This is a genomic window from Streptomyces sp. NBC_00316 (assembly GCF_036158715.1).
Taxonomy (GTDB): Bacteria; Actinomycetota; Actinomycetes; order Streptomycetales; family Streptomycetaceae; genus Streptomyces.
In genome coordinates, this window is the sequence record NZ_CP108023.1 from 343,841 (window position 1) to 401,276 (window position 57,436).

At 70.0% G+C, this 57,436-nt stretch carries 48 protein-coding genes and 6 pseudogenes (2 of these 54 cut by a window edge); 31 read left to right on the plus strand and 23 right to left on the minus strand.

The genetic code is table 11. The features are described from left to right. Positions 1–2,142, minus strand: the 5' portion of a protein-coding gene (locus OG878_RS01640; protein WP_328885050.1) for a S8 family serine peptidase. The gene continues 2,022 nt to the left of window position 1, outside the view; 2,142 of the gene's 4,164 nt are visible here — the first part of the coding sequence; the start codon lies at positions 2,140–2,142; its stop codon lies beyond the left edge, outside the window. 89 nt (positions 2,143–2,231) lie between these two features. On the opposite strand from OG878_RS01640, the gene OG878_RS01645 reads away from it, so the two are divergent. After that, positions 2,232–3,179, plus strand: a complete 948-nt coding sequence (locus OG878_RS01645; RefSeq protein WP_328885051.1) for a helix-turn-helix domain-containing protein — start codon at positions 2,232–2,234, stop codon at positions 3,177–3,179. A 327-nt stretch (positions 3,180–3,506) separates the two neighbouring features. Here the strand turns inward: OG878_RS01645 and OG878_RS01650 are convergent, their stop codons facing one another. Together OG878_RS01650 and OG878_RS01655 are read right to left on the minus strand one after the other, a co-directional pair. Continuing rightward, positions 3,507–4,652: a DUF3103 family protein gene (locus OG878_RS01650; RefSeq protein WP_328885052.1), complete on the minus strand. Its 1,146-nt coding sequence runs from the start codon at positions 4,650–4,652 to the stop codon at positions 3,507–3,509. An 821-nt stretch (positions 4,653–5,473) separates the two neighbouring features. Beyond that, positions 5,474–5,890, minus strand: a complete 417-nt coding sequence (locus OG878_RS01655; protein WP_328885053.1) for an ester cyclase — start codon at positions 5,888–5,890, stop codon at positions 5,474–5,476. A gap of 203 nt (positions 5,891–6,093) precedes the next feature. Between OG878_RS01655 and OG878_RS01660 the strand changes: the two genes are divergently transcribed. Both OG878_RS01660 and OG878_RS01665 read left to right on the plus strand, forming a co-directional pair. Beyond that, the gene (locus tag OG878_RS01660) at positions 6,094–6,261 is read left to right on the plus strand and encodes a hypothetical protein (protein ID WP_328885054.1); all 168 of its coding nucleotides are present in this window, start codon (positions 6,094–6,096) and stop codon (positions 6,259–6,261) included. Positions 6,262–6,534: 273 nt separating this feature from the next. Next, entirely contained in the window at positions 6,535–7,422 is an 888-nt protein-coding gene (locus OG878_RS01665) for a hypothetical protein (protein ID WP_328885055.1), read from the plus strand. 69 nt (positions 7,423–7,491) lie between these two features. Here the strand turns inward: OG878_RS01665 and OG878_RS01670 are convergent, their stop codons facing one another. Both OG878_RS01670 and nhaA read right to left on the minus strand, forming a co-directional pair. Next, a complete protein-coding gene (locus OG878_RS01670) occupies positions 7,492–8,583 on the minus strand; it encodes a PP2C family protein-serine/threonine phosphatase (protein ID WP_328885056.1) in 1,092 nt (363 codons plus the stop codon). Positions 8,584–9,211: 628 nt separating this feature from the next. Then, positions 9,212–11,101: a Na+/H+ antiporter NhaA gene (nhaA, locus tag OG878_RS01675; RefSeq protein ID WP_328885057.1), complete on the minus strand. Its 1,890-nt coding sequence runs from the start codon at positions 11,099–11,101 to the stop codon at positions 9,212–9,214. A gap of 526 nt (positions 11,102–11,627) precedes the next feature. Here nhaA and OG878_RS01680 point away from each other — a divergent pair. Beyond that, entirely contained in the window at positions 11,628–12,533 is a 906-nt protein-coding gene (locus OG878_RS01680) for an endonuclease/exonuclease/phosphatase family protein (protein WP_328891100.1), read from the plus strand. A 118-nt stretch (positions 12,534–12,651) separates the two neighbouring features. On the opposite strand, the gene OG878_RS01685 is transcribed toward OG878_RS01680, so the two are convergent. Next, positions 12,652–12,882, minus strand: coding sequence for a helix-turn-helix domain-containing protein (locus OG878_RS01685; protein ID WP_328885058.1), 231 nt, complete (start codon positions 12,880–12,882; stop codon positions 12,652–12,654). Next, positions 12,882–13,574 (minus strand): DUF2975 domain-containing protein, encoded by a 693-nt coding sequence (locus OG878_RS01690; RefSeq protein ID WP_328885059.1) that lies wholly within the window; start codon positions 13,572–13,574, stop codon positions 12,882–12,884. Before OG878_RS01690 ends, OG878_RS01685 begins: the two co-directional genes overlap by 1 nt. Positions 13,575–13,827: 253 nt before the next feature. Between OG878_RS01690 and OG878_RS01695 the strand changes: the two are divergent. The 7 genes and pseudogenes from OG878_RS01695 to OG878_RS01725 form a co-directional block, all read left to right on the plus strand. Further along, positions 13,828–14,079, plus strand: a pseudogene (locus OG878_RS01695) (hypothetical protein); the annotation flags it as partial. 39 nt (positions 14,080–14,118) lie between these two features. Next, on the plus strand, positions 14,119–14,685 hold the full coding sequence (locus OG878_RS01700; protein WP_328885060.1) for a cysteine hydrolase family protein: 567 nt from the start codon (positions 14,119–14,121) through the stop codon (positions 14,683–14,685). Between the two features lie 387 nt (positions 14,686–15,072). Beyond that, positions 15,073–16,539: a hypothetical protein gene (locus OG878_RS01705; RefSeq protein ID WP_328885061.1), complete on the plus strand. Its 1,467-nt coding sequence runs from the start codon at positions 15,073–15,075 to the stop codon at positions 16,537–16,539. 153 nt (positions 16,540–16,692) lie between these two features. Beyond that, entirely contained in the window at positions 16,693–17,088 is a 396-nt protein-coding gene (locus tag OG878_RS01710) for a GNAT family N-acetyltransferase (protein ID WP_328885062.1), read from the plus strand. A 189-nt stretch (positions 17,089–17,277) separates the two neighbouring features. Then, positions 17,278–17,814: a GNAT family N-acetyltransferase gene (locus OG878_RS01715; RefSeq protein WP_328885063.1), complete on the plus strand. Its 537-nt coding sequence runs from the start codon at positions 17,278–17,280 to the stop codon at positions 17,812–17,814. A 140-nt stretch (positions 17,815–17,954) separates the two neighbouring features. After that, entirely contained in the window at positions 17,955–18,458 is a 504-nt protein-coding gene (locus tag OG878_RS01720) for an NUDIX hydrolase (protein ID WP_328885064.1), read from the plus strand. Between the two features lie 271 nt (positions 18,459–18,729). Then, positions 18,730–19,086, plus strand: a complete 357-nt coding sequence (locus OG878_RS01725) for a DoxX family protein (protein ID WP_328885065.1) — start codon at positions 18,730–18,732, stop codon at positions 19,084–19,086. Positions 19,087–19,510: 424 nt separating this feature from the next. On the opposite strand, the gene OG878_RS01730 is transcribed toward OG878_RS01725, so the two are convergent. The 3 genes from OG878_RS01730 to OG878_RS01740 form a co-directional block, all read right to left on the minus strand. Further along, positions 19,511–20,257 (minus strand): hypothetical protein, encoded by a 747-nt coding sequence (locus tag OG878_RS01730; protein WP_328885066.1) that lies wholly within the window; start codon positions 20,255–20,257, stop codon positions 19,511–19,513. Positions 20,258–20,676: 419 nt separating this feature from the next. Continuing rightward, positions 20,677–21,738, minus strand: coding sequence for a sensor histidine kinase (locus OG878_RS01735; protein ID WP_328885067.1), 1,062 nt, complete (start codon positions 21,736–21,738; stop codon positions 20,677–20,679). Beyond that, positions 21,735–22,400, minus strand: a complete 666-nt coding sequence (locus OG878_RS01740; protein ID WP_328885068.1) for a response regulator transcription factor — start codon at positions 22,398–22,400, stop codon at positions 21,735–21,737. Before OG878_RS01740 ends, OG878_RS01735 begins: the two co-directional genes overlap by 4 nt. A gap of 233 nt (positions 22,401–22,633) precedes the next feature. Between OG878_RS01740 and OG878_RS01745 the strand changes: the two genes are divergently transcribed. Both OG878_RS01745 and OG878_RS01750 read left to right on the plus strand, forming a co-directional pair. Continuing rightward, positions 22,634–23,896, plus strand: a complete 1,263-nt coding sequence (locus tag OG878_RS01745) for a PP2C family protein-serine/threonine phosphatase (protein WP_328885069.1) — start codon at positions 22,634–22,636, stop codon at positions 23,894–23,896. 77 nt (positions 23,897–23,973) lie between these two features. Beyond that, positions 23,974–25,533, plus strand: a complete 1,560-nt coding sequence (locus tag OG878_RS01750) for an ATP-binding SpoIIE family protein phosphatase (protein WP_328885070.1) — start codon at positions 23,974–23,976, stop codon at positions 25,531–25,533. Positions 25,534–25,731: 198 nt separating this feature from the next. Here the strand turns inward: OG878_RS01750 and OG878_RS01755 are convergent, their stop codons facing one another. Then, a complete protein-coding gene (locus OG878_RS01755) occupies positions 25,732–27,792 on the minus strand; it encodes a phosphocholine-specific phospholipase C (protein ID WP_328885071.1) in 2,061 nt (686 codons plus the stop codon). A 666-nt stretch (positions 27,793–28,458) separates the two neighbouring features. Further along, a complete protein-coding gene (locus OG878_RS01760; RefSeq protein WP_328885072.1) occupies positions 28,459–29,220 on the minus strand; it encodes a GntR family transcriptional regulator in 762 nt (253 codons plus the stop codon). A gap of 234 nt (positions 29,221–29,454) precedes the next feature. Here OG878_RS01760 and OG878_RS01765 point away from each other — a divergent pair, with 234 nt between their 5' ends. The 5 genes and pseudogenes from OG878_RS01765 to OG878_RS01785 all read left to right on the plus strand — a co-directional run. After that, on the plus strand, positions 29,455–30,609 hold the full coding sequence (locus tag OG878_RS01765; protein WP_328885073.1) for an ABC transporter substrate-binding protein: 1,155 nt from the start codon (positions 29,455–29,457) through the stop codon (positions 30,607–30,609). An 8-nt stretch (positions 30,610–30,617) separates the two neighbouring features. Continuing rightward, complete coding sequence (locus OG878_RS01770) at positions 30,618–31,520, plus strand: ABC transporter permease (RefSeq protein ID WP_328885074.1); 903 nt, start codon at positions 30,618–30,620, stop codon at positions 31,518–31,520. After that, a complete protein-coding gene (locus OG878_RS01775) occupies positions 31,508–32,341 on the plus strand; it encodes an ABC transporter permease (RefSeq protein ID WP_328885075.1) in 834 nt (277 codons plus the stop codon). The genes OG878_RS01770 and OG878_RS01775 overlap by 13 nt, the downstream gene beginning before the upstream one ends. A gap of 8 nt (positions 32,342–32,349) precedes the next feature. Further along, positions 32,350–33,432, plus strand: coding sequence for an ABC transporter ATP-binding protein (locus tag OG878_RS01780; protein WP_328885076.1), 1,083 nt, complete (start codon positions 32,350–32,352; stop codon positions 33,430–33,432). Positions 33,433–33,537: 105 nt separating this feature from the next. Further along, positions 33,538–34,215 (plus strand): annotated as a pseudogene (locus OG878_RS01785) (HAD family hydrolase); the annotation flags it as partial. Between the two features lie 308 nt (positions 34,216–34,523). Here OG878_RS01785 and OG878_RS01790 read toward each other — a convergent pair. Continuing rightward, positions 34,524–34,964 carry an Lrp/AsnC family transcriptional regulator gene (locus tag OG878_RS01790; protein WP_328891101.1) on the minus strand — a complete coding sequence of 147 codons (441 nt, stop codon included), beginning with the start codon at positions 34,962–34,964 and terminating at the stop codon, positions 34,524–34,526. Positions 34,965–35,055: 91 nt separating this feature from the next. Between OG878_RS01790 and OG878_RS01795 the strand changes: the two genes are divergently transcribed. Continuing rightward, positions 35,056–35,976: an SMP-30/gluconolactonase/LRE family protein gene (locus OG878_RS01795; protein ID WP_328885077.1), complete on the plus strand. Its 921-nt coding sequence runs from the start codon at positions 35,056–35,058 to the stop codon at positions 35,974–35,976. Between the two features lie 33 nt (positions 35,977–36,009). Continuing rightward, entirely contained in the window at positions 36,010–36,843 is an 834-nt protein-coding gene (gene nadE, locus OG878_RS01800; RefSeq protein ID WP_328885078.1) for an ammonia-dependent NAD(+) synthetase, read from the plus strand. A gap of 431 nt (positions 36,844–37,274) precedes the next feature. Here the strand turns inward: nadE and OG878_RS01805 are convergent, their stop codons facing one another. Next, positions 37,275–37,535, minus strand: coding sequence for a hypothetical protein (locus OG878_RS01805; protein WP_328885079.1), 261 nt, complete (start codon positions 37,533–37,535; stop codon positions 37,275–37,277). Positions 37,536–37,819: 284 nt separating this feature from the next. On the opposite strand from OG878_RS01805, the pseudogene OG878_RS01810 reads away from it, so the two are divergent. The 3 genes and pseudogenes from OG878_RS01810 (at position 37,820) to OG878_RS01820 (ending at position 41,589) form a co-directional block, all read left to right on the plus strand. Continuing rightward, positions 37,820–39,087: pseudogene (locus OG878_RS01810) on the plus strand (IS200/IS605 family accessory protein TnpB-related protein). A 159-nt stretch (positions 39,088–39,246) separates the two neighbouring features. After that, positions 39,247–39,876 (plus strand): acyl-CoA-like ligand-binding transcription factor, encoded by a 630-nt coding sequence (locus OG878_RS01815; protein WP_328885080.1) that lies wholly within the window; start codon positions 39,247–39,249, stop codon positions 39,874–39,876. A 102-nt stretch (positions 39,877–39,978) separates the two neighbouring features. Then, positions 39,979–41,589, plus strand: coding sequence for an FAD-dependent monooxygenase (locus OG878_RS01820; protein ID WP_328885081.1), 1,611 nt, complete (start codon positions 39,979–39,981; stop codon positions 41,587–41,589). Positions 41,590–41,745: 156 nt separating this feature from the next. Here the strand turns inward: OG878_RS01820 and OG878_RS01825 are convergent, their stop codons facing one another. The 3 genes from OG878_RS01825 to OG878_RS01835 all read right to left on the minus strand — a co-directional run bounded on the left by OG878_RS01825 (position 41,746) and on the right by OG878_RS01835 (position 44,625). Then, positions 41,746–42,771, minus strand: a complete 1,026-nt coding sequence (locus tag OG878_RS01825; RefSeq protein WP_328885082.1) for an alcohol dehydrogenase catalytic domain-containing protein — start codon at positions 42,769–42,771, stop codon at positions 41,746–41,748. A gap of 241 nt (positions 42,772–43,012) precedes the next feature. Then, positions 43,013–43,186, minus strand: coding sequence for a hypothetical protein (locus OG878_RS01830; RefSeq protein ID WP_328885083.1), 174 nt, complete (start codon positions 43,184–43,186; stop codon positions 43,013–43,015). 74 nt (positions 43,187–43,260) lie between these two features. Beyond that, on the minus strand, positions 43,261–44,625 hold the full coding sequence (locus OG878_RS01835; RefSeq protein WP_328885084.1) for an MFS transporter: 1,365 nt from the start codon (positions 44,623–44,625) through the stop codon (positions 43,261–43,263). A gap of 764 nt (positions 44,626–45,389) precedes the next feature. Between OG878_RS01835 and OG878_RS01840 the strand changes: the two genes are divergently transcribed. Continuing rightward, entirely contained in the window at positions 45,390–45,905 is a 516-nt protein-coding gene (locus OG878_RS01840) for a DUF4232 domain-containing protein (protein ID WP_328885085.1), read from the plus strand. A gap of 301 nt (positions 45,906–46,206) precedes the next feature. Here the strand turns inward: OG878_RS01840 and OG878_RS01845 are convergent. Then, positions 46,207–46,392 (minus strand): annotated as a pseudogene (locus OG878_RS01845) (rhamnulokinase); the annotation flags it as partial. Further along, positions 46,389–46,805: pseudogene (locus OG878_RS01850) on the minus strand (SDR family oxidoreductase); the annotation flags it as partial. The pseudogenes OG878_RS01850 and OG878_RS01845, both read right to left, overlap by 4 nt. Here OG878_RS01850 and OG878_RS01855 point away from each other — a divergent pair. Together OG878_RS01855 and OG878_RS01860 are read left to right on the plus strand one after the other, a co-directional pair. Next, on the plus strand, positions 46,777–47,076 hold the full coding sequence (locus tag OG878_RS01855; protein WP_328885086.1) for an L-rhamnose mutarotase: 300 nt from the start codon (positions 46,777–46,779) through the stop codon (positions 47,074–47,076). The pseudogene OG878_RS01850 and the gene OG878_RS01855 overlap by 29 nt on opposite strands. Before the next feature lie 156 nt (positions 47,077–47,232). Further along, entirely contained in the window at positions 47,233–48,255 is a 1,023-nt protein-coding gene (locus OG878_RS01860; RefSeq protein WP_328885087.1) for a LacI family DNA-binding transcriptional regulator, read from the plus strand. 62 nt (positions 48,256–48,317) lie between these two features. Here OG878_RS01860 and OG878_RS01865 read toward each other — a convergent pair. Next, positions 48,318–48,506: pseudogene (locus tag OG878_RS01865) on the minus strand (XRE family transcriptional regulator); the annotation flags it as partial. Between the two features lie 153 nt (positions 48,507–48,659). On the opposite strand from OG878_RS01865, the gene OG878_RS01870 reads away from it, so the two are divergent. Next, entirely contained in the window at positions 48,660–48,926 is a 267-nt protein-coding gene (locus tag OG878_RS01870; RefSeq protein WP_328885088.1) for a hypothetical protein, read from the plus strand. A 323-nt stretch (positions 48,927–49,249) separates the two neighbouring features. Then, complete coding sequence (locus OG878_RS01875) at positions 49,250–49,630, plus strand: DegT/DnrJ/EryC1/StrS family aminotransferase (RefSeq protein ID WP_328885089.1); 381 nt, start codon at positions 49,250–49,252, stop codon at positions 49,628–49,630. Between the two features lie 214 nt (positions 49,631–49,844). Here OG878_RS01875 and OG878_RS01880 read toward each other — a convergent pair whose 3' ends face one another. Further along, the gene (locus OG878_RS01880; protein WP_328885090.1) at positions 49,845–50,852 is read right to left on the minus strand and encodes a hypothetical protein; all 1,008 of its coding nucleotides are present in this window, start codon (positions 50,850–50,852) and stop codon (positions 49,845–49,847) included. Between the two features lie 826 nt (positions 50,853–51,678). Further along, positions 51,679–52,224: a hypothetical protein gene (locus tag OG878_RS01885; protein WP_328885091.1), complete on the minus strand. Its 546-nt coding sequence runs from the start codon at positions 52,222–52,224 to the stop codon at positions 51,679–51,681. A 1,316-nt stretch (positions 52,225–53,540) separates the two neighbouring features. On the opposite strand from OG878_RS01885, the gene OG878_RS01890 reads away from it, so the two are divergent. Further along, entirely contained in the window at positions 53,541–53,747 is a 207-nt protein-coding gene (locus OG878_RS01890) for a DUF5988 family protein (protein WP_328885092.1), read from the plus strand. Between the two features lie 195 nt (positions 53,748–53,942). Here the strand turns inward: OG878_RS01890 and OG878_RS01895 are convergent, their stop codons facing one another. Beyond that, positions 53,943–55,139 carry a S1 family peptidase gene (locus tag OG878_RS01895; protein WP_328885093.1) on the minus strand — a complete coding sequence of 399 codons (1,197 nt, stop codon included), beginning with the start codon at positions 55,137–55,139 and terminating at the stop codon, positions 53,943–53,945. 263 nt (positions 55,140–55,402) lie between these two features. Here OG878_RS01895 and OG878_RS01900 point away from each other — a divergent pair, with 263 nt between their 5' ends. Both OG878_RS01900 and OG878_RS01905 read left to right on the plus strand, forming a co-directional pair. Next, a complete protein-coding gene (locus OG878_RS01900) occupies positions 55,403–56,689 on the plus strand; it encodes a nucleotidyl transferase AbiEii/AbiGii toxin family protein (RefSeq protein WP_328885094.1) in 1,287 nt (428 codons plus the stop codon). A 234-nt stretch (positions 56,690–56,923) separates the two neighbouring features. After that, positions 56,924–57,436: the 5' portion of an HD domain-containing protein gene (locus OG878_RS01905; RefSeq protein ID WP_328885095.1), read on the plus strand. The gene runs 135 nt beyond the window's last position; only the first 513 of its 648 coding nucleotides appear in the window; it begins with the start codon at positions 56,924–56,926; the stop codon falls past the right edge of the window.

Here is a 57,436-nt window from a genome sequence, read left to right on the forward strand (position 1 = left end):
GCTGTAGATGTACACCGTGGAGCGGCCGTCGCTGGGATCGGGTGCGGCCTGCACGATCAGATGCCGCGCGATCAGCAGGTAGGGAACGGTGATCGCCGGTCCGCTGTCGGCGGTGACGGTGAGACGTCCGCTGACTTCGGTGTCGGTGGAGGGCCGCCCCGTGTCGATCGTCACCGCGACCGTGGCGGTGCCTCCAGCCGCGATGTCGACATGCGCGGGGCTGACACGGGCTGCGCCGCTGGTCTTCAGGGTCGCGGTCATCCTGCGCGTCCCGCTGTTGCGCAGCGTCACGGTCCTGGTGCCACCGATCGTCCGCCGGGAGAGATCGGCGAGTCCGAACGAGAGCGTGGCGGGCGTGGCGGTGAGTACGGCGTTCGCTGCCGCGGCCACGTCGAGCCGGCCGGCGCCCTGGGTGGTCGGTTCCGAGCCGGTCAGTGGTTTCGCAGTGCCGACCAGCGCCGACCTCACGGCGTCCGGTGACTGTCCCGGGTGCAGCTGGCGGAGCAGGACCGCGGCGCCGGCGACGTGGGGGGAGGCCATCGAGGTACCGGACATCCGGTATTCGCCGGGCGCGTACAGGCCCGTCGGTACGGTGGAACGGATCTCCACGCCCGGCGCCACCAGATCGGGCTTCAGCTCGAACCGTTGCGAGGGGCCGCGGGAGGAGAACGAAGCGATCTGGTCCGTGGCGTCGGTGCCGCGGACGGTGACGGAGACGGGCTTGTCCGCCAGCCGGGCGCCCAGTTCCGCGTACTGGGTATCGTCCATGCCCAGGATCACGAGCTTGTCCATGCGCAGGGAATCGCCGGAGGCGCCGATTCCGGGAGCGCTTGCTGATACGGCGGCGACCCCGGGAGCGGTTGCGGTCCGCTGCGGGTCTCCGCCTCCGCCGCCCGGCGGGCCGACGAGCAGGGCGAAGGCTCCGCGCCGCTCCGCCTCGCGAGCCAGTTCCAGGCTCGGAACCGCCTGGACGAGCACGATCTTGCCGCGTACGTCGCCGGCCCGGGACCAGTCCTCATCGGTACCGAACCCGACGTCCACGAGCCGGGCGGTGACCGGCTCGGCCGGTGGGTTCGCCGACAGTCCGACACGCTTCGTCTGGAGGAGTTCGGGACGGGTGCCGGCCAGATACGCCGTGGGCAGCACCAGGTTGGTCGTGGACGCACCGACGGCGATGACCCCGTCGGCGGCCGCGGGCGTGCTCACGGTGTTCGGCCCGGGGCCGGCGTTTCCGGCGGCTGCCACCACGACAACGCCCGCGCGGGTGGCGGCCGTCGCGGCCAGGCCCAGCGGTTCGGTGCCGTCGCCGTAGCCGCCCAGGCTCATGTTGATGACGTCGGCACGGTGCGGGTTGGCCGGGTCGGCCGCCGCCTCGATACCGGCGATGATGTCCGATTCGTAGCCGCTGCCCTGATCGTCCATCACCTTGTAGGCGACGATCGTGGCATCCGGGGCGACGCCGGTGATCCCGCCGTGCTCCGCGGCCTTGCCCGCGATGATCCCGGCGACGTGGGTGCCGTGACCGTTGTCGTCCATCGGGTCGTCGTCGCCGTTGACGAAGTCGTACCCGGCAACGACCTTGTGCCCGGGGCCGAAACCGCCGCCGAGGTCGGGATGGGTGTAGTCCACGCCCGAATCGATGACGGCGACCGTCACACCTGCTCCGCGTGCGGCCTTGCCCGTCGGGTCCTTGCGCTTCCACACCTCGGGCGCGCCGATGAACGGAACACTGACATCGGTCTGTGCCCGCACGGGCATGTCCGGGACGACGGCCGCGACGCCCGGCATCGCGGACAGCCTGCCGAGTTCCCCGGCGGGAACGGTCATCGCGACGGCGTTGACCAGGAGATTGAACATGCGGACCGATCCGGGGTGCAGCCCGGCCCGCTCGGTCCGGCCGAGGAAGTCCTGCTGCCGGGATGCCACCGACCGGCGCTCGGAGGCGACTGCGGCGGCGACGGCCGCCCGCGCCCTGCCGTCGGGGGCGGCGGCGATCGCGGCGGCCCCGGAGAGCTTGACGATCACACGCCGTTCAGGACCGGTGGGTGCTGAGCCGGCAGCGGGAGGGACCCACGAGAGGAGCCCTCCGACAACGACGGCGGCGACGCCGACGTTGAGCGATCTACGCATGGTTATTGCCATGGGGAAGGTCCTACGTGGAATTACTTGCCAGGGCAATGATTCACGGTGGCCCCTTGCGGTCAGTGGCACACGTGGGCCAAGGTGTTTGAATGATCAAGGAACTGGCGGCCGTGGGGATCGGCCCGTTCGACGAGAGCGTGTACCGCGCCGTCGTCGCAAGGCACACCGCGCGCCCCGCCGAACTCGAAGCCGATCTCGGCTGCTCCTCCGAGCGGATCGCCCGGGCCCTGGACCGGCTGCACGATCAAGGGCTGGTCAGCCGGCTCGCCGGAACCCGCCGTCGCTACACGGCGATCGAACCGCGGGCGGCACTGGAAGCTCTGATCAGGCTCCGGACCATCGACCTCGACCGGGTCCGGTCAGTGGCGACCGAGCTGACCGAGCTCTTCGCCGGGGCCCAGAACGGCGCCGGAGACGAAGTCGAGATCACCACAGGCAGCGAGGAACTGGGCCGTTGGTTCGTGCGACTGCAACAGGAGGCGCGCAAGGAGGTCATCACCCTTGACCGGCCGCCGTATGCGCTGACCACCTCCAATCCGCTGGAGGCCGCCGCACTGGCCCGCGGCGTGGTGTACCGCTCGGTCTACGCCCCGGAAGCCCTGGAGTGGCCGGGCGTCCTCAGCGACATCCGAGGACTCGTTCACCACGGCGAACAGGCACGGGTGCTGTCCGGGCTGCGGGTCAAGCTGGCCATAGCCGACCGCCGGCTGGCACTGATGCCGCTCTCACTGGACCTCACGGACGTACGCGCTGCCGTCATCCGCCCCTCCGCTCTGCTCGACGCACTGATCGACTACTGGGAGATGTGCTGGCGGCAGGCCACTCCGCTCGACGCCCCGGGCGAGGACCCGATCGGCGAGGAGGACCGTCAGCTGCTCATCCTTCTGGTCAGCGGCCTCAAGGACGAGGCGATAGCCCGGCAGCTCGGCTGGTCCGTACGCACCATGCGGCGCCGTATGAGCCGCCTGCTCGAGTTGCTGGGCGCGGCCAACCGCTTCCAGGCCGGGGTCATCGCATCCCGCAACGGCTGGCTGTGACGCCGGCGGGCGCCGACGGCCCCTGCAAGGCCGACAGTCCCTCAATCGCCTGCTGTTCACGGAGCCCCTGCTCGACCCGGCCGCTCCACCGCCCGTGTCCCCCACCCGTCGGGGCTGCTGTGAGCCACGGTGACATGCCTGTCGGGAGAGCCTTCTGCGCCGGACGGGGGCGGCTCCGGCCGGAGGGGGCAGCGCCCCTCTCAGTGGTGCCCCGTCCCACCCTGCATCGCCCGCCGCGTCCTGGGTCGTGAGCGGGTCGGGGCCCGAGCAGTGGGGAGCCCGGGCCCCGAAGGCGGCGCGCAGCGCCACCGGTTCGGTGGGGGACGGTCAGAACTGCTGGACCCAGTACGGGGAGACCTGCATCCAGCCGTTGCCGCGAGCTCCGTTCAGGGTGCCGGTGGAGTTGGCGGCGAGCGTGTACCACGAGTCCACGTAGTCGGGGTCGTTGGTGTACCAGGACGCGGGAATGGCATCCAGGATCGCATTCACCAAGGGTATGTATGCGCCCTGGTCCGTGATCGTCAGCAGCGCGTCCGCGATGGCCTTGGTGAGCGCGGCGTAGTTCGTGTCGCCGTCGTCCTCCATCATGACCACGTCGGCCAGGTTGTACTTGTAGTTCGACCAGTTCACCAGGATCTGGTTCGGGTAGTACGTGTGGTGGTCGGTGTCCAGGTAGGGCATGTCGACCGAGTCCACCCGCACCTTGCCGTCCAGCCCGAAGCCGCTGACCAGCGAGAAGACCTCCGCGTCACCCGAAGTCCACGGTTCTTCGTCGTCGTTGAGGGACACCGCGTCGACCTTGGTCGTCCAGAAACCGCCTGCCGCGCTCGTCGCCTTCGCCGTTGCCCGGTTGGTCGCCGATGTGCTCAGGCCGTCCTTCGCCAGTTCCTTGTTCAGCAGGCCCAGGCCGGCCGCCACCGCCTTGGACACGTCCAGATCGATCACGTACACCGCTTGCTCCGGTGCCTTCGTCGCGTCCAAGGTGTGCGCCCGGCCCCGGCTGTCGTACGCCGTCACCGTCGTCGCGTCGTCATCCTGCGTCGTCACCGCCACCAACGGGCTTGTCCCCGACGTCAGTTCCTTCTTCATCGCGTCGGTGCCCAGGCGCAGCCGCAGCAGTGAGCCCACGCTGCTGTCCAGCCCCTTCGCTGCCACGATCCGCCGGTCGGCGCCGGCCACCGCACTCGACAGACCCTTGCCCGCCGCGCTTGCCGCACTCGCGGTCACCGCGCGTAGATCGACCTCGTTCGACTTCAGTACCGCCGAACGCAGCTCCTCCCGCCACTGAGCGTTCGCCAGCGACGCGGCCACTTCCTTTGCCGTCCGGTCTTCGATACGGGTCACCGTCGACGAGGGCTCGGCCGTCGGGGTCTGCGACCGTGCTGCCGCGCCGGCCGCGGGTGTAACGGCGCCTGCCAGCGCGACGACCGTCGTGGCGCAAAGGGTGAGCGCCAGGGCGTTGCGTCGCGTCATACGTCTGTACAAGGTTCCTCCTGTGAGCGTGCGGCGCCCCGTGTCGTGGCGGGACGTCGACGAATGGGGGGTGCGGCGCCCCGCGTTGTGGCGGGACGTCGGCCGAAAGACGGTGCGCGTTCAGGATGGAGCCGGGTTGCCACCAGCAGGTCTATGCGAGTAGAACCCGCGGTGACTAGCATGTGCATGACGAGTGCGCTGCACAAGAGGGCGTGAGCAATCCATGAACAGCCTTGGCACCGAGGGCCAATGACGTTTCGTCAGCTTTGCGGTCGACACACCGAACTTGACCGGCTCCATCCAGTGAACGGGAGGGATCACCAACCGGGAGCAGCCGGGGATCCCGGAGTCCCGTCCATGGATCACACCAGGGCAGACCACACTGACCGTCGCCGCGAGTGTGGCCGACCGGGTCAGAAGGTGTCCGGGGCGCTCCATGGCGACCTGGCCTTCTGTACTCGGCCCCGTGGACGTCGCACGATGACCGGGGATCAGGCGCCGACGAGCCCGCCTATGCGTCGCAGCCACGCGTCGGGAGCTGCGAAGTCCGGCTCCGTGGGGCCGAGCGTCCTGCTGCCCCGTCGACGAGCCGCTCCGAAAAGGAAGGAGTGGTCCGTCGACATCGAGAAAGAGCAACGGGCGTTCAGAACCGGTCACGGCAGCACGACAGCGACTCGCCCCGATGGGCCCTGAGTTGATGACGAGGTCCGACAAGGACCGTTGCCACCCGTCAGCCCGCGGACCGGGGACGCATCAGGCAGCGTGCGCCCTGACCCCTGACCGACATGGTCGCGAGTGACTGCCTCTGGTGCACTCCTGTGTCAGAACGGCGGTATCTGCTCGGGTACGAGCCCAGCCTGGCGGAGGAGGCCGTACAGGTCGGTCTCGCCCCAGAACTCGATGATCCGTCCATCTCGGAGCCGGTAGGACTTGACGCCCGTCATCGTGAGGTCCCGGCCGCTGCGGTCGTGGGTGTAGGTGAGGGTGAACGCCACAGTGACCCGGTCGCCGGCCGCGAAGAGATCGTCCACCTGGACTCGGCAGTCGGACAGGCCCGGCGTCAGCACCGCTCCCTCGGGGTGATGCCGCCCCTGGCCGTGAAAGCCCGCGCCGTGAACCAGGACATCCTCGGCGACGAGCTCTTCGAGCTCACCGACGTCCCTTGTTTCGAAGACCCGGAGGTAGCGGCGGACGACATCAGCGTTCCGCCCGGTGATGGCTTCGACTGAGTCGGACATGCAAGGACGGTACCCATCGCCCGATCGGATTCGCCAGTGCACGTCCCCGTCCGTCCCCCCGCACACACGCCGCCGGGGCCGTCCGGCGGAGCGTCCACAGTGACCTGCGGCGGAGAAGGTGAGGGTCCGGCGAACGACTCCGGGCGCGCACCGCCGCGGACCGCCGGAAGGCACTCCACGCCGCCGCCTGTCACCTGCACGACGTGAGCCCACCGCCTCCCTGCCCGGTGGAGGCGACCGCAGACCTGCTGTGGCTCTGGTTCGGCCCCACCGGCCGGCGCACGCTGTTGATCGAGAGCGGCTGGTCGTGGGATCGCCGGGCGATCGGCCTGCACCGGCTGCGGGCAGTACCCCGCCACCACGACACGTAGAACTCGGGTGCGGAGGAAGTTCCGTCAGGAGTCAGCGGGGCACACCGATGGGGACAGGGCGCAGAACACTGCGCGTGTGATCGTGTCGCACCCTGGGATGTACGAGTGCGCCGCCAGTCATCCACCGGCCCTCCCCCACAGGCGGTCGACGGGTCACCGCGGGCCCCTGACACCCCCGTTCCGAGGTCGTTCCGTCGTTCGATATCGTCACAGCCGCCCATTTGCCCTCTTCGGGAGGGATGGTGGAAAACCGAGTGCGACAGGACGGCGCCCGTGAACGCGATGCCCGGCTCGATGGCCGAAGACCCCGACAGCGGAATGCTGCTGATCCCTGCGAACGACCCCGAGTTCTCGCACGGCGTGGCTCTGCGGGACGACGCGGATGCTGCCTACCGCTCGTTCATCCGTCACAGCCTTTCGGCAGGCTGGGAGAAGAACATCTTCAGGGCGGCCATGGCCGGGCGGTCCGAGAAGCAGACGGTCGTGCCCGTGCTGGTGCAATTCGTCCCCCGCCCGGACAACGACTACAACCCCAAGGCGATCAGCGTGGCCGCCCCGCCGCCCTTGGGAGGTACGGACCACGAGCGGCACATGGGCTACATGTACGACCGGAACCTGGTGTCGCTCGGCGGCCCTCTCCGAAGCCTGGTCGCCGTCTCCGACCGCCCGGTCGGCTGCCACGCGCTCGTCGAGGTCCATGAGGTGGACGACCGCTGGGGCGACGTGGAGGAGCAGCTCGGCGATGCCCTCACGGTTCAGGGTTCGGGGCGCACATACTCGGTGGGCTCCCTGCGCCTCAGGCTGCCGTGGTGGGAGGACCTCCAGGCGGTGGTGGTCTCCCACACGCGCAGGGTTCGGCCGGATCTGGTCCTGCCGTTCATCGGCCACTGGACGTCCTACAGCCCGGGCGCCCGTGAAGAACTTCTTCGCCGGATCGACCGGAAGGAATTCCCCGTGACCCTCCGGGTCGAGAAGGGCACGCTCCTGGCCTGCTACGAGGACCTCGAGCTGTCCGTCCTGGTGCCCAGCGGCAGGGACTTCTTCGACCGGACGATGCAACGGGTTCAGGAACTGGGCGGTACGGCCACGGCCCACGCCGAGGAACATCAGGGGGCGCTGATGTTGTTCGTGGAGGACAACTCGACGCTGCCCGGCACCTGATCCGCCGAGGCCGCGTCCCATCCCGTCGCCGGGGCCGCGCGGTGGGCACGGACCCGGTTGCCATCGCGCTCAGGGCCGCTCGCGCTGGAGGGCCACGACGGCCATGTCGTCGTCCAGCGGACCGGCCACGTGGGCCTGCAGGTCCTCGGTCACCGCCTCCACGAGCTTCCCCGGGCACCGGTCGGCCCAGGCTGCGGCGCGCTCGAGCAGCGGATAGAAGGTGCCGTGCCGGTCGCGGGCTTCGGTGACGCCGTCGGTGTAGAGCAGCAGACGGTCGCCCGGGGCGAAGGCGAAAGTGGTGGGAGTGTAGGCGCTCTCGACCAGGCTCCCCAGGCCCAGGGGCGGTGCCGGCTGGGCGACGCTCAGAAGAGTCGCGGTGCCGTCGTGCAGCAGGAGCGGGGGGAGGTGCCCACAGCTGACGATGTGTACAAACGGTTCGCTGTCCGGAATCTCGACGACGGCCGCTGTCACGAACCGTTCACCGACGTCGGCGTCGGCCCGCGGGTCGGAGTACTCCGCCAGGCCCCAGCGAACGCTCGCCTCCAGAGTGGCGACCAGCTCGGGCAGCGGCGCCTGCCGGTGCGCCGCGGCGCGGAAGGCGCCGAGAACCGTCTCGGAGTCGCCGATCGAGCCGAGGCCCTTGCCGCGTACGTCGCCGATGAGCAGTCGCGTGGCGTTGCCGGCGCGGGCCACGGCGTACACGTCACCGCCGAGGCGCGCTCCCGACTCGGCGGACCGGTACGCCGAGGCGATGGCAACCGGTCCGACGCGCTTGGGCAGCGATCGCAGCACGACACCCTGAGCCGCCTCGGACACCCGGCGCAGGCCCGCAATCTCGAACTGCCCCCGTTCCCGCAGATGACTGATGAGCACCAAAAGCACCGAGAGCAGGACCAGGGAGGCGAGCTGCACGAGGACGTTCTCGGTGCTCAGAGTCCTTCGCTCGGCTGCGGCAGCGACAAGTGCCAGCACAGCCAGGAGGGCGATCGCCGCGCCACGCCGGGGGCCCGAGAAGGCGGCGACGAGTGCGACGGGAACCACCAGGAAATGGGCGAGGTGAATATTCTGCGGCAGGAAGAAATCCGCAATCGGCACGGCCACGATCAGCCCCGCCGACACCACGGGCAACACATACCCGCCCGCCCCCCTGGGCTCCCGCATCGTCGACAGACGGGACCACCAGCACACCAGACTCATCCCTTACCGCGCTCTGATCCGGCGCGACCGAGGACACTCGTTCTGTCTTTGGTGCCAACGCGAGAAGGAACCGTTTTCTTCCTGATGAATGCTGTCCTCCTGCGCAACGGTCACAGTCAGGCGTCCTTCGGCGACGCCGAGCTTCGAGTCGCGGCCACAGGGGTTGCGGGGGCGGAGGTGAAACCTGAGACAGTCACGGGCAGTGTCGGACGCGCTGGGCCTTGAAGACGCGGAGCCATACCTCGCTGACCCTGTCTGTCCTGCACCGGGCGCCGGATTCCTGCCTGGTCATCGGTCCGGCGTCCGCGGCATTGCTGTCGGATACGACCTGTGGCGCACCGTTTCCGTGGGTGGATGCTCGACCGCTGAGGGCAGTCCCCCACGCTGGATCGGCTGCGTCGGATCCGGGAGCCGGAGATCCGCGAGCGGCAGGAAGCCCGGGCCGGGGAGCGCGCGGGCCGAGCGATCCTGGAGGATCCAGCCGTGACGGACCGGCAACATCGCGATGCTGCACCGTGCGGGGGGACTTCCTTGCCGTCTCGCCGCGTCGACCTGCACGAAGGCCGTGCTGTCACCGACCCCATCGGAGGGTCTACCGCGTCAGTCCCGCGCGCACCCGGGCTGTTCGCACGGCGGCGGACAGTGCGTCGATGTCGTACGCACCGCGGTGCAACAGGCCGTTGATGAAGAAGCTGGGGGTTCCTGACACCCCGCTCAGGTCGGCCGATTCCGTGTCCTCGGCGACCCGGACAGCCCCCGCGTGTGTGCGCAGACTGCGATGGAAGCGCTGGGTGTCCAGACCCAGTTCGGTCGCGTAGCGCATCAGGTCGGGCGCCCGGAGTGCCCCTTGGTGCTCCAGGAGAAGGTCGTGCATCTGCCAGAAGGCCCCCTGATCCGCGGCAGCCTCGGCCGCCTCGGCGGCGAGTTGCGCGCTGGGATGGACGTCGGTGAGCGGCAGATGCCGCCACACGTAGCGCAGATCGCCGAAGTCGGCGAGAAGGTCACGGACCACGGATTCGGCCTGGCCGCAGTAGGGGCATTCGAAATCGGCATACTCGACCAAAGTCACCGGAGCGGTCATCGGGCCCCGGACATGGTCACGATCGGGGTCGACCGGGACCGCGAGATCGATCACCCTCTCGGCCGTGCCGAAAATTGCCCGTGCGCGCCGCCGCGGCGGCATGAGGCTGATCGCCGTCGCCACGAGGCAGGTTGCGAGGAAGGAACAGACCACCGCGCCCAGGATGCCCACCTTCGCCTCTTCGAGCCGGTCTCCGTCGAAGGCGAGCGCTGAGATCAGCAGGGCAACGGTGAACCCGACCCCGGCGATCGTGCCGCCCCCGGCGAGGGCGCCCCAACCGACCGGAGGCCTCAGCCGATTGCGGCTCAGCCGGGTGAGCAGCCAGGAGGCACCGGTGATGCCCACCGGCTTGCCGGCCAGATAGCCGAGCAGGATGCCCAACGTGACCGGGGACGTCGCCGCCCGTGACAGCAGTCCCGCGTCGAGGGTGATACCGGCGTTGGCGAGGGCGAACAGTGGCACGATCACATAGCTCGTCCATGGGTGGTACAACCGCTGCAGCCGTTCGTTGGGCGACAGCGCCGACGCGAGTCCGTGGCGCACCGAACGCTCCAGTTCAGGCGTGGGCTGCTCACGGAACGAGATGAACAGATCACTCGCGCGTTCCAGGTCGCTGCGCGCCGCCGGGTAGGCATACGTCAGCAATCCCATGGCCAGGCCCACGACCACCGGATCGACACCGGACTTGAGCAGGGCGACCCAGGTCGCGACCCCCATCAGCAGAAACGTCAGTCCGTGGCGCACGCCCACCGCCCTGACCAGCAGGATCAGGACGAACAGGGCCACGGCGGTCAGCAGGGCGGGGACGGTGATGTCCTCGCTGTAGACGAGGGCGATGACCACCAGGGCCAGCAGGTCGTCGACCACGGTCACCGTGAGGATGAACGTGCGCAGCGCCACGGGGAACCGTCGTCCCAGGATCGCCAGCATGCCCAGGGCGAATGCGGTGTCCGTGGACATGGCCGCCCCCCATCCGCGGGCGGAGTCGCCGTCCGCGTTGAACGCGAGGTAGATCCCGACGGGAACGATCATTCCCGCGAGCCCCGCGGCCAATGGCAGCATGACCCGCTGCCGCTCCCGTAGCTCGCCCATGTCGAACTCCCGGCGCGCTTCCAGCCCGATCACGAAGAAGAAGAACGTCATCAGGCCGCTGTTCACCCACTCGCGCAGGTCCAGCGACACCCCTGCCGATCCCAGAGTCACCGACAGATGCGTCTCCCAGAAGGATGTGTACGCCCCGGGGGCCGCGTTCGCCCACATCATGGCCGCCACCGTGGCGGCCAGCAGCACCGCCGCACTGCCGGACTCGGTCGTGAGGAACGCGCGCAGCGGTGTCCGGCTCCCCGGGGCGTGTGTGCTCTGCTCCCAGAAGGGAGAAGGGGAGGAAAGATCATGTGTCACGGGGCCATCATCGCGTGCCGAATGACGTCGACGATGCACTGCTCGCCCGGCGTCCCTCGTGGTTGCTGTCGGATTCGCCCTTCGACGATGACCACGGGGCGACCCGGGCACCCGAAGGAGCCGGCCTGGCGGCGAACAGCGCTTGGTGGTCGATCCGCGGTGTCGTCGTCCTTGTGACTGCAGGAGTGGAGGACCCCGGACGAGGCATGTGCCCTTCTTCCGGTGGCGGCCGGCACTCGGACCGGTGCTGATCGGGTGTCCGCAGCGCCGGTGCGCGGCCACGCCGGGATTCCCGAGCTCCGACAGGTCGACCTGCGACTGCTCGACGAGGAGCCCGGAAACCGATTCACCTGGTGGCTCGTCCTGGGAGGCGAGGCCAAGTGGATGGGAAGCCATAGTGGAGCAGGCGGACAGCGGTGCGACTTCGACGGTGCGCGCTGCAGCGCAGCGGTGGGCGAGGCGTGGAGCTCCGGGCGAGGACGCGAACAGCGGCGTCAGGGGCCGGTCGGCCTGGGCGCGGGGGCGGGTGCTCGCCGCGCTCGCGGTGCTGACGGCCGGGCTGCTGGCGTTCCACCGGGCCGTGCCCAACTCCGTGGGCCGCTCGGGCAGTCTGCTGGAAGCGTTCCTGCCGTGGCTCGGACTGGTGATCGTGGTGCTGCTCGGCGTGGCGCTGCTGCGCCGTTCGGCCATCGCGCTCGGGGCCCTGCTCATGCCGGTGGCGGGCTGGATGTACCTCTTCGGGGGCCTGTTCCTGCCCGAAGCGAAGCCCGGCACGCACGACCTGGTCGTGGTGCAGCACAACGTAAGCGACGAAAGCACCGACCCGGCAGGCACCGCGCGCGCCCTGGCTGATGCCGAGCCCGACCTCATCGCACTGGAGGAGTTGGTGCCTCCGGCGCTGCCGGTCTACGAGAAGGCCCTCGCCCCGGACTACCCGTACCACACGGTCCGGGGCACGGTCGGACTCTGGTCGAAGCATCCGCTGACCGGCACCCGGCTGTTGGACATCAGACCCCAGGGGATCGCGGGGGCCTGGAGTCGCGGGCTGCGGACGGTGGTCCACACCTCGCACGGCGAGATCGGGGCATACTTCGCGCACCTGCCCTCGGTCCGGATCCGGGCGAGCGGTCTCGCATCCTCCCGGCGCGACGAGAGCGCCGAACTGCTGGGCAAGGCCGTCTCCGCCGAGAAGCTGAAAACGGTGATCCTTCTGGGCGACCTCAACGGCACGGTCGACGACCGCGGGCTGGCCCCGCTGACCTCACGGATGAACGTAGCGGAACGCGGCTTCGCCTTCAGCTTCCCCGCTGCCTTGCCGCTGGCCCGTATCGACCAGGTCATGGCCCGTTCGGCGACCGTCGCCGACTTCCAGACCTTGCCCGCCACCGGCAGCGACCACCTGCCGGTCTCCGCCCGGATCACGCTGGGCTGAAGAGCCGGTCTCGGTGACGGCGAACCTGTGTATGTGACAACCAGCGCGTTCCGGCGCACGCGTTGCGACCGGGCGTTGCAGTCGGCCCGTTCGACCAACCGCAACGCCCGCGCTCGCCCTAGGTGCTCCGGTACGTGAGCAGATCCCCCGGCTGGCAGTCGAGGACCTGACAGATGCGGGTGAGCGTGCTGAAGCGGATCGCGCGGGCCCGGCCGTTCTTGAGAATGGACAGGTTCACGTTGGTCACGCCGACCCGGGAGGCGAGCTCCGCAAGAGTCATGCCGCGCTCGCTGAGCATACGGTCGAGATGGACCTCGATCGCATGGCTGTCGTTGTCGTCCGCCGCCATCACACCGTCCCTTCCAGATCCTCCCGCATGGTCACCCCGGCACGCATGATGCGGGCGAAGGTGAGGATGCCCAGAGCCGTGAAGACGAGAGCGTAGGGCAGCTGCAAGGATCCCAGCCAAGTGCCCGCGTCGAAGGTGTACTCCTGGGCCAGGGTCGCCAGTAGAGCCGCATGCGCGCCCGCTTCCACCACCTCTGCGACCAGGCAGCCGCACAGCAGCCACCAGCCTGCGATCTGCAGGTGCTTCGCCGTCCGTGCGGTGAAGACGCCGTGGCGTGAGGCGCCGCCTATCAGGCGGTTGAGCAGAAAGAGGACGCCCAGGACCAGCAGCCACGAGGGGAAGCCGCCGAGGAAGTCGAACAGCCGCTGGGCACTGTCGGCGTGATCGGTGCAGTACGACGGGCGGGCCATGACCTCGACCCCTGCATGGGGTCGGAACACGCCGGTGAACCCGTCCGTGCCGAAGTCCGAGCGGGACTCGGCACACACGTCCGGACCACCCCACTGCATGTGCAGCTTGGTGCCGACCAGAGGTCCCACGGCGCCGGCGACGATGCCCACGAGAGACAGTCGGTAGGCACCCCGGATCACAGTGGCGACCGGCTCCAGCAACCTGGACTCGGCACGGCCGTCATGTGACGGCGGTCCGTCCGGCAGCTCGGTCCCGTTGGCGCTCTCCACTTCGGCAGACATCCGCAACTCCACATATCGAATATCGATGTTATCGAAGAACGATAAGAGCAACTCTGCCGATCGTCAACACCGTTGAGCATCCGTCAACAACCGCCTCACTCCCCGACTCGGGCGGGGCATCACACGGGCCACCGCACACGGGGACACGCGCCGCATCCACGGCGTGACCCACGCCCTCACCAGCGGCGCATCCATGGCAGTGCGCGATTTCCGGGCCTCAGGCCGACACGGTCAGGCGGAGGGCGCGTACCGATCCGACGCCTTCGGACAGCGCGGAGGGCGTATCAAGCACCCTCTCGGCACCATCTGGTGGGTGGTCAGCTGCGTTGAGGACATCTCCGAGGACGAGATGTGGCGGCGGCTGCAGGACCCCGCATACGCCGAGGTCATGCGGGTGGCTCAGGAGACGCTGGACGCCGAGCTCAGGGGTCGGTGCCGCGGGCCCAGCAGTGCGCTCGTCAAGACATGTCCGACGACGCCCCGCTTCGAGACCGAGCTGTCATAGCATCGTCGAGACCGCGATCCCCATGAGCCAGGAGGCACCGTGAGCACGCTCGTCGACCGGCCGAACACCGCCCTGCTCGTCATAGACGTGCAGAACGGCGTCATGAAGGAGGTACATGCCCGGGACAACGTCATTGCCAACATCGGCACACTGGTCGACAAGGCGCGCGACGCCGGCATCGACGTCGTATGGATCCAGCACAACAGCGACGAACTGCCCCGGGACAGCAAGAGCTGGCAGTACGTGGCCGAACTCGTGCGGCGCGATTCCGAACCCCTGGTGCAGAAGGCCTACGGCGACTCCTTCGAGGAAACCGACCTGGAGTCGGTACTCGCCGCGCGCGGCATCAGTCGACTCCTTGTGTCCGGCGCGCAGACCGACGCGTGCATCCGCTCGACGCTCCATGGCGCGATCGCTCGCGGCTATGACGCCACGCTGGTGAGCGACGCCCACACCACGGAAGACCTGTCACCGTACGGAGCGCCATCGCCCGACAAGGTCATCGCCCATACGAACCTGTACTGGCGGTACCACACGGCGCCCGGCCGGACCGCGGGCACGGTCAACACCGCCGACGTCGACTTCGCTGTGAAATCGAGCACCTGAGACAGCGCACGACCGGCGTCGGAGCAGTTCTGCGCGCAAGGACCCCTTCCGGCGAGACCCCGGCGGCCGCAGGAGCGGCGGCGCACCCGACCACTGATGCGGGCTGCTCGGTACCGACTCGGGTGTCTCTGCCGGACCGGCCACGGGCGCCGCCGGCCCGTGGCCGGCACGCTCGAATGCGTGGCCGACGGCGATGATCGCCGTCGGCAGAGGCATCGGCGCGGAATCGCGGTCCGGGGTACAGACGGGATCCGTTGCCCATGGTGGTCACGCGCATCCGGATGAACACTATGAACGCAATGAACAGGGGTGTGGCCCCCGGTTTGTCGTCTGCCTAGCATCACAGGCCGCGGCGTACGGTGCGTCGCGAGGACGTGGAGCCGCGCCTTGAACAAGTCCAGCACGCCCACACGCATCCCCGACCGGCCCCGATCCCGCAGACGCCGCACAGCAGGGCCGGCCGCCTGCCTTGCCACGACGGTCGTCGTCGGGGTGCTCAACGCCGTTCCGAGCGCTCAGGCGGAGACCGGTGGTCCGGCACCGGTCGCATGCCCGGCCCGTCTGGCTGATCGAGCCACGTGTTACACGGGCCAGGACACCAACGGGGCCTCCTACGCGATCGCGATTCCCAGGGAATGGAACGGATCGCTCGTCATGCATGCCCATGGTGGTCCCGACCTGGGCGAGGGTTCCGACCCCGAGCGCAGCGTCGGTGACCTGGACCGGTGGTCGGTGATGGTCGACGAGGGCTATGCGTGGGCGGGGTCGTCCTACCGTCGTGGCGGCTACGGTACGCGGATGGCGGCCGCCGACACCGAGAACCTGCGCCGCCTGTTCGTGTCCGAGTTCGGCAAGCCGGAGCGGACCTTCGTGCACGGTCAGTCCTGGGGCGGGAACGTCGCCGCCAAGGTCGTGGAGACCTATGCGAAACCGCATGGCCCGTACGACGGAGCGTTGCTCACCAGCGGTGTCCTCGCCGGCGGTTCGCGGGGCTACGACTATCGCGTGGATCTGCGCGTGGTCTACCAGTACTACTGCCAGAACCTGCCCCGCCCCACCGAGCCCTCGTACCCGCTGTGGCAGGGGCTGCGCCCCTCGTCGACCCTGACGGCCACCGGGCTGCGGGCCCGTCTGCAGGAGTGCACGGGTTACGCCTCTGCCCCGCAGGAGCGGACCGCGGTGCAGCAACGCAACCTCGACGACATCCTGGCTGTCACCAGGATTCCGGAGCGCACCCTGGAGTCGCACCTGCGCTTCTCGGTCTTCACCTTCCGCGACATCGTGCACAACCGCCTCGGCGACCGCAATCCGTTCAGTAACCGGGATGTGCGGTACGTCGGTTCGCATGACGACAGGGCACTCAATGCCGGCGTCGAGCGGTTCTCCGCCGACCCTGCCGCCGTCCGCGATCTGTCGTACGACAGCGACCTCACCGGCAAGGTCTCGATCCCGGTCCTCACCATGCATGCCATTGACGACCCGACGGCGTTCGTCGAGCACGAGGCGGCCTATCGCGCCACCGTCGAAGGCGCCCACCGGGACAAGAACCTCGTACAGACCTTCACCCGCGAATCCGAACACAGCGAACTGAGCAACTCCGAGTACGCCAACTCCATTTCCGCCCTGGATCGCTGGGTACGCACCGGGAAGAGGCCGACTCCCCGGTCGATCGCCGCGTCCTGCCCCGCGTTCGACCGCACCTACGGCACAGGATGCTTGTACGACGCGGACTTCCATCCCTCCTCGTACGCTTCACGCGTCAGTCCACGCCCGGGCGCACTGAACTGGCCGGCCATGACCGCAGTGCAGGAGAAGGCGTGGAGCCGGATCCCTGACGTCGGGATCGCTCCGTGAGGCGGGTGGCGGCGCGGCCGGATGGCCCCGTCCGCGGGCCGCCAGGGCTCACCCCCGAATCGACCGCAACGACCGCCAACCGCCCCTGCGTTGGTCAACACCCCCTCGGATCCCCACTGCCCGAGGTGTCCGCGTGGACGCTACGATCGGGCCGTGACGATCACGTACGAGTGGCGAGGCGACTTCGACGACACCTCTCTCGACGCGTTGCACGCCGAAGGTTTTGGCCATCCGCCCAGCGAGGTCGCTTGGCGGGAACGGCTGGAGCGTCACAGCCTCGGCTGGGTCTGCGCATGGGAGGGCAGCTCTCTGATCGGCTTCGTCAACGTCGTCTGGGATGGCGGAACTCATGCCTTCATCCTGGACACGGTGGTGGCTGAGCAGTACCGGGCGAGGGGAATCGGCGCCGCGCTTGTCGCAACCGCAGCCGAGGAGGCCCGTGCCGCGAAGTGTGCATGGCTGCACGTCGACTTCGAAGAGCACCTACGACCGTTCTACTTCGATGCCTGCGGTTTCAAGGAGACGGCGGCAGGTCTGATCGCCCTGTAGCTCCGAGGCCCACAACCCTTCCCAGTGACCACCCACCCACCGGTGAGACATGGCTTCGCAGGGCGGCTGCGCCCCCGTCGTGCCGGGCGGTGATCGCAGGTGTTGTGGCCGATGGACGCCTGCGAGCCGCATTCTCGCTGGTGGAAATGGTTTGCCCGGCAGAGTGTCACGTGGGTAGCGTCGCCGTCCGTGACCGCGACTCTGTGCACCGACCGCCTCCTCCTGGACAGGTACCTCCCCGAGGACGAAGAGGGCTTCGTCGCCCTGTTTCAGGACAGCAGGGTGTCGCGGTGGATGGGTGACGGCCCCGCTTCCGAGGCGGCGAACCGGGCCCTGTTCCGGCGGATCTTCACGAAGGTCTACGCCCAGGACCTGTTCGACGTCTGGGCCGTTCGTCGCGACGGTCTCCTGGTCGGGCACGCCGAGATCAAGCCGAGCGACGTGGTACAGGGCTACGAGATCATCTACGCGCTGGCTCCCGAGGCGTGGGGATCCGGCCTGGGCAAGGAAGTGGCCGAAGCGATCGTCGCCCACGGCTTCCACACGCTCGGGCTGACCGAGGTGTACGCCACTGTGGCCGCACCGAACAGAGCCTCACTGACTCTGCTGGACAGGATCGGCTTCGAGCACGTCCGGGACATGGCCGAGGACGACGGCAGCACCACCCGCGTACTGAGGCGTCGTCCGGACCCGCGCGGCAGGTCCTTGCCCAGCCGGCAGGCGTGAGCGGCTCCCTGGCGGGGCCACAGCGGTAGGCAGTCGGTCAAGCAGCCCTGGCACACCGGCGACGGACCGCCGGACAGTCGGCCATACCGGGAACAACGAAGCCGGCACACCACGGAAACGTCCGGCCTACGCTGTCGGCCATGCCCGCACACAACAAGTCGTTCAGCGTGGAACCAGACATCGAGCTGCCCGTTGCCGCACCTGGCGAGGTCTGGACTGTCGGCGCCGTCATCCTCAACCCCCGTGGTGAAGCCTTCGCACAGAAGCGCAGCCCACACCGGCGTCTCTTCCCCGACACCTGGGACATCGTTGGCGGCCATGTCGAGGCCGGGGAAACACTCCTGGAAGCTCTGGCACGAGAGGTCGAGGAAGAAACCGGCTGGCGCCTCCGCCACGTCCGGCGTTTTCTGGGAACCGCTACCTGGAAAGGCGACGACGGTGCGGGAATCCGTCATGAGGCCGACTATCTCGTCGATGTCGAGGGCGACTTGGACCACCCCGCTCTGGAATGGTCCAAGCACTCAGCCTACGGCTGGTTCGGTGCCGACAACCTAGACCGCCTCAAAGAGAACCGTGAACCCGGAGAGTTCTTGATTCACGACCTGATTGCGCGGACCCTGCAAGACCGGCCGGACAGCCCTTAACCGCGACGCCCACGAGGTGTATCCGCATGCCGAAGTGCGCCCCACAAGCCGTCGCGGCGGTCGCCGCGACCTGCCTCCCGCCGAACGCCGCAAGCGCGGCCGCATCCGCGGCGTGACTCGTGCTGTCGCGCAGCGGTCACCAGGCGTTCGAGCCATTGGCACACCCGGCTGCCGGCCGATGTCACAAATCGAGTCGCCGGCTCGTCGTCCCAGAGAGCGGCATCCCACAACGGGGTGCCAGCGACACTTTCCCCACAGAAGCGGAGAAAACGTGTTCACCGCCTACGTCACGGTCACCATGCTCGGCGCGGTCTTCAACGGTGCCGCCGCCGTCACCTACCTGATCGGCCACGAATACCCCAAGACCCAGGCGGACATGAAGGGCCTGCCCCGGAAGTGGGTACCGGTGCTGGGCACGTTGCTGGCAGCGGGCACCGTAGGACTGCTGGCCGGGCTCGCCGTGCCGCTCTTCGGAACCCTCGCCGCATCCGGCCTCGTGCTGTACTTCATCGCCGCGATCATCGCCCACCTCCGGGTGGGCTCCCGCAACATCGTCGGCGGGATAGTGTTCCTTGCCACCGCGGTGGCCGCCCTGACCCTGGGCCTCGTCCACCACGGCGCCTGGTAACCCCCGGGTCCACAAGTTCAACGCCCGTCACCACAGCGGCCGTCGTCGTTCCACCTGCCCCGCCGAACCCCCGGATCACGCCCACGAGCTACTGCCGGAGCCGTGCGGGGCAGGGCCGAATTTCACCGATCGGTAGCCACCGTTCGGTGAACTCGCGCTCCATGCAGATCAGTTGCTCTCGCGGCACGCAAAGTGGTGTGCCGCATCAGTCCCCACCGCCGCGGCGAATCCCGAATGGTGATCGCCACCCGATACGCGCCCTGAGGGCTGTCCCGTAATCCCTGGTGGATCAGCGCGCGGCGTCGGATGCGGTGCATCGCAAGGCGGAGGGGCGTCCTCATTCGGGGTGTATTCGGGCGTTCCGACAACGCGGCGAGGTGCCGCAGCTGTCGTCGTGCGCCCGCCAGGGGTTACGGGACAGCCCTTAGGAGGTCGTGCTGTCGGGGTCCACCACGACGTCGAAGGACGGCGTGGAGAAGGAGTGCAGAGGGGAGTCCAGCTTCTCCGTACGCAGGATGTAGGGGCCCGGTGCCAGGTCCGGCATCTGCTGGTACCGGCCGGTGAAGTAAGGCTCGGTCCCTGTCCAGTATCCGGCCCCCAAGCTGTTCTTGAGAACCCACCCGTTGGGCAGGACGATGGCCGGGTAGACCGGGCCGAGCGCGTCCGGGGTGATGGTGAAGGCCGCCCCGGCATGAGCCTGCGCGCCCGGCGCGATGGACAGAGTGAAGGAGAAATACCGGGCGTTGAACGGCGAGCCGGCAGTCAGCGTGGCACAGCCCCGGGCGATCACGGGGCCGTCCACGACGCCGAGTTGCAGGGGGTCGGTGAAGGTGCCACTGCCGGGAACTGCGCTGCAGTTCAGGGACCGGGGTCCTGTCTTCTGCTCGACATCGTCGCCGCTGGAGCTGCCGTCGTCGGCGGTGGACTCCTCGTCCGGCGAAGGACTGTCCGCGATCGTGGGCGTCTCCTCGACCGGTTCCTGAACGGTGGGGTCGGCAGCTGGGGAGGATTCGCTGGTCTCCGGGGTGGGTGTACCGGTGTCAGGAGCGGGCCCGGAGGAGCTCGCCGCCGGCGGCGAGTCCGCCACGGTCGTCTGCTCGGGCCCGGACGAGCTGCCGCATCCGCTTGCGAGCAGCACAACACCGAGCGCCAGCATGCACTTTCGGATCATCAACGTCCCCCCACACCGAGGGCGGTCGCCCCCCGCCGGCCGCACTGTGCGCGGGATATTATCCGCTTTCCTATTCCGTATCCGCTCGTATGGGAACTTCTCCGTGCTGTCTCGCCGGCCTGCCCGGGCGCCGCTGCTCCCGCCTGATCCGGTAGGGCGCCCATGACCGCTGCTTGACGTTGCCGGCACGCGCACGCCGCATGCTCCGGTACGACCTGTACCGACCATGGAGGTCCAGGCCGGGGACTACTCCACCCGGCGGTCCCGCCCCGTCCTCCCGGGAGTCAGTGGGGCTCCCTGACTCGCATCCAGCGGCAGCACGTCGTCGGCCGACCGGCTCTCGACGATCCTCCGTCGCCGTAGGGCGCGCCCGTGGATACGCCCCCTGAGGGGCTCTGCTCGATGCGGGCTGCGCCGCGTCAAGGCTGCGCGTCATCCTCGCGCCGAGGGGCGAGGGGCACGCGCAGGGTGATGACGGTGCCCTTCCCGGGAGCGCTGCGGACCGTGAGCTGCGCGTCGATGAGGTCTGCGCGCTCGTGCATGGCGGAGAGCCCCACTCCCCGCCCGGTGGAGGCCGGGGGTGCGGCAGCGCGCAGGGCGGGCCAGCGTCTGGGGCCCTCGGGTTGGGGCATTCCGTGCCCGTCGTCGGCAACGGTCAGCGTCACCGCATGATGGTCGGACGCCATGCCGACGGTGATCCGAGTGGGCTGGGCGTGTTTCACCGCGTTGGTCAGTGCCTCCTGCACGATCCGGTACACGTGGGCCTGTGCTTCCGGAGTCAGCCGGTCGCTGATGTCGGTGCCCTGCGGATCGATCCGGAGATCGACGCGGATCCCGAAAGTCTCCGAGGTACGCCGGCACAGCGCCTCCAGGCCCGCAAGCAGTCCCAGTTCGTCCAGGACCAAAGGACGCAGATCCGTGATCAGGTGGCGCAGCGAGGTGATCTGGTTGCCCACCAGGGTGCGCGCCTGCTCGATGGCGCTGTGCATGGCCTCCGGGCGGCCGTCGGCGGCGGCGGAGGAGAGCACCACCTGGACGGCGCCGAGTTCCTGAAGGGTGTCGTCGTGCAGTTCACGGGCCCAGCGGCGGCGTTCGCGCTCCCCGCCGTCGTGGCGGGCTCGCACACGTGCGCGCTGCAGGCTCCGGTCGCGGCGGGTTGCGCTGCGCACGGTGGATGCCGTGTACGCAACCAGGAGCAGCGGGAACACGTGCAGGGCGTTCATCAGCGGTTGCTCGGTGATGCGGACGAGGCTGGCCACGGCGAGCATGAGCGCGATGGCCCCGGCCACCACCATCCAGATCCGGCGTCCCGCGGTGTACAGGGGTACTGCCGCGAGATACAGGGTGGCCGCGGCAAGCGAGAGGGTCAGCTCGGTGGGCAGCGGCTGATCGGTGATCTCCAGGGCCACCGCAGTCACGAGCAGACAGGTTCCCACCGCCTGCAGGGCACGGCCCCACCGGACCCGGCGCGATCCACTCATGCCACCAGGCCGCGCTCACGGGCCGCGGCGATGAGTTCCGCCCGGGTGTCCTTGCCCAGCTTGTCCCGGATCCGGGAGCGATGGGTCTCCACCGTCCGGACCGAGACGTAGAGACGCTGCGCGATCTCCTGGTTGGTGTGGCCCAGCGCCAGCAGTGAAAGGACCTCTGCCTCGCGCGCGGTCAGCGGCTCCTTGCCGGCACGTGCCGGCCACTCGACGGCAAGCCTGGCTCCCAGCACCGGCTGGACGTACGTCGCACCGCCGGCGACCTGGTGCGCGGCGGCCAGCAGCTCCTCCGCGGCGGCCTCCTTGAGCAGGTAGCCGGAAGCGCCGGTGCGTAGCGCCTCTCGGGCGAACGCCGGATCCTCCTGCATCGTGAGGACCAGGATCCGCGTGCTGGGTGAAGCGGTGAGCATCGCGGGAATCACGGGCAGACTCGACTGTCCGGCCATGGTCAGGTCCAGGACCAGCACCCGTGGACGGTGCCGGCGCACGGCCTCGAGGGTTTCGGGCACGGTGGCGCTCTCGGCGACGATCCGGAAGGCCGGGTCCTGGGCCAGCAGGAGCCGCATTCCGGCCCGGACCACCAGATGGTCGTCGGCCAGTACGACGGTGATCGCCGGAGGCGTTTGCCGGACCGGGGTGGAGCTTCGGGCGTCCATAGCTGCAACGGTAGATCCGCTGTGGCCGTCAGGCAGCCGCTGCCGGCGCGCGTGCGGGAAACCCGCAGGATGGTTCGCGGCAACGGCGCAGCAGCGGGACGACAAACCCGCGGTGCGGGTGCGGGGTCCGGGGACGCACGGTGCGGGTCTGCACCGATGTGCCGGCCGCCGTACGGGCGGATGCTCAAAGGGTCCACATCGTGCACACCCCTTCTCCCCCGAGGCGGCCCGTGATGACCCGCTCCACCCTCCCGCTCTCCCGGCCCGGCGCCGGCAGGCCGAAGCGCCCGGCCGTCGAGGACGGTCCCGGCGCCGGCCGTGAGCGGCTTCTGTGGCGCATCCGCTCCGGGCGTGGCCACCTGCCGACGGGCGTCACCCTCGCCCAGGCGGCGGTCCCGGTCGCGCTGATCACCGCGATCACTCTGGCCGCCACCTTCGCCCCCGTCGCCGTCCACCTGTCCCCTCTTCTGGTCGCCGCCCCCACCGCCACGGCGGCGTTCGCCTCTGCCCGTTTCACCGCGGGCACCGCACTGGCCGCCAGCGCGGCGATGGTCGTCGTCGACCGCCACGACGGCCTGGTGCATTCGCCACTCCTGCCGATCCACATCGTCGCGCTGCTGATGGTGTCGGGTTTCGTCGTCGCCGCCGGTGCTCTGCACGACCGCGACCTGAGGGAACTGACCCAGGTACGCGCGGTGGCCGAGGCAGCCCAGAGGGTCCTGCTGCGCCCCCTGCCCCGGCAGCTGGGTTCGCTGCTCGTCGCCTGTACGTACCGGGCGGCCGCAGCGCACGCCCTGGTCGGCGGCGACCTGTACGCCGCCGCTCGGACGGGCCGTGCGACCCGCTTCCTCATCGGCGATGTCCGGGGCAAGGGCCTGCCCGCCGTCGAGGACGCCTCCGCTCTTCTGGGCGCCTTCCGTGAGGCCGCTTACCAGTACGCCACTCTTCCCGAGCTGGCTGCCGCGCTGGAGCGCAGCGTCCGCAGACACCTGGCGCAGCTCACCGAGAGCGATCCCGAGAGCAGCGAGCACTTCATCACCGCGCTCCTGGTCGAGATTCCCGACGAGGCGCCTCTCGTCCAGGTCATCAGCTGCGGGCACCCCCCACTCCTGCGGGGCCGCCGCGGCCAGGTGACCACGCTGCGCATGCCCCATCCCGCACCCCCCCTCGGGCTGGCCGGCACCACTCCCGACGCCTACCACGTCGACACCTTCGATTTCGGACCGGCAGACACCCTGCTGCTCTACACGGACGGTGTCATCGAAGCCCGGAACGCCACCGGCGGCTTCTTCCCGATCCTCGAGCGGGCCTCCACCTGGACGTGGGAATGCCCGCACAGCCTGCTGCGGCACATCAACCGCGATGTGGACATCCACGCCGGCGGACGCCTGGAGGACGATCTCGCCCTTGTGGCCATCCACCGCACCCCCGCGCCGGGAACCGGCCAGGGTCCCCACCTCCCCCAGCAAGCCCACCCGACGGAGGCCCGCCCGTGACGCCGCCCACACACACCACGCCGGATGCAGCCGGCATCCCGGTACAGCCGGCACGACGCATCACCCACGGAAAGGGGATGACAACGATGACCGCCAGGCAACTGAACGGATGGCTGTCCGCACTGCTCATCGTCTACATCGGCGCGTCGTGCGCCGTCCAGCTGGAGGAATCCGCCGGCGGTCTCGTCCGCTGGTCGGCATTCTCGGTGCTGGCCCCGGTCACGGCCGCTGCTCTCCTGCCTCTGCGGCGCTCCCTGGTCATCGGAATCTTCACGCTTGCTGCGAGCGTCGCCACCTACGGCTTCGCCATCCGTGGAGTATCGGCCGGCGGCCGGTTGGTCGTCATCGCCGCAGTCGCGTTGTCCATCGTCTTCGGCCTCGTCGTCTGCCGGGTGCGGGCGCATCTACTGCACACGCCGGCCACGACGCCCCGCAGTCGGCCCAGCCGGTCCCACCCGACCGGCCGGCAGGGCGACAGCGCCCCCGACGCACCGTGTGCCGTTCCGGCCCCACCGACCGACATCCTGCCCGCACCACTGCCGCAACCCGCGGTGGTGGAGCTGGCCGCCCACTCCCGGACCGGCGGCAGCCCCCTCGGCATGCGCGCCCACTGGCTCGACGTCATCCCGCTGTCCGGCGCACGGGTCGGCCTCGTCGCCGGCACCGTCGCCGGACCGTGCGCCGACGCCGCCGCCTCCGAACTCCGCGCCGCAGTACGCACGCTGGCCGACATCGACCTGCAGCCGGAGGAACTGCTCACCCATCTCGACGATGTGCTTGCCCGGCTCCGGCCCGAGATGCGCACCGGTCTGGACGACCACGACACCCGGACCACCGGCACCGACAGCGTCAGCGCCGCATGCCTGTACGCCATCTACGATCCGGTCACCTGCCGCTGCACGCTCGCCGGCGCCGGAGGCCCTCCGCCTGCCGTTGTCACACCCGACGGCGCGGTCACCGCTGTCGACCTGCCCGAAGGCCCACCGCTCGGGCAGACGGACCTGCCCTTCGAAGCCACCGAAGTGGACCTCCCCGAAGGCAGCCTGCTCCTGTTGTTCACCCACAGCAGCACCGCGCCCCACACCGGCAACGGCGACCATCAGTCGGGCAGCCAGAAACTGCTCAACGCACTCGCCCGGCCCCAGCCCAGCCTGGACGCCACCTGCCGATCCGCCCTCGACGCCCTGCTCCCGGCCCCTGACGCCGCCGTCCTCGCCGTCCGCACCCACGCCCTGGACACCCGTACCGTCGCCACCTGGGACCTGCCGGCCGTCCCGGCCGCCGTCTCCGACGCCCGTACCCACGTCGCGGAGAAACTGACCGCCTGGGGCCTGGCCGACGCCACCCCGACCACCGAACTCATCGTGAGCGAACTGGTCACCAACGCCATCCGCCACGCCCAGCCCCCCATCCGGCTGCGCCTGATCCACCACGCTGCCAGCCTGGTCTGCGAGGTCGCCGACAGCAGCAGCACCTCGCCGCACCTGCGCCGTGCCCGTACCTTCGACGAGAACGGGCGAGGACTGTTCATCGTCGCTCAGCTCACCGAACGCTGGGGAACCCGCCACGACCACCACGGCAAGACCATCTGGGCCGAACACACGCCCGCGCCCGACGAACCCACCACCACGGCCTGAGGTCGTCCCGCTGTCCGGGTGGGGGAGCGAGACGGACGTACGGAGGATCGTCGGGCCCAGGGTTTCCGGGTACGGCTGTGCCTTTCGCCGTCCGACGGCTCGGAACGGCTCGGCCGCCCATGGATGGTGCCATCGGCGTGGGAGGACGCCGGCCGCGGCCCGGTGGCACCGGTCCGCGGCCGGAACAGGCGAGCGGGGTCAGCGGGCGGTCATGGCCGGGTCGCTGGTGCTCGAGCGGCCGCTCTCCACGTGGGCGGCGAGGCGGCGCACGAAGGTGCCGTCGTGGTCGGCGGTCACGGTCAGGTCGTACCAGCCGTGGTTGCGCCCGGTCTCGGCCATGTGCACCACGTGGGCGCCGGGGCGCAGCCGGTAGGTGGCCGGCTTGTGCTTGCCGTACGCGTCGTCGACCGTGAGCGTGACGGTGCTGTGGCCGTCGTTGGTCAGGACCAGGCGCACGCCGTCGCCGTTGCCCTCGTGGCGGGCACTGACTTCGGGGCCCGCGGCGGTGACGCGGCCGGCGAACTGGCGAAGGAAACCGTTGGGGCCGTGCACGGTGAAGTCGTAGGCGCCGTGGGAGGCGGCGGAGACGTTCCAGACACCGGAGAGCGAGTGCCCCGAGCCGACGGTGTACGTCCACGGACCGGTGAGGTCCGTCGCGGAGGTGACCAGGAATCCGGCGCCGGCCTCGCCGCGGGAGGCGAAGTCGATCCGCAGCGACCCCGCGGCACCGACCTTTCCGTCGGCCGCGAGGTCGTACGGGATGGGCCGGGCAGGGCGCAGACCGTGCTCCTGGCGGGGCAGCGCGCCCTTGGCCGGCGGCGTCGGCACGTAATCGGGGTGCCGGTCGCCGTCCGGCGGCAGGTAGCCGGTGGTGTCGGGCAGGTGCGGCGCGCGTCCGTCCTTGTGCCGGAAGTCGAACGCCGTGGTCAGGTCGCCGCAGACGGCGCGGCGCCAGGGGGAGATGTTCGGCTCCGCCACGCCGAAGCGGCGCTCCATGAACTGGATGATCGAGGTGTGGTCGAAGGTCTGGGAACAGACATAGCCGCCCGTGCTCCACGGCGACACCACGAACATCGGGACGCGCTGGCCCAGGCCGTACGTCCCTGCCGGGCGGCCGCTGTCGCCCGCGTACAGGTCGCCGCTGACGTCGACGGTGGACTTGCCCTGCGCGGCCGAGCCCGCCGGGAAGGGCGGCACGACGTGGTCGAAGAAGCCGTCGTTCTCGTCGTAGGTGATGAACAGCGCCGTCTTGCTCCACACCTCGGGGTTGGACGTGAGCGCGTCCAGAACCTGCGAGATGTACCAGGCGCCGTAGTTGGCAGGCCAGTTCGGGTGCTCGGTGAAGGCCTCGGGTGCGGCGATCCACGAGACCTCGGGCAGCTTGCCCGCCTTCACATCGGCACGGAGGATGTCGAAGAAGCCCTCGCCCTTGCGCGCATCGGTGCCGGTGCGGGCCTTGTCGTACAGCGGGTCGCCGGGCTCGGCGTTGCGGTACTGGTCGAAGTACAGCAGCGAGTTGTCACCGTAGTTGCCTCGGTAGGCGTCCCCTATCCAGCCCCAGCCGCCGTCCGCGTCCAGGCCGTCGCCGATGTCCTGGTAGATCTTCCAGGAGACGCCGGCGTTCTCGAGGCGCTCGGGGTACGTGGTCCAGGAGTAGCCGGCCTCGTCGTTGCCGAGGACCGGGCCGCCGCCCTTGCCGTCGTTGCCGGTGTAACCCGTCCACATGTAGTAGCGGTTCGGGTCGGTGGAGCCCATGAACGAGCAGTGGTAGGCGTCGCAGACCGTGAAGGAGTCGGCGAGCGCGTAGTGGAACGGGATGTCCTCGCGGGTCAGGTGCGCCATCGTCGTGGCGGACTTGGCCGGGATCCACTTGTCGTACTTGCCCTTGTTGAAGGCGGCCTGGGTGTCGTTCCAGCCGTGCGGCAGGTCCTCCAGGAAGGCCAGGCCGAGGTCCTCGGTGTCCGGGTGGAAGGGAAGGATCTCCTTGGTGCCGTCCGACTGGTACCAGACCGGCTTGCCGCTCGGCAGCGTCACCGGGTGCGGGTCCCCGAAGCCCCGGACACCGCGCAGTGTGCCGAGGTAGTGGTCGAAGGAACGGTTCTCCTGCATCAGGACGACGATGTGCTCGATGTCCTTGATGGAGCCCGTCCTGCGGTGCGCGGGGATCTCCGCGGCGCGAGCGATGCTGGTGGACAGGGCGGACAGGGCGGCGGTGCCGCCGGCAAGCTGCATGAACCGTCTGCGGTCAATGGCATTCATGAAGGGCGTGTCTCCCAGAAAATCCGCGGGCCATAGGGTGTGCAGTGCCCAACCTTGCTCAACTTGTTCAAACAAGTGGCGGCGGAGAAGCGAACCGTTCGGGAAACCTGCGCCAACCCGGCCCCGTGATCGGCGGCAAGGGACCGAGTCCCTGAACCACTGGACGGCACGCCGGTGTTGGCACCGGCAAGGTAAAGCTCCGCGAACTTCTGCAGCAGTGGGGAGTACGCCTCACACTCCGGGGACTCGGCTCGGCCTTCCGGGCTCCCCGCCGCTGACCGTTGCACCGGCGGCGGTACCGGAGACAATCGCCGGCTCCTGCACTGTCGGCGCAGGCGTGGGCCGTGCGCACGGGCCATCAGCCGGCGCGCGGCTGCAGCACCTGGTCGATGGGCCCGAGGGCGCCCGGACCGCGGGCGAGGCACTCGACTTCTCCCGGCGCACCGCGCGGGGACGGGTGACGCGCCGGATCAATGAGCACCGCAAGAAACCTCGTGGCACGCCCGCAGCGCGAGGCCGGGAAGCCGTGACTGACGCAGATCGCCCACCGGGCGAATCCGGGAGCACGCGTGCCGGGCGTCGCAGGGCGGCCGGGACGTTACGGCCACGCCGGGGCGCGGAGCTCGGGATCCGGTGCGGCTGCGGTCCGACGGCCTCCGCCCGCCTTCACCGGCCCGCCGGCCTCGCGCCCGGGCCCGTCTGACGCGCCAGCGCGTTGTTGCCGATCGAGTTGTGGACGCTGAAGCTCACGGCGTCGGAGCGGTAGCGGTCGTCGGACCACTCGACCGGGCGGCCCTCGCGGGTGGTCGTGACCCGGCGCACGCGCAGCAGCGGACTCGTCCGGCGCACACCCAGCAGTTCGGCGTCCTGCGCACCCGCCGCGACCGCGTCGATCAGATGCTCTCCGTACGCGAAGACCAACCCGCTGTCCGCGAACAGCCGTTGTGTCACTGACGGACAGTCCGCCTCGATGCGCTCCACGGCCGGGGCGATCCAGTCCGCGTACACCGTCCTTTCCAGCAGCACCGGTTCACCGTCCAGGCCGCGCAGCCGCAGAACGTGGAGCGCGGGCACGCCGACCGGCATCTGGAGGCGTACCGAGTCCTGGTCGGTCGTGGGGCGGTACTCCGAGGACACCACCCGGCCCGTCGCCGTGCGGCCCATCGCGCGCGCCCACTGGGCGAAGCTGCGCAGCTCGGCGAAGGTCTGGTTGCGGCGGCTGGCGAGCACCACGCGCCGCGCGCCCTGCCGGGACCCGATCAGGCCCTCCGCCGTCAGGGCGGCGACGGCCTGGCGGACGGTGCCGCGCGAGACGCCGTAGCGGGCGGCGAGTTCCGTCTCCGGGAGCAGCCGGCTGCCCACCGCGTACTCCTCGCGATCGATCGCCCGGCGCAACTCCTCGGCGATCTCCTCGTGTCGGGCTGCCATGGTTCCCTCTCGTGCTGTTCGCAGTGTGCAGATGGACCAGCCTAGACGAGAAGGAAAGGCGACCGCGCTCCTGGCAGGCATCCGGCGAGTGTCCAGAAGAACGGGGGTCGGAGTTGCCCTCTCGTTCACCGAGGCGCCATGGAGGACGTGCCTACTGGGGCCAACTTGTTCAAACAAGTTATCTGTCGAGCCTCTGCGGAAACTGCCGTCAGGGGCGCCACTCCAGGAGAGATCGTGACCGTGTCCCTGTCCAGGATCGCCGTCCTCACCGGCGGCCTCACCATCGCCGCACTCAGCCTCAGTGCCTGTGGCGCAGCCACCAGCCGGCCCGCCGCCACCTCCGACGGAAAGACGGCCGCCGCCGCAACCTCCGCGGCGGACTTCGGCGGCATGGACGGCCTCGTCGCCGCGGCGAAGAAGGAGGGCACGCTGCACGCGATGGCTCTGCCCCGCGACTGGGCCAACTATGGCGCACTGATCGACGGCTTCACCAAGAAGTACGGCATCAAGATCGACGTCGAGATTCCCGACGGCAGCAGCCAGGACGAGATCAACGCGGTCACCTCGCGCAAGGGCCAGGACCGTGCCCCGGACGTGCTGGACCTGGGCAGCTCGTTCGCGCTGAGCGGGGCCCAGCAGGGACTGTTCGCGTCGTACGAGGTCGCCTCGTACGACGACATCCCGGCCGCGCAGAAGGACCCGCAGGCACGCTGGTACAACGACTACGGCGGCTACGTCTCCATCGGCTGCGACGCAAAGCGCGTCAAGCACTGCCCCACCACCTTCAAGGACCTCCTCAAGCCCGAGTACAAGGGCCAGGTCGCGCTCAACGGCAACCCGACCAAGTCCGGCTCCGCGTTCGGCGGCGTCTACGCGGCGGCCCTGGCGAACGGCGGCTCCCTCGACGACGTCCAGCCGGGACTGGACTTCTTCGCCGAGCTGAAGAAGAACGGCAACTACACGCCGGTCGAGTCGACCCCGGCCACCGTCGAGAAGGGCGAGACGCCCATCAGCATCGACTGGGACTACCTCAACGCCGGCTACGCCGACGAGTTCAAGGGCAAGGGACTCGACTGGAAGGTCTCCGTCCCGTCCGACGGCCAGTACGCGCAGTACTACTCGCAGGCCGTCGCCAAGGACGCACCGCACCCCGCCGCCGCCCGCCTCTGGCAGGAGTACCTGTACAGCGTCGAGGGCCAGAACCTCTGGCTCAAGGGCTACGCCCGCCCGGCGCTGATGCCCGCCATGGAGAAGGCCGGGACGATCGACAAGGACGCCGCCGCCAAGCTGCCCGAGGTATCCGGCACCGTCGCGTTCCCGACCGAGGCCCAGCAGAACAAGGCCAAGGGCATCATCGCCCAGGGCTGGGGCAAGGCCGTCTCGGGATGACCTCCGGCATGACAGTCGCTTCTGCGCCGGCCGGAGTCGACGCCGCGCCCGGCGCACGCTCCGGTCGCCGGCGCCGGCGCGCCGGGTGGCTCGCCGTCGTTCCGTTGCTCGTCTTCGTGGCGGTCGCCTTCGGAATCCCGGCCCTGGCCATGCTGAACGGCGCCTTCACCGTCAAGGACCCGGCCACCGGCGCCGCGTCCTACACCACCGCCAATCTGACCGCGTCGCTGCACGGCGCCTATCTGACGGCGCTCCTGGGCAGCGTCAAGCTGTCCGCCGTCTCGGCCGCCGCCGGTACGCTCCTCGGGCTGCTGCTCGCGCAGGCCGTCGTGGTCTCCCGCTTCCGCGCACTGCGCGAAGCCGTACTCACCGCCTCCGGGGTGCTCGCGAACTTCGGCGGTGTCCCCCTCGCCTTCGCCTTCGTCGCGACGCTCGGCAACTCCGGCGTCCTCACGAGCCGCCTGGGCCTCGCCGACACGGGCTGGACCCTGTACAGCTTCTGGGGCCTGACCCTCACGTACCTCTACTTCCTGATCCCGCTGATGGTCCTCACCATCACGCCGGCCCTCGACGGGCTGCGCTCCCAGTGGCGAGAAGCCGCACAGAACAACGGCGCCACGCACGCCCAGTACTGGCGGCACGTCGCCCTGCCGGTGCTCGCACCGTCGCTCCTCGGCGGACTGGTGCTGCTGTTCGGCAGCGCGTTCGCCGCCTATGCCACCGCCGCCGCGATGGTCGGCAGCTCCGTCCCGCTGGTCACCCTGCAGATCGCCGACGCCCTCTCCGGCAACGTCCTGGTCGGCCAGGAGAACGTGGCGCTGGCGCTCAGTCTCGACATGGTCCTCGTCGCGGGCCTGGTGATGGCCGTGTACCTGCCCCTGCAACGACGGAGCGCGCGATGGCTCGCCTGAACTCCACCTTCCGCCCCGGGCGGGCCGCGGTCCTCGCCGTCGCCGGGATCTACTTCCTGGTGCCGCTGGCAGCCTCCGTCATCTTCACGGTCGACGTGCCGGGTCAGGGCCTGAACGTCGACGCGTACACGCAGATCCTCGGCACCGACGGCTTCCTGCCCAGCCTGGCGCTCTCCCTCGAACTGGCCGCCGCCACGATCGCCGTCGTGCTGTTGCTGATGGTGCCCGCCATGGTCGCGCTGCGGCTCGGCGCACCCCGGCTGCGGCCCGTGGTCGAGGTCATCTGCTCGCTGCCGCTGATCGTCCCGCCGATCGCGTTCGTCGCCGGGATCGGAACGGTCCTCAAGTGGGGCCCCGAGTACCTCGCGACGACGCCGCTCTTCCAAACGTTCGTCGCGCTCCAGAACCCGGACTTCCCGATCGTGCTCGTCCTCGCCTACGTCGTGATGGCTCTGCCGTTCGTCCACCGTGCCCTCGACGCGGGGCTTCGCGCCGTCGACGTGCGCACGCTCGTCGAGGCCGCACGCAGCTGCGGCGCGGGCTGGCCGCAGGCCCTCGTCCGCGCGGTGCTGCCGAATCTCCGCGGCGCGCTGCTGAATGCGGCGTTCCTCACCCTGGCACTCGTGCTGGGCGAGTTCACGGTCGCCCAGCTGCTCGGGTTCCAGCCGTTCGCCGTGTGGATCTACAGCATCGGCGGCTCCCAGGCCCAGATGTCCGTCGCCGTGTCCGTGCTCAGCCTGTTCCTGACCTGGGCACTCCTCATGGCGGTCGCCACCCTCGGCGGCCGCCGCGCCCCGTCCCGTACCGCCTCCCAGGAATGACCCCCACCATGACGCTCACCACGCCGGAGAAGACCGCCACGGCCGGCGCCGCAACCGTCGAATTCCGAGGCATGCGCCGCACGTTCGGCGCGACCGTCGCCCTCGACGGCCTCGACCTGACCGCGCGGCCCGGGGAACTCCTTGCCCTGCTCGGCCCGTCCGGCTGCGGCAAGACCACCGCACTGCGCGTGCTCGCCGGGTTCGAGCATCCGGACTCCGGCGAGGTCCTCGTCGACGGCGAGGACGTGACCCGGGTGCCGGCCCACCGCCGCGACGCCGGGATGGTCTTCCAGTCGTACAGCCTCTTCCCGCACCTCAGCGCAGTCGACAACGTCGCGTTCGGGATGCGCATGCGCAGGGTGCGAACGGCCGAACGGCGCGCCCGCGCCTCCGAGCTGCTGGAACTGGTCGGCCTCGGGGACACGGGTGAACGCTTCCCGCACCAGCTCTCCGGCGGGCAGCAGCAGCGCGTCGCGCTGGCCCGCGCGCTCGCGCTGCGCCCGCGGGTCCTGCTGCTCGACGAACCGCTGTCCGCGCTCGACGCCAAGGTACGGCTGACACTCCGCGAGGAGATCCGCCGCCTGCAGCAGGAACTCGCCATCACCACACTCTTTGTGACGCATGATCAGGAAGAGGCGCTCTCGATGGCCGACCGGGTCGCCGTGATGCGCGCGGGGCGGCTGGAGCAGTGCGCGGCCCCCGCCGAGCTGTACACGCGGCCCGCCACTGCGTTCGTCGCCGAGTTCGTCGGCACCATGAGCCGGATCCCGGGCGTCCTCGACGCCGCACGTACGACGGTGGCAGTCCTGGGACGACGGCTGCCCGTCGATGGCGAGCCGGGCGACGTCGACACCGTGGACGTGCTCGTACGCCCCGAGGCCGTCCGGCTCACCGCGGACGACACCGGCGACGCCCGGGTCGTCGCGACCGCCTTCCTCGGCGCCGTCACCCGCCTGACCGTCCGCCTCGCCGAAGGCACCGAGGTCAAGGCCGACCTGCGGACGCACGAGGCGGCGGTACTCGGCGCGGGCACCGCCGTGACCGTGACCCTCCCGGACCGTCCGGTACTGGTCGCAGCACGCCGCAGCTGAGCCCCGGCGCCACGCCGCATCCGAACGCCCGCCGGACGACTGCGGACGTACTGCCGTGCAGCACGTCGACACCCGCAGTACGTCGCCCCGCCGAAAGAGACCTCCGTGACGCACCCCCGCACCACTCCCGGCCGGCCTCCCCTGCTGAAGGCCGTGCTCTTCGACATGGACGGCACCCTCGTGGACACCGAGCAGCTGTGGTGGGTGGCCGTCGAGGAGGTGGCAGCCGGGCTGGGATACGCGCTCACGCAAGCCGACCAGCCCGACGTGCTGGGCCGCCCCGTGGAGCACACGGCGAAGGCGCTGAGCCGGGCCGCCGGCGCGCCGGTCGGCGCGGTCGCCGCCGAGCTCCACCGGGAGTTCGCGGCCCGGGTACGCGCCGACGTCGTACCGCGCCCCGGCGCAGTCGAACTGCTCGTGGCGCTGCGCAGCAAGGGCGTTCCGACCGCCCTGGTCACGGCTTCGCCGCGGCACGTCGCCGACATCGTCGTGAAGGCCCTGGAGTCGCTGGGCGCGGGCCGGTTCACCACCACGGTCACCGCCGACGACACGCTCCGCACGAAACCCGACCCCGACCCGTATCTCGCCGCCTGCCAGGCCCTGGGGGTGGCTCCGGCCACCTGCGTGGCCGTGGAGGACACGCCTACGGGTGTCGCCTCGGCAGAGGCGGCGGGCTGCCACGTCCTCGCGGTCCCGTCCGTCGCACCGATCGAACCGGCGGCCCGGCGCACGGTTCTCGGAAGTCTGGAAGAGGCGTCCCTGGGTCTGCTGAATGCGCTGGTGCGCGCCGGGGTACCGGGGCCGGGTGCACTCAGCGAGCCGACGCGGGCACAGTAGGCGCGCGCATCGGGCGGCCCGATGCCGGTTCCGACCCCACGCCACCCGCCGGCCGCGACGGGGCGCGAGCATCGGTGACAGAGAGCGTGCCGGACGCCGCGACTGCCTGCGGGCAGCTCACTCGGGCCTCGGAAGCAGCTGTCCACCGCGGAGATCCCGTCGTGGACGGGCGACACAGGATGATGATGTGCGACACCGGCGACGCGGCGCTGCTCGCCACCGAGCTCACCGCCCCCCTGCCCGGGCGAGGTCTGTCACGGGGCGGGGCGCGGCGGGCGTTCGAAGAAGGTTTCCAGGACGACCGTGGCCTGGGTGCCGCACACGCCGTCGATCGCGTAGAGGCGCCGGAGCGCGTCCTGGAGCCTTTCGGTGGTCGTCGTACGCACCTTGACGAGCACCGAGGCGCTGCCGGCGATGATGTGCGCCTCCTCGATCTCGGGGACGGCGGCGAACTCCTCGGCCGAATCTCCCATCCAGGCGGAGGACTCGACCATCACGAATGCGAGCACGCCGAGCCCAAGACCCTTCGGGTCGAGCTCCACCGTCGTTCGGCGGACGATGCCGCGCTCCCGCAGCTTGCGCACTCGCTCATGGGTGGCCGCGGCGGAGAGTCCCACGGCTCTGCCCAGTGCGGCATACGCCTGCCCGGCGTCTCGCTGAAGCAGCGTCAGCAGCTCACGGTCGGTGTCGTCCAGATTTTCGGTCGCCATGGTGGGACCATACCTCGTTCTGTCATACTCCTGAATGTCGGAAGAACATTCGGCCCTTGACGACTTGGTATTGATGATGTCTGGCGAAATCGAGTTCGGACTGTACGAGATACTGGACAACCGCTTCCGTCGGTGCACCTACGGTGACTCGCGGCTGGAGCAGCTGTACGGAGACTGCCGCTGGGCCGAGGGGCCCCTCTACGTACCCGCCTGGCGCCAGCTCGTCTGGAGCGACATCCCCAACGACCGGATGCTGCGCTGGGATGAGGCCACCGGCACGGTCGGTGTGTTCCGCTCACCGGCCGGGCACAGCAACGGCAATACGCTCGACCGCGAGGGCCGCCTGATCAGCTGCGAGCAGGGCAACCGACGCGTCACCCGCACCGAGCACGACGGCACGATCACCGTCCTCGCCGACCGCCACCAGGGCAGGCGACTCAACTCCCCCAACGACGCGGTCGTCCGCTCCGACGGCTCGATCTGGTTCTCCGACCCGGACTTCGGCATCACCAGCGACTACGAGGGCCACCGGGCCGAGAGCGAGGTCGGCGCCTGCAACGTCTACCGGATCGACCGGGACAGCGGCGAAGTACATCTCGCCGCCGACGGCTTCGCCGGACCCAACGGACTCGTCCTCTCCCACGACGAGCAGCGGCTCTACGTGTCCGACACCCGGGCCGGGCACATCCGCGTCTTCAACATCCGCGAGGACGGCACCCTCGGCGACGGCAGGATCTTCACCAAGGCCACCGACAGCCGCTTCGACAACATCCGCTTCGACAGTGACGGCCGGCTCTGGGCGGCCGCCTTCGGCGACGGCGTGCACTGCTACGCCCCGGACGGCACCCTCATCGGCCGCCTCCTCATCCCCGAGCCCGTCTCCAACATCACCTTCGGCGGCCCGAAGAACAACCGCCTCTTCATCACCGCCACGACATCCCTCTACTCCCTGGTGACGTCGGTGACGGGAACCCACCGCGTCCGCCGTCGCCCGTGACGGCGATGAACCTTTTGTCGGCAGGGAGCCGTCGTGCCTGAACCACTGCCCGCAGACATCCAGCGGGAGATCGCCCGCAGCCTCCGGGTGTCCCCCGTCCTCAGCGCCGAGCAGGAGGCCGAACGCCGGGTGGCGTTCCTGGCCGACCAGATGCGGTCCGCCGGCGCGCGCAACCTGGTGCTCGGCGTCAGCGGCGGCATCGACTCCACGACAACCGGGCGGCTGTGCAGGCTCGCGGTCGACCGGCTGCGCACCGCAGGGTACGAGGCGACGTTCTGCGCGATGCGGCTGCCCTACGGGGTGCAGGCGGACGAGGTGGACGCCCGGCTGGCGCTCGCGTTCATCCGGCCGGACCAGGTCCTGACGGTCGACATCAGGCCCGCGACCGACGCCGCGCTCGACGCCCTGGCGGCCGCCGGTCTGGCCTTCGACGACAGCGCCCACGAGGACTTCACCCGTGGCAACGTCAAGGCCCGGCAGCGGATGGTGGCCCAGTACGCGGTGGCGGGCGCGTCCGGCGGGCTGGTGGTCGGCACCGACCACGCTGCGGAGGCGCTCTGCGGGTTCTTCACCAAGTACGGCGACGGCGCGGCCGACATCATGCCCTTGGCCGGACTGACCAAGCGTCAGGTACGTGCTATGGCATCAGCGTTGGGCGCACCCCCGGCGCTCGTCCAGAAGGTGCCCACCGCCGACCTCGAGTCGCTCGTACCCTGCCGGCCCGACGAGGAGGCTCTGGGGGTCGGTTACGACGCGCTGGACGACTTCCTCGAGGTGAGGCCGGTGAGCGAGGAGGTGTTCCGCACGGTGCTCGGCCACCACCGGCGGACCGAGCACAAGCGCCGGCCACCGGTCACCCCTTCGTAGCAGCTCCGGACAGACTCGGCCGGACGGCCCCTGAGTTGTCCGGCCGGTCTTCGCGGATCAGGCCGTGGCACGGTCTCCGCCGCGGTGCAGCGCCGACGATCTCGGGAACGACAGGAGTGCTCTGCCGCGTATGGGTCCGGGGCCTGCGGTGCCGGCACACACGGGATCCGGAGTGCGCTTGCCCCACGTGTGCATCTGAGGCAGACCGGGCCCGGGCTCTCCAGCAAGGTGGACGAGCATTCAGGGCGCTCCTCGACGACGAGATGCCCGGTCTCGGAGCCGATCGGCGCCCGGAGTTCACCGACCGGCTCCGGGTCACGCCGGTGCACCTGCGTCCGGGTTCGCCGCTTGCGGCACCGAGCCGGCTGCAGAGGCGATGGACCGCTCGGAGGATCGTGGCGAGCTTGCGCGCGGCCGGGGCGCGTATTTGCTCACCTCCTGCTGAGCTTGATGCGCTCGGCCAGGTCGCCGACCTCACTTCCGAGCTTCTGCACGGGGTCGGTGAGGGAGGTGAGGGCGGATTCGATCTCGGCCACTGCGGCTGCCTGGCCGTTCATGGCGGCCGCGTGCTCCAGTTGTGCCCACACGGCGGCTTCGGCCACCAGGGCGTTGCGCTGGGGGCTGGCGACCGGGTGCTGCGAAGCTTTGGCTAGCAGTTCGCGTGCCTGGCGGCCCGGGGCGCTGTCGGTCATGGCTGGAATCTTCCCAGCGACCCCAAGGCGACCGGCGGGTTTCGGAGGGTAATTGTCAAGAAGTCGGTGCCCCGGCTCTGTTGTCGAGGTCACCAGCGTGTTCGAAGGGTTGCGAGCTGCTGTCGGTTTGCTGCATCGAAGTGAGTTGTAGCGAGCGGGAGTGAGTCCTGTGGGTGGGTTTGTGGGGGGTGGGAACGGGGGTTCTTGGGCCGAATGGGTGACCTTGGCGGTTGTCGCTCGTTGGGCTGGGTGGCAGGGGGCGGCCTTGAGGGCGGGGTGATGTGGTGGGTGGTTTACGGAAGCTGGCGGCGTTCTTCGTGGCGCCTGGGCCGTGCGGGGTGGCGGTCCGGGACCGTCTCAAGCACCTGAGCGCCCGGGACGAGAGGGTGTTGCGTGCGGTCGGTGCGCATCAGGGGGCGCTGGCGTCCGGTGATCTCAAGGCCCGCTGTGCGGAGGGTCTCGAGCACGGTGCGGACACCTGGGCGGCGCGTAAGCGGGAGCTGACGGCACTGTCGTCGTCGCGGATCGCGGGTGCGATCACCAAGGCCACGCACGAACAGTGGGCGCTGGCTCGCGGTTGCCAGGTGGCGCACATCCAGAACCTGGCAGCCGGGATCAAGACGCTGCGCACCTGGCCAACGCCCGGCACGGCCGGTACATCCTCAGCGCTCGCATCGGGTTCGCGCACCGGGGTGCCGAGTGGGCCGACCGCATCGCCGCCAACCGGGCCGTGGCCTACCGCATCCACCTCGACGTGGAGCGCGGACGCTGGTACCTCACCGCGTCCTGGCAACGCCCGGTCGTGCAGACCATCCCGTTGGAGACCGCCCGCGCCCGGGGCATGATCGGCGTCGACACCAACGCCGACCACTTCGCCGCCTACCGCCTCGATCGGCACGGCAACCCGATCGGTGACCCGCACCGCTTCGGCTACGACCTGTCCGGGACCGCCGATCACCGCGACGCACAGATCCGCCACGCCCTGACCCGCCTGATCAACTGGGCGGTGCGGGCCGGTGTCGCGGCGATCGGGATCGAAGACCTGGACTTCACGGCTGAGAAGACCCGCGAGAAGCACGGCCGCCGCAAGCGATTCCGGCAGCTCATCTCCGGCATGCCGACCGGGAAGCTGAAGGCCCGGCTGGTGTCGATGGCCGCCGAGCACGGCCTGAGCGTGGTCGCGGTCGACCCCGCCTACACCAGCCTGTGGGGTGCCCAGCACTGGCAGAAACCACTGACCACCCCACACCGCACCATGTCCCGTCACGATGCCGCCGGTATCGCGATCGGGAGACGCGCCCTCGGCCACCCGGTCCGGCGTCGGACGGCACCGCCCCCACACGACCGGAGTGATCGTGCGGGGCATCGGACCGCCCAGGCCAAACCAGGTGACCGGGGGCGTGAGGGAACCCGCCCACCCACCACGGACCGGCCCCCCAAAGGGCCGTCGCCGAGCGGGAAGCGAAAGCGGGAACCCAGCGCATCCAAAACCGTTCGGGATGCGCCCAGTACGCAACAGTGGGTCCAAGACTCACTCATGCGCACTGGTTAGGAACGGTCCCAGTTCTCGCTTGTCCCAGGACCGCACCGGGTCTCCCCTGTCGCCAGATCTCGCTTCGGCCGTGAGCCTGTCTTGTTCGTTGCCCAGCCCTGCCAATCTTGCCGAATCTGAAATATTGCCGCATCGGCAAATTTTGCTACAGTGGCTGACATGGCACAGGGAGACGATGGCCGGCTCGGGCTGCGAGAGCGCAAGAAGCGCGAGACCCGTGTCGCGCTGAGCCAGGCCACGATCCGCCTGTGCGTCGAGCGCGGGTGGGACAACGTGACGGTGGAGGACATCGCCACCGCAGCGAACGTGTCCGTGCGCACCTTCCGCAACTACTTCTCCAGCAAGGCCGAAGCGATCGCCGCCGGCCATGTGGAGCGCATGCTGCGGATCGCCGACGAGGTGCGCTCCCGGCCGGCGACCGAGCCCTTGTGGGATTCAATCGTCCAGGCCGTGCAGACCCAGTTCGCTCCGGGCGACACCACCGGCGGGGAGTCGGCGCACGATCAACGCTGGAGGGACGGGCTACGGCTCATGCTGGCCGAGCCGGCACTGCAGGGTGAGGTCGTCAAGGCGAACGCGGCCGCGCAGGACGAACTGGCCGAGGCCATCGCCGAACGCACCGGCACCGATACGACACATGACGTATATCCGAAGCTGGTCGCCGCGGTGGTCAGCGCAGGCAGTGCGGTGGCTGTGGAGCACTGTCTGCGGGCCGATGCGCCGACCCCTGTCGTACCGGTGCTGATCGAGGTGTTCGACCAGCTCGCCGCGGGACTTCCCATCCCGTAGGGATCCCGCCGGACCGACGCCGTCGATCCCACCCGGCCGCAGGCGGGCCGGTTCGTCCTGCCCATGTCCGCCTGAACGAACCAGCACAGAGGGGAACATGCCGTGATTGCCGATGTCGTCATCGCCGGAGGCGGCCCCAACGGGCTGATGCTCGCCTGCGAACTGAGCCTGGCCGGTATCAGGCCGATCGTGCTGGAACGCCTGCCGGAGCCGAGCGAGGAACCGAAGGCCAACGGCCTGCTCGGGCAGGTGGTCAGAATGGTCGACCACCGCGGGCTGTACGAGCGCCTCAGCGGCACCCCGGGGCCGCCGCGGCCGAACTCCGCCTACTTCATGTTCGCCGCGATGAACATGGACCTGAGCCTGCTGCAGGACAGCCCGCTGTACGGCCTTCCCGTGCCGCAGCGCCGCATCGTGCAGGTCCTGGAGGAGCGCGCCGGAGAACTCGGCGTGGACATCCGGCGCGGGCACCGGGTCGTCGGCGTGTCGCAGGACGACGACGCAGTCACCGTCGACGTCGCCGGTTCCGACGAGGAATACCGGCTGCAGGCCCGGTATCTCGTCGGCGCAGACGGGGCGCACAGCGCCACGCGCAAGCTGTCCGGGATCGGTTTCCCCGGCGTCAGCTACGACCGGAAGACCACTCGGACGGCGCACGTCACGGTCCCGGCCGCATGCGTGGACCCCGCAACCGGCGCTCTGGACGTGCCCGGACACGGAGCCATCCTGCCGTTCCTGCCTCACCGCAGCGAGCACGGCGGGTTCGCCTACGCACCGTTCCCCGGCCACCCGCCCCTGATCAGCACCACGGAATGGGACCAGCCCGGGACCGACGAGCCCATGAGCCTCGACGAGTTGCGGGCAAGCATCAGCCGCGTACTCGGGGCCGACGTGCCGCTCGGCCCGCCCACGGGCGAAGGGCCGCACGTACTGCGCCGGTTGACCGGTGGCAACACCCGCGTTGCCGAGAAGTTCCGGGACCGCCGGGTGTTCCTGATCGGCGATGCGGCCCACGTCTACGCCGCAGGCGGCGGCCCCGGGCTCAACCTCGGTCTGCAGGACGCGGTCAACCTCGGCTGGAAACTCGCCGCGCGGCTACGAGGCGGCGCCCCGCCCGGGCTGCTCGACAGCTACGAGGCCGAGCGCCGCCAGGCCGAGCGCCGCATGGTCATGAACGCGCAGGCGCAGTCGGCGCTGATCGCCCCCGGCAGCGATGTCACCGCGCTGCGCGAGCTGTTCACCGAGTTGCTCGGCCACCGGGACACCGTGCAGCACCTGGCCGACCTCACCGCGGGCGCCGACGTCCGCTACGACATGGGCATCCCCGATGCGCACCCTGCTGTCGGCCGGTTCGTACCGGACGCGGAACTGCACACCCCCACCGGGACGGTCCGACTGGCGGAACTCACCCGCACCGGCCGGCCGCTGCTCCTCGACCTGACGGCAGATGCATCGGTCGCCAGGGCTCTGGAAGGCCGAGGTGATCAGATGGATATCGTCACTGCGCAGCCTCGGCCCACCGCACCCGCAGCCGCCTCTCTGCTGCTTCGCCCCGACTGCTATGTGGCGTGGGCATCGGACTCGCCCCGCCCGGACTCCGCCGAACTCGACGCGCTCCGGACCGCCGCAGACCGGTGGTTCGGCTCCGAGCCCGCCCTCGGTGCGGCAGAGACCCCCCGGAACGACGTGAAGCCCGTTGAACCCATGGCTTGACACGCGTAGGGCAACAGCAGCCGGGACAGGCCGCAGCAGGACGGAGTTGCTGTCGCGGGACCGCTGGCGACCGATCTCCAGTAGGGGTGCCACAGCATCATCCGGGCCGACGACGGCCGGACGCACCGTCAGGGTCCGGCCGTCGTCGTGGACGGGTCAGTTTCCGGTGGTCAGCACCATGCGGAACCGTGCCTCACCCGCGAGCATCTTCTTGAAGGCCGGGTCGGCCTGCTCCAGGTCGACTTCCTCGATCCACGGGCGTACACCGCTCTGTGCGGCGAAGCGCAGGGTGTGCTCGGTGTCGACGGCCGTACCCGAGAGGTGGCCGTAGACCTTCCGTGCTCCCGACAGGATCTGCATCGCTGTCAGTGGCAGCGGGTCGCCCACAGCACCGATGATGATGAGTTCTCCACGCCGCCCCAGACCGTCGAAGGTGGCGGCCATGGCCTCGCCGTTGGTGACCGTGGCCAGCACGACCTTGGCGCCGCCCAGCTTCTGGAGTGCCTCGGCGACGTTCTCGGCGGTGCTGTCGATGTAGTGCTTCGCGCCCAGGTCGGCGGCGAGCTTGCTCTTCTCGGCACCTCGGGCGATCGCCACGGTGTTGAAGCCCATGGCGGCGGCAAACTGCACACCGAGGTGCCCCAGACCACCCACGCCGAGGATGGCGACGGTGTCCCCGGGACGGGCCGCACTGCGGCGCAGGGCATTGAAAACGGTGACGCCGGCGCAGGCCAGCGGCGCGGCCTGGCTTGCGCTCAGTTCGTCCGGAATCCTCGCCAGCGCGACAGCGGGAACGACGACGGAATCGGCATAGCCACCCGGGTAGGCACCTCCGGGAACCTGGAGCTCGGGACAGGCGACGCCGTCACCTTCGCGGCAGGCTTCGCAGTGGCCGCAGCTTCCGCCGTACCAGCCCACGGCCACACGGTTACCTGTCTGCCATCCTTCAACGCCTTCGCCGAGGGTGTCGATGCGGCCGGCGATCTCGTGACCGGGAGTGAGCGGAAAGGCCAGGCCCGGCAGCAGTCCGGCAGTGAACATGTTGTCGGAGTGGCAGATGCCGCACGCTTCTACCGTGATCCTTACCTGACCCGGACCGGGCTCACGCGGTTCGGTCCGGGCCTCGACGAAGTCTCCGCCGGGCTCGGTGACCTGCATGGTCCGACTGGTGGAAGTAGTCATGTCGCATGTCCTTGCGTGAGGGGTGCACGGCCGGGCCCTCCGGAGCCTGACGGCCGGCGGGCGCGATCACTGCCCGCGTCCGCATGCTCCAGTGTCACCGGACGGAGTGTCAGTGCGCCGATACCGCGCCGGACTGCCTTTCGGGCGTGGTGCGGAGTCAGGGGGCGACGGCGCCGGCGGCTTGCTCCGCAGAGCGGCGGATGCCGTCGCCTGCAGGGAGCAGCACATTCAGGAGCCCGCCTCAGCCGTCCAGCGCCGGGCCGTCGGCAATCCACCGCCCGGGCTGCTCCACACGGGTGAGGGCGCACTCAAGAGCGATGAGCCACCGCCCCCGCTGTCCTTCCTTGGCACGGAAGGCGACGGTGAGCAGGTCATGGCCGACGCCCACGGCGAGAGGGGAGAGATGCGGCGCCATCGCCGAATCGAGGAACCGGGGTGGTGCCCGGCGGTTGCTGCTGGTGAGCGGCTGACGAAGAGACCGCCCTCCTGTCATGGGTGCGAAGGCCCAGCAGCACCGGTGTCGCGGACGTCCACTCCGTGGATTTCCTGGCCGGTGACCGCCGGCGGCGCGTCGCGCGGAGCCGGAAGTACCCGTCCCAGGCGGGCGAGCGGTGACAGGGCCATCAGCACCGGGGACAGCATCATGCCCGCGGCCGTCACCAGGAGGCTGGTGCGCAGCCCCCACGCATCCGCGAGACAGCCGCCGAGCAGAGAGCCGACCGGGGTCAGCCCCATGCCGACGAATGTGATCGTCGCGGCCACGCGGCCTTGCATCCCGTGCGGGGTGACGGCCTGCCGTACGGCCATGACCGTGACGTTGACCAGTTGGCCGAAGGCCCCGAACACGAAGTTGACCGCCAGGAGCACCGGGATCGTCACCGTGGAGGGGCCGTGCAGCGCGGGCACACACAGCATCACGCCGTCGCCGAGTGCCGCCGCGGACACGAGCACCGCACCGTATCCGAACCGGCTCGGGAGACGGGCGGCCAGCAGCGAGCCCAGGAGCGCGCCGGGTCCCGTGGCCGCGAGCGCCAGCCCGACGGCCGTGCCCGACAGGTGCAGTTCCCGCGGCAGGAAGAGCAGATAGACGGTCATCATGGCCGCGAAGGAGAACTGGAAGGCGGCCGAGGCGGCGCCCACGGTCCGCAGCGAGGTGTCGCCGACGACAAAGCGCAGGCCCTCATGGATGCGCCGCCAGACCCGAGGGGGACGTTGCAGGCGCTCCGGGATCGGTTCGCGGCGGTGGATCCGCCGGATGGACAGGAACGACAGCATGAAGAACGCGGCGCTGGATGCGACGCCGATCGGCGCGGACAACAGGGACACCGTCGCGCCGCCCAGGGCGGGCCCGCCGATCTGGGCCGCGGACCGGCTGCCCTCGAGCGCGCTGTTGCCCCGCATCAGCTGATCGCGTCCCACCAGCCGTACGAGGGAAGTCTGGTACGCCACGTCGAAGAACACGGACAGGGCTCCGACCGCGAAGGCGACCACGAACAGCGCCGGGAGGCCGAGTCCGCCGAGGAGGCCGGCCACGGCGGCGCCGCCCAGCGCCAGGGCCCGGCCCGCGTCCGTCAGAACCATGACCGTGCGGGTCCGCCATCTGTCCACCCAGGCACCGGCGAAGAGGGCGAGCAACAGGATCGGCGCCTGTCCCACCGCGCGGAGGACGCCCAGTTGTCCGGCGTCGGCGTTGAGCGTCACGACGGCGATCAGCGGCAGGACCACCAGGCTCGTATGTTCGCCGAGTTGGGAGGCCGACTGGCCCACCCACAGTCTGCGGAAGTCGCTGTCGCGCCACAGGCTCGGCGCAGCAGGTCGACCGGAATCGGATACAGGAGAGAAAGCCGACGGCACAGGACCCCTCGGATTGCCGAAGACGAGGCCCACCGACCGGCGCACGACGGGTGCACCGACGGTTCAGGCAGGGGAAGGCTCGCTGTGCCGCGCATCAAGGGCAGCACGCGATGACGGGCCGCTCACGGCCTACAACGTCAACGCGCGCTCGGACGACCGGGCATGTCTCGGCTCCTCGTGGGTCATTCGCTGCCCCGACCCTAGCTCTCTGCGCCCCGGCACGTGACGGATTCGAGAAACCGGGACCGACGGCTCGGCCCGCCCGGTCCCTCGTCCCCGCTGGTGCGGGCCCGAGAACCCGGTCGCACGACAGACCCGGCGCGCTGCTGGTGGACGGCGCATCCGGAGATTCGTTGGGTGTACGGCCGGGTGGGCCGCCGGGGCGAGGACCGGACCCGACGGCACGTCGGGGTCACGGCGCCCTGGCCTGCGTGGCCGGCCCTGCATCGTCCGAGGCAAGGTCCAGGTCCAGGTCCAGGTCAGAACCTCGCGCGGGCCGATGGCGGGAGTTGGTGCGACGCTTGGATGTGAGGCCGGCAGGGAGCGGGGCGGTGCCGTTCCGCCGTGGCTGATTACGGTCCGGTTCGCCCCTGCCGCCCGGGGAACGAGTCGAGTCTCGGCCGACCCGGGCGCGGCGTTGGGCCTGGTGGTCGTCGTACCAGCCGGAGGGCAACGCGGCCGCCGGAGTTCACGGCGCCCCGAGAACCGTGGGAGGACAGCCTATGAAATGCCCGACGAGATGTGGCACGACCAAGACCTCGTCCGTGTTGCTCGTCGTGGCTGCTCTGGCCGGCGGACTACTGGCAGGCGCCGGTTCCGGTGCAGCGGCAGAGGGGCCCTCCCTTCGGCGCGCCACGGTTGCCGCGTGCACGAACGACCAGCTCGTGGCGGCCGGCGCGCAGCGGACGGGGTCGAGCGAGGTGCGGGTCACTGTCATCAACGAGAGTTCGACGCCATGTGTGCTGACGGGTTATCCCGGTGTGGCTCTCGCGGGCCTGGGCTCGCCCGACAGGAACAAGCCGCTCGGTGCCGTCCACCGGGGAACGGCGGGGCCGGTGCAGCTACCGGTCGGCGGCCGGGCCTCGGCAGAGCTCACCTTCACGCCGGTACTCGGTGAGGCGGGTGGGTACTGCGTCTCCGGCGCCCCGCCGTCCGTCGCGCCCTCGATCGTGCTGTTCGTCGCGGGCGGCGGGTACCAGCTGGGTCCGGACGATGGCGGTGACTTCGCGCTCTGCGGCAACACCGTCCAGGTGACCGCCTTCCGCGCCGCCGGCTCCTGACGCCGTTGCCGCGACCCGCGCCGGCGCCGGCTCACACGGACGGCAGGTCCGGCTCGGCCGGCGGTCCCCGTGCGCCGTTCCAGAGGTCGTCCTCCGGAACGGCGCACAGGGGATTCTCCGTGTACGGCGGACCGGGGTCCGCACCCACCCGGCGTGGTCAGTTCCCGGCGATGCGTTCGGGCATCCGCCCGGGCGCCAGGAAGCCGGGGTCCGAGGCCTCGACGACCGAGCGCAGGGCCGGCACCTGTGCCGCGCCATGCAGCAGGGGTACGTCGTGTGCGTCCCAGGCACGCATGCACTCCTCCAGCACGCCCGCGTACAGGCCTGCGATGTTCCAGCGCAGACCCTCGGGCAGGCGCACCGGCTCGTCGGGGAAGCGGTGCGTCTCCGTGAGGTCCAGGGTGTCGGGCCCGACGCGGCCGGCCATGACGCGTCCGCTGGATGCGCCCAGGTCGACCGCGGCGTAGGCCTTGTCGTGCTCGCTCATCGCAGGAACGCCGCCGCCACGCCCGCGTCGACCGGAATGTGCAGCCCGGTGGTGTGGGTCAGGTCGCCGCCGGTGAGGGCGAAGACAGCGTTGGCGACGTGCTCCGGCAGTACCTCGCGCTTGAGGAGGGTGCGCTGGACGTAGAACTCGCCGAGCTTCTCCCCCTCCACGCCGTACACGGCCGCGCGCCGGGCACCCCGGCCGGCGGCGAAGATGCCCGAGCCGCGTACGACACCGTCCGGGTTGACGCCGTTGACACGGACGCCGTGCCCGCCTAGTTCGGCGGCGAGCAGACGGACCTGATGGGCCTGGTCGGCCTTGGTCGCGGAGTAGGCGATGTTGTTCGGGCCGGCGAACACGGCGTTCTTGGAGGCGATGTAGACGATGTCGCCGCCCAGGCCCTGGGTCCGCATCGACGAGTACCGAGCCCGGCACGACGCCGTGTGGCCCGGGATGCGTGACGCACTCTCGGCCACCGGCTGGCACAACTACTCCCTCTTCCTGCGCGACGACGGCCTGCTCGTCGGCTATCTGGAGGACTTCGCGACGGCTCGGGCCGCCATGGAGACCACCGAGGTCAACGCTCGCTGGCAGGCCGAGATGGCGCCGTTCTTCGAGTCCCTGGACGGCGCACGACCCGACGAGGCCATGAGGCCCCTCACCGAGGTCTTCCATCTCGCCTGACCGCATACGGGGGGCGCCTCCTGGTGTCGCGGCGCCGTCGGCCTCGGCGGCCGGCGCCGCGACACCGGGGAGGCCAGTGCCGATCTGTGGACGCGGGACGGCCGCAGGTAGCCTGAACAGCAATGTCACCCTGCCTACCCTGGAGGTTTCCGTCCGATGACCCGGTCGGTGGGTATCAAGGACATCGCGCACGCCGCGAATGTCTCCGTGGGCACGGTCTCGAACGTGATCAACCGCCCGGACAGCGTCTCGCCCCGGACCCGGGCCCGCGTCCAGGCCGAGATCGACCGTCTCGGCTACGTGCGCAGCGAGTCGGCCCGGCAGTTGCGCGCCGGCCGCAGCCGCATGATGGGCCTGCTCGTCCTCGACATGGGAAACCCCTTCTTCGTCGAGATCGCCCGCGGAGCGCAGCGGGCGGCCCGTGCCGCCGGGCTCGGCGTCATGGTCTGCAACAGCGCCCAGGACCCGGCCGAGGAGGCCGAGTACCTCTCCCTCTTCGCCGAACAGCGCGTACGCGGTGTCCTGTTGACCCCGGCCGACGCCACCGGGCGGACCATCGCGGGCTTCCGGCGACACAACATCCCGTTCGTCCTCGTCGACCGGGTGGCCGAGGGACACACCGAGTGTTCGGTCTCCGTTGACGACGTGGCCGGCGGTGCCCTCGCCGTCCGCCATCTCGTCGAAGCAGGTCACCGCTCCATCGCCTACGTCAGCGGCCCGCCCGGACTCAACCAGGTGCATGACCGCCGTACCGGCGCGCTGAACGCCCTCGCCGAGGCCGGACTGCCGTCCGAGACTCTGCGCGAACTGCCCACCGAGCACCTCGACGTCGCCGCGGGGCGCGATGCCGGCGCTCGTCTGCTCGGTCTGTCCGACCGCCCCACCGCCGTCTTCTGCGCCAACGACCTGCTGGCCCTGGGTGTGCTCCAGGCCCTCTTCGCGGCCGGTGTGCGTGTTCCTGAGGACATGGCGATCGTCGGCTACGACGACATCGAGTTCGCCGCCGCTGCGGCCGTCCCCCTGACCTCCGTACGCCAGCCGGCGTTCACCATGGGCACGATGGCCGCCGAACTCCTCCTGGAGGAGACCGAGGCACCGGAGGACTCCGGCCACCGACACCGTCGCGTCATCCTGCAGCCGGAATTGGTGGTGCGGCACTCCAGCCTCGGATCGCGCTGAGCCGGGGAGCGCCGTGGGGTGGACACGCAGGAGGTCGTCGCTCGTGCCGTGGCGTCGTACTGTCATGCGCGGAGCTTCGCGCGGACGTGCATGCGCTCGCCCTGTCTCCCGAAGAGGCTGAGAACCTCGACCGGTCGCCTGTCCGCGCTCGTGAACCAGTCGGGCAGGCGGGTGTCGGACTCTGCAGCCTCGCCGGGACCGAGGACCAGATCGTGGTCCGCAAGGACGAGCCGCAGCCGGCCGTCCAGCACAGTCGTTCGTACAGTGGCGCGCTCCACCTTGACGCCATACACCACGCCAGCTCCACGGTGTGTGGGTCGAAGGCGGACGGGATGGGAGTCGGGGTGAGTGGTGGGTGGGCGTGATCGTTGACGCACCCAGGGCAACCCGCCAGGATGCCCGTCATGATGCAGCTCAGCGCCCAGGCCACCCACGGCGGTCAAGTGTTCCTGTTGATCTGGGGGGTGGGCGCGCTGGTCATGGGGTCGACATTCGCCTCGAAGAAGGGGTCCTGCTGGATTCGCAAATTGATCGTGTCCGGGCTCGAGGGAAGACCCATGGAGCAGGCCCGCGCGCAGAACTTTGGCGGCCTGCGAATGATAGCCACCATGCTTGCCGTAGCAGGTCTGATCGGAATCGGGGCGGCCGTCGTCCTGCTGATGCGAGGCTAAGGGCTGTCCCGTAACCCCTGGCGGGCGCACGACGACAGCTACGGCACCTCGCCGCGTTGTCGGAACGCCCGAATACACCCCGAATGAGGACGCCCCTCCGCCTTGCGATGCACCGCACCTGACGCCGCGCGCTGATCCACCAGGGATTACGGGACAGCCCTTAGTGATCTGGTTGTGAGTTCGTTGGGCACCACGTGAGTCGCTTTCCGCACCAATTCACGGGTTCGGCTGACGGGTGCCGACTGGCTTCGGTCTGCTGTCGGTTGTGGGTGACAGCAGGCTGGAGCCGCATAAGCCAAACTCTGGCGGGCGCGACGCCTCGTTTGGAGCAGGCAGGCATCGGCACCAGCATCCACTACCCCATCCCACTCCACCGCTCCCCCGCCTACGCCACCGCGGTCAACCTGCCGCACAGCGACGACGTCGCCGACCAGGTGCTGTCCCTACCGGTCCGCCCCCACTCGACCGCAGCCGGGCGTCAGGCGTGCCTCTGCGAGCAGGATTTGGGTCTGTCGCCGGTAGCCTCACGCCTCGCACAGCCCCGCCGCCTGCTGCTGGCCGCAGTCCTCGCACGGCAGCACCTGCCGGACCGCGTCGGCGGCCGCCGCGGTTTGACGCTCGCGCTCCGCCCGGGCCTCGGCTTCCGCGCGGGCGGCTGTGCCGGTGGAGATTCTGTTCTCCGGTCCACGCCGCCGATTCCGTGAGTCCGCATCAGCGACGTGGCCCGAACACGTCCCGCACACCACGGGGAAGGTCGCCGAACGGTGGCGAGCCCTCCCCCGAATCCGACGCTTCACGCAGGATGCATGCCGCTGCCCCAGCGGCGAAACGTGCTGGTCTCTGCCCGGCGGTCCGCACAGGCGAATCACCGGCCCGGGCCGCCTCGGCCGCCACCATGAACGGCGGACTGCCTCTCCGTCAGGCCGTGGTGTCGCGGGCGTTGTCCGTTGTCACGCCGAGGACGACAGGCCCACCAGAAACGTCGGGAAGCAGGTGTGTGGTGGAACGTGGATCCTCCCGGTCCGCCGGACCCAGAATGATGGGTTCGCCGTCTTCGCCGGTACCACGACGGAGAGGCCGAGGACCACTCGTCAGGGATCGGGCCGCCCACAGCCGGCGAGGTCGTCCGGCATCGCCTGGTGAGGACGCCTCCCCGGCCCGGGACCGGAATGGGAACGGGAACGGGCGGTGCGCGGTGGAGGCCGAAGCCGTGGGGCGCGGCGGGGCGTCCGGCGACGCGGACTGGCTCGTCAACACGTAGACGAGCGCGGCGAGGACGGCCTCGTCATCGGCGGTTGCCCTCTCACCGGTCTGCGGGTGCACCTCAGCCGCCGGCGGCAAAGACTGTGCACTCCCCCGCAATGCAGCCGGAAGAGCCCATCCCTGGCGGCTGCCGTCCTTGGCCGGGCCGAGGGCGAACGGGCCTCCCGCATACCCCTCGTCCGCCGGGAGCGCGAGGGCATCTCGGCGCTTCTGGATGTGCTCGAACTGGCGAATGATGTCTGCCACTTGATCGGGGTCCTTGACGGAACCGGTCGCGAGCCGGTGCTTCGCCTCCAGAAGTTCGCGGTGCATCGCGCCGTACGTGCTGCCCAGCTTGATGGATTCGTCACCACGATCGCTCAGGCCGGCAGCATGGGGGGCGAAAATCGTCAACGCGGCGAGGCCCGACAGTACAGAAATGATGACTTGCGCGGTGAGCTGCGAAGATTCAGCGATGACCGGCCAGACCAGAAGACCTGTGATGAGGCTCAATACCGCTGCGGCGAGAGCGTAAAGGCGGACTTTCCGTACCAGGCGGGCAGCTTCCCTCGGCATTCTTCTTGCCCAGTAGCCGGAATTTTCGATGCTTTCCTCAAGTCGTTGCGACAGTACTGTGTCAACCGGGCGCTTCGGCTCTCTGATAATCCTGGACAGCAGCTTCATGGCACTCCTCACAATCGAGGGAAGTCCGTGAACAGTGACATCCTCGACGTGCCCTTCCCGACACCGACGCACATATTGTCGGTTTACTAACCCGCACGGAGCAACGCAACCATTCGGCTGATGCGTCGGTGATCACTCCGCTTGCCATCCGGCGCGCGACCCGTCCCATCCCGCCGCACAGCCCCGCCGCAGCTTCGTCCGGCTCTGCGCCGGGTTTCGGGTGTGGCGTGCGAGGGGTAGTCGGCAGATCGAGCAGGCGCGCCCTCGCGGGTCGTGTCGGCAGAACGGGACGCCGCGTTCCGGCGGGCCTGCTCCCCCTTGCGACGGGTCCGGTCCGGTGACCGCCCCCGTCCCATGCGGCTGCTGACGCCAGGATTGCGGTCCTGGCGTCAGGAGAAAGGTCGCGGCGAGAGGGCGCCAAGGAGCTGTCCGGCAGCGCTCGACGTGCGGACGCGGGTGAAGTCGGCGGACGCCACCGGCCGTCCGATGGGGCAGGTCGCGCCGGGGCCTGAGGGCATCTGCGATGAAGGTCTGCGCACAGTGGGGCATGACGGAGGCCGTAGACGGGCGGCCAGGGCGGTGCGTCCGCCCGCGGACCACATCGGCTGCTCCGGCCCACCCACGGCGACACATGGCGCACGCGGCGAACGTCACGTCCTGCACGGTGGGTGCGGCGGCGTGGGGTGCTCACGTGCACGGCCGTCCGGACGGGCGTCCGGCGAGGGGCGTGCATGCCGGAAACCCCGGCCAGATTCCGACGGGCCGAGGTTTCCGTGGTGTGCAGATTGCGCTGTTACCTGTTACCTGTTGTCGTGGTGCCCGCGTGTTACCACTTGCCCCCGTCGTAGTGGTCCCTGACCACCCGGAAGCTGGCTACGACGCCGTTACGGACCTTCACGCCGCCGTGGACGAAGCGGGTCTTGACGCCGGTGCTGGTGCTCCACGGGCCGACCGTGGCGACGGGGGCACCGTTGTCGCAGGTGGCACCGCGGAAGACCTCGACGGTCCTCCGGCTGTCGTTGCGGACGTTGAAGGTCCTGGAACCCAGGCCGCTGACGACCGTGATGCAGCCGTCGGGCTGGGCGGAGTAGGACCGCTCGTTGAGGAAGATCCGTCCCTCGTAGTAGTGGCCGCGGCCACCACCACCGTAGCCCCCACCACCGCCCCCTCGACCCTCGTTGCCCTTGCCCGCGACACCGTTTCCGCCGTCCCCACCGAGGGGAGCGGCGGGGGCGGCGGGGGCGGCCTGCTGGACGGAGGGGGCGGCCTGGGGGACAGTGGACCCGGCAGCCGAGGCGTAGTTGATACCGGTTGCGGCGAGCGCCGCGGCTCCTACTACTGCGGCAGTTACGGCGACAGTACGCGTAGTCATGTCACTTCTTCCTGTCTCTGATCGTCGGCTGTGCTGCCGACCTGTAAATGAACGTACTTACGGTCCGATTGACTGTCATATCGGACGTACCGAACGCATGGCACCGGTGGGCCGACTGGGGGAATACAGGCATCCAGTACCCATTGATCGAGCATGTGACGTCTCGTCAAATAATCTAAAAATCGGCTTACTTGACGCTCGATTAGGCTTTCTGGGCGATATATTCACGTCCGGTCACCCTGTCGGCAGCATGCCGCCGCTTTCCAGTAGGGCGAACATCGCCTCGCGCCGCCCTGAACAACCGTCATCGACGTCCGCCCCGGCCGCTGCGGCCGAATGCATGCCTCTGGCGCACCCTGACGGCACCGGCACGCCTGGCCGGAGGCGCGCGTGCCCGACATGCGGGGCGGCACCGGCCGAGGAATCGCTGTGGGCAGTGGACGGCAACCACCACGAGGCCGCACCACTGATCGACTCCGGGCGATCCGCAACCCGGCCTGCGATCGAGCTGAGGGCCTGGCAGGTCACCGGCGCCTCGGCCTCCTACGGCGGAGGCGCGGGACATACCGAGACCGTGGATGCCCCCATCATCGCCGACGAGGCACGCATGCGTCGTGATCCGGTGGTGCTGCCACCCGTCGACGAGAGAACCGTCGCCCTGCAGATGCTGACACCCCGTCGCACCGACTCGCCGACGACGACACCCGCCGGATCGACCGGCGTCTCGGCGCCGCGACAGCACCCGCGCTCCCCGCCGACGCCCTTGGACGAGCGCGCCTCATCGACGCCAATCGCTGCACGGCCCTGGAGTGTTCTCGCCCGCTCGGCCGACACGTCGCGTCAGCTGCCCTTCCACAGGCCCCTCGTCGACCCTGCAAGGTCGTACGGAGGCACCATCGGGATCAGCCGTCGCCACAGACGGGCCAGGCAGACATCTACTCCGCGTGATCGCAGGTGGCCCGCACGGCGCCCGCACGGAGGCCGGGGGCGCGCTCGCATCACGCGATCGCGCGCGGCCCCGTCGCCCGCGGTTTCGTGGGCTCGCGCCAGGTCACGGCGGGCGGTGCCCGTGCGGGGGGCTCTCTCCCAGAACGTGTACACAGTCGGCCGGCACGCGCGTCGACAGCTCGACCGACCGGAAGCGATGGGCATCCCGGCCCGTGCGACACGCCCGTGGGGCCCTGCCGGGCAGCACATACGGCCGGACACGGACTGCGCAGTGCCCTGCCGGGCAGCAGATGCCGGCGGGACACGGGCTGCGCGCCGTACGGCGCGTCATGAAGAAGCCCGGGCCGCCCTCCGGGGAAACTCTCGTCATGACCAACGCACCCAAGGCTGTCCTCGAGGGCGGACCCGACGATCTTCCTGAGCGAATCGTCCCACTCACCACGCCCGGGCTCGACGTCAAGATCCCGTTCCGCGGCGGATACGAGCACTTCAAGGCCACCACGCGCCACCAGGAGACCACGGAGGGCCAACTGCCGGTCTACGAATGGTGGGAGCGCACAGAAGTACCGGGATAGGCACCCTCGGAACACGGGCCGAGAGCGGAGCTGCGGACGCATGGACGCCCCGTCGGCTCGTACAGGATGACACCACGTATCCCCGGTTCGATGACCTGGCCGGAACGCGGAGCTGACGGATTCGGTGGAGCCCGGAGGCCCGGAACCGCCGGGCTTCCGGCTCCACCGATGTTCCGGCCAGGTGTTGCCGAGTCGTCAGGCCGTGTGCAGCGTCAGCCCGTACCGGTTGAGAATCTCATTGATCGGCTGGTGCCAGGTCTCACCGCCGCTGCTGCAGTTGCCCCAGCCGCCCGACGTGACGCCTTGCGCCTGGTCGCCGCTGATGAACGAGCCGCCCGAGTCGCCCGGCTCGGCACACACACTCGTCTTGGTCATCTGGTAGACCGCGCCCTGGCTGTAGTTGACCGTCTCGTTGGTCGCCAGCACGTTCCCGCAATGCCAGTGGGACGTGGAGCCGGATCGGCAGATCGAGGCGCCGATGGGGGCTTCCGCGGAGCCGCGGACCAGCTGGTCGGAGACCGTACCCCAGCCGAGAACCACGGGGACGGTCCACCAGCCGTTGCCGACACTGACCCAGGCGTAGTCGTCGCCCGGGAACGAGGAACCCTGGAAGGTGCCGATGTACGAGCCGTCCCATCCGCTGACCCCGGCGCCGGCCTGCCCGCAGTGGCCCGCCGTGACGAAGCCGCCGTACACGGAGAAGCCGATGGAACACCGCACGTTGCCCGTGTAGTAGGGGTCGCCGCCGACCGTGCCGGCGGAGAACGTCTTCGGCGCCTCGGGCGTGCGCTCCACGAGAACAGGTCCGGCCTTCCTGGCCTGCTCGACGAACGCGCGGACATCGTTGTCACGCTCAGCCGAGGCAACGACGTCCACCACGACCCGATTGGCCTCGGGATCGACGTGCCAGCCGGCGACGCCGTCGGGCGCGGAGAGCGCGTCGAGCTGCGCCTTGGCCGCGTCGAGCCGGCGGGCGCTGTGGGCCACCAGTCGGACCGCCGCACCGGTCGCGCGTACGGCGCCGGACTGCCTGTCGCCGGTGAGGGCGACGGTGAGCTTGCCCGTGGCCGGATCGAACCACGATCCGCCGTACGACTGCCCCGCAGCCCGGCGCGCCTCGGCCTGTATGGCCGTTGCCGCCCCCTCGGCGGTCAGACGCGCCGTGGCCTGGCTCTCCGTCAGTCCGAGGTCCTTCTCCATCGCGGAGAGCAGACCGGCCGAGGCCTGCGCCTCGGCGACGGATGCGGAGGTGGGGGCGGATGCAAGGGTGGAGGTGCCGGATGCGCGGGAGGGGGTATCCGCGGCGGAGGCAGGGGCGAGGCCTGCTGTTGCCCAGGCTCCGAGCAGGAGCATGGCGGGCAGACCGGTGCGTAATGCTGTCGTACGTCTCATGGGAAGAGGCCCTTCTGTTGTTCCGACGTCGTGGGGGAGGAACAGCAGCCGTCCGAGGTCTCTCACCTGAGAGCGCTCTCAGAGTGTGCCGCGAGAGACTGTAGCCCAGCAGGTTCGCCAGGTCCATGCCAATTCAGAACGGCTCAAGCCCTCGTACAGCGCAACAACTTGTAGTGTCGGCCCATGGCCGGTGTGCGCCCGCGCATCAGCTGCCACCTGGAGCAGCGCCTCCGACGACGGCCTCTGGTTCGGGAGCCTTCACCATGACACCCTCCGCCGACGACACCGCCTCCTGGAAGAGGCTGTGGCACGGCTCCCCCCACCTCCCGCACGACCCCCTCGACGAGGGGACGCGACGGAGCGCGGATCTCCCGGGCACGCTGCTGCCCGCCCCGGCCGGACTGAACCACCCGGTGATCTTCGAACCTGCGCTGAAGCAGTTCCCCAACGCCTACCGGGCCGGTGAGCCGCACTTCGAGGATGTGGAGGCGGGCCGCGCGTGGCACAGAGCGCGTCGAACGGCGCTGGACACGGTGCTCGCGGCTGTCGCCGCGGGCCCCTGGGCCGACCATCTGGTGCTGCGCGGCAGCGTGTTGATGGCCACCTGGTTCGGGGATGCGGCCCGCGATCCGGGCGACCTGGACTTCCTCGTCGTTCCTCGGGACTGGTCCATGGACGGGCCCTCGGCAGCGGGGCTGTTCGAGACCATCGCGCGGGACGCCGCGGCCGCCGCGCGCGGTTCGCTACGAATCGACGCGGCCGCCCCGGTGACCGAGAACATCTGGACGTACGACCGGGTTCCGGGCCGCCGCATGCTGCTGCCGTGGACCGCGCCGGGGACTCCCGGGGGCACCGTACAGCTCGATGTGGTGTTCAACGAGACCCTGCCGGTCCCGGCCGAACTCACCGCACTCCGGCCCCTGGGCGAGGGGCCGGGCTGTCGGGTACTGGCCGTCTCCCCCGCCCTGTCGCTGGCCTGGAAACTGCTGTGGCTGGTCACCGACGCCTATCCGCAGGGCAAGGACCTGTACGACGCGGTCCTGCTCGCGGAGCACACCGCGCCGCTCTACGACCTGGTGCGGGACGCCTTCGTACTCAGCGGCGGGGAGGGGCTGAGGCCGGCCGGTGCGTGGTGGCTCGACGTCCTGGATGTGGAGACCGAGTGGTGCCATTTCACGGCCGAACACCCCTGGGTCACGGAGAATGCGGCACATTACCTGGACCGTCTCACCCGGGCGCTGGGCCCGCTGCTGGAGGCTGCGGAACCACCGGGCGAGGACGGCTACAGTCGGTGGGCCCGGTGGCTGCAGCCATTGATCGAGTCGGCCCGAGCGGCGGCCTCCGATCCCGCCGAGGGTGCGCTCGGGCCTCTCGACACGGAGGGCCGGGACGGACTGATCACGGCAACCGTGATCGTCCGCGAGACCGTGGGGCGTGAGCGAATCTCGCTCGAGGAGGCACTCTCCGCGGTCCTGGCCGACGGGAGCAGCCGGCCCTACTGGCGGGAGCACCCGAACGCGTGCCGCCGGGCCCTGGACGAGGTGCGATGACCCCGGTGCGGGCTGCTGCAGGTCGGCGCCTCCGTCCGCGAGCACCCGCCCACGGCGCTGGCGGCCGCTCCCCATTGCTCGCCCACTCCTGAAGCGGTGGTCCTCGCCTGCTCCGACGCGGTGGGTCATACCCCCGGACGCCTCCGGTTGTCGCCCGGTCCGCCCGCACGGAAGGTGGGGACTGCGGCCGGTTCCCTCCCGCCGTACGACCCACAGAGAGTGCAGGTGAATGCGGTGACCACCGACCCGTCCTCCGCCGCAGGTGTCCGTGCGCCGGACACCGCGATCGCCAGGGAGGCGACCCAGCTCGTGCGGGATACCGCGAGCGAACTCGTCTACCACCACTCGCGGCGCGTCTTCTGGTTCGGTGCCTTGCAGGGCCGTCGTCGCGATGTGAGTTTCGACCCCGAACTTCTCTACGTCGGCGCGCTCTTCCACGATCTCGGGCTCGGCGAACCCTTCCGCGGGAGCGGCCGGCGATTCGAGGTGGACAGTGCCGACGAGGCCCGGCGGTTTCTGCAGTCGCATCAGGTACCGGAGGACAGCATCCGGCGGGTGTGGACAGCCATTGCGCTGCATACGACGCCCGGCATCCCCGAGTTCATGGAGCCGGAGATCGCTCTGCTGACGGCCGGGGTCGAGTACGACGTGCTCGGCATCGGGTACGAGGACATCTCCGAGGACGAACGGGCGGAGATTGTCGCCATGCATCCGCGGCCGGACTTCAAACGGCGCATTCTGGGTGCG

Coding starts and splice junctions, on each gene's coding strand:
- OG878_RS01740 (WP_328885068.1), bottom strand. CDS start 22,400: ATGGACGCCCGAAGCTCCACCCCGGTCCGGCAAACGCCTCCGGCGATC.
- OG878_RS01805 (WP_328885079.1), bottom strand. CDS start 37,535: ATGACCGACAGCGCCCCGGGCCGCCAGGCACGCGAACTGCTAGCCAAA.
- OG878_RS01720 (WP_328885064.1), top strand. CDS start 17,955: ATGCCCGCACACAACAAGTCGTTCAGCGTGGAACCAGACATCGAGCTG.
- OG878_RS01730 (WP_328885066.1), bottom strand. CDS start 20,257: ATGATCCGAAAGTGCATGCTGGCGCTCGGTGTTGTGCTGCTCGCAAGC.
- OG878_RS01870 (WP_328885088.1), top strand. CDS start 48,660: ATGATGCAGCTCAGCGCCCAGGCCACCCACGGCGGTCAAGTGTTCCTG.
- OG878_RS01900 (WP_328885094.1), top strand. CDS start 55,403: ATGACACCCTCCGCCGACGACACCGCCTCCTGGAAGAGGCTGTGGCAC.
- OG878_RS01770 (WP_328885074.1), top strand. CDS start 30,618: ATGACAGTCGCTTCTGCGCCGGCCGGAGTCGACGCCGCGCCCGGCGCA.
- OG878_RS01890 (WP_328885092.1), top strand. CDS start 53,541: ATGACCAACGCACCCAAGGCTGTCCTCGAGGGCGGACCCGACGATCTT.
- OG878_RS01755 (WP_328885071.1), bottom strand. CDS start 27,792: ATGAATGCCATTGACCGCAGACGGTTCATGCAGCTTGCCGGCGGCACC.
- OG878_RS01735 (WP_328885067.1), bottom strand. CDS start 21,738: ATGAGTGGATCGCGCCGGGTCCGGTGGGGCCGTGCCCTGCAGGCGGTG.
- OG878_RS01685 (WP_328885058.1), bottom strand. CDS start 12,882: ATGGCGGCGGACGACAACGACAGCCATGCGATCGAGGTCCATCTCGAC.
- OG878_RS01745 (WP_328885069.1), top strand. CDS start 22,634: ATGACCCGCTCCACCCTCCCGCTCTCCCGGCCCGGCGCCGGCAGGCCG.
- OG878_RS01655 (WP_328885053.1), bottom strand. CDS start 5,890: ATGTCCGACTCAGTCGAAGCCATCACCGGGCGGAACGCTGATGTCGTC.
- OG878_RS01795 (WP_328885077.1), top strand. CDS start 35,056: ATGTCTGGCGAAATCGAGTTCGGACTGTACGAGATACTGGACAACCGC.
- OG878_RS01670 (WP_328885056.1), bottom strand. CDS start 8,583: ATGCGGGAGCCCAGGGGGGCGGGCGGGTATGTGTTGCCCGTGGTGTCG.
- OG878_RS01645 (WP_328885051.1), top strand. CDS start 2,232: ATGATCAAGGAACTGGCGGCCGTGGGGATCGGCCCGTTCGACGAGAGC.
- OG878_RS01780 (WP_328885076.1), top strand. CDS start 32,350: ATGACGCTCACCACGCCGGAGAAGACCGCCACGGCCGGCGCCGCAACC.
- OG878_RS01750 (WP_328885070.1), top strand. CDS start 23,974: ATGACAACGATGACCGCCAGGCAACTGAACGGATGGCTGTCCGCACTG.
- OG878_RS01885 (WP_328885091.1), bottom strand. CDS start 52,224: ATGACTACGCGTACTGTCGCCGTAACTGCCGCAGTAGTAGGAGCCGCG.
- OG878_RS01880 (WP_328885090.1), bottom strand. CDS start 50,852: ATGAAGCTGCTGTCCAGGATTATCAGAGAGCCGAAGCGCCCGGTTGAC.
- OG878_RS01860 (WP_328885087.1), top strand. CDS start 47,233: ATGACCCGGTCGGTGGGTATCAAGGACATCGCGCACGCCGCGAATGTC.
- OG878_RS01855 (WP_328885086.1), top strand. CDS start 46,777: ATGTCGCCGCCCAGGCCCTGGGTCCGCATCGACGAGTACCGAGCCCGG.
- OG878_RS01760 (WP_328885072.1), bottom strand. CDS start 29,220: ATGGCAGCCCGACACGAGGAGATCGCCGAGGAGTTGCGCCGGGCGATC.
- OG878_RS01690 (WP_328885059.1), bottom strand. CDS start 13,574: ATGTCTGCCGAAGTGGAGAGCGCCAACGGGACCGAGCTGCCGGACGGA.
- OG878_RS01650 (WP_328885052.1), bottom strand. CDS start 4,652: ATGACGCGACGCAACGCCCTGGCGCTCACCCTTTGCGCCACGACGGTC.
- OG878_RS01830 (WP_328885083.1), bottom strand. CDS start 43,186: ATGGCGCCGCATCTCTCCCCTCTCGCCGTGGGCGTCGGCCATGACCTG.
- OG878_RS01825 (WP_328885082.1), bottom strand. CDS start 42,771: ATGACTACTTCCACCAGTCGGACCATGCAGGTCACCGAGCCCGGCGGA.
- OG878_RS01775 (WP_328885075.1), top strand. CDS start 31,508: ATGGCTCGCCTGAACTCCACCTTCCGCCCCGGGCGGGCCGCGGTCCTC.
- OG878_RS01815 (WP_328885080.1), top strand. CDS start 39,247: ATGGCACAGGGAGACGATGGCCGGCTCGGGCTGCGAGAGCGCAAGAAG.
- OG878_RS01895 (WP_328885093.1), bottom strand. CDS start 55,139: ATGAGACGTACGACAGCATTACGCACCGGTCTGCCCGCCATGCTCCTG.